This window comes from Bartonella grahamii ATCC 700132, from assembly GCF_000518085.1.
Lineage (GTDB): Bacteria > Pseudomonadota > Alphaproteobacteria > Rhizobiales > Rhizobiaceae > Bartonella > Bartonella grahamii.
In genome coordinates, this window is sequence record NZ_JACX01000010.1 from 26,240 (window position 1) to 83,910 (window position 57,671).

Genomic DNA, 57,671 nt, shown 5'->3' on the forward strand with positions numbered 1-57,671 from the left:
GCAACACCCACGAGCTAGCAAATATGCGCCAACTTACTCCTTTATGAAGCGTAAAAATCGTGGTGCTCAATGGATCTACCATTATACCATTCACGAACACCACCGTGAAATGGGATTGGATGCCTTAAGAGATGTTTCTTTAAAAAAGCACGTGAATTGGCAACACAATGACGTTCTGTTTTACATGAGGGGCGCGTGCCCCCATTAAAGAACGAGAGAAACTGAAGCGTGAAATAATGCGTGGTCTTCATCATTTAACAGATAGTGCTTTAGATGCTTTTGAACAAAATAAAGCTAAATTAAAGGATGGTGGTACAGAGGAAAGCTGATTTCTAGCCCTTTATTCTTTCCCAATAAGATCGCCTCCCCATTTAAAATATTACGCCAACAAAGATATAAGCAATCTATTCACTCAAATCTGGATGCTCTCTCCAATCTGGCATACAAAAACTAAAAACAGCAGAAGAAAATATTAAACCGCTTTAATTTTTGTCTCAAACATATAGATTTAAACAACTAACCGCTTCACATCACCACACTTCAAAGGACAGTGCTCTATAAGGCTTATAGGCAATATTCATCACATACTCTTAAAAGACTAATGCATAAAACCTTACATTACCATAGCTCCAAGCAAGCTGTTTTTAAGGCATCACAGGCTGGTCTAAATATTCCCTTGATCGCCTCCTAAACTAAAAAATGAAGCTCCCTATTAACTCAGTCTGCAAACAATACTCTGTAAATAATCCCCCTTCTCTTAGTCCTCCCCCAACTAGTTTCACACAGCATGCGGTTCATATCACGACAATTCAAAAAACACTGTTTTAAGAACAGCGTTTTACAGTACAACAGAATAATAATTTAAATACCCAAATGCGCTTAAAACAAGTCTACTCACTAAACGCACTATTTATCCAAATAAACTGCTCTACCTAATCATTGTCATCACTTAAAACAGCCAATATTCATCAGATTTGAATCATTCCTCTGTTTCTTTTGCACGTCCAGATAGTTGCATAGCTCTAGAAAGATCATTAACTGCATTTAAATGCGTTTGAAGTAATTCACTATTACGCTGTAATTTTTCTTGTAAATCAGACAACAAACTTTCAACCTCATGCTCAATATCTTGATTCATGTAGCGCTTCACATCGCTCATGGATTTATTAAGATCACGCAAACCACGTATTTTACATAAATTTATTTCTTCGTAATCTGGAACACCACTGCTCTCTAGCATATTGCTTTCATAATCAACAACTTGAGCTAATCCTTTAACAGCAGCAACAAATTTTGTCATCGCCCAATCACGATCAATAAGATTATTATCAAGAACTTTTGCTTTTGATGCAAAACTATCATCACCATATTGCACTACAGACATTTTTACTTCCCCTTCAACACTCTTGTTCAATCTTTCAAATGAGGGAGATTAAACAGGTTCTCTTCAATGCTGATACACTCAATAAGGCTCGTGGTGCGAACATCGCTCAAACAACAGCACGACACTCCTTCAAAGCGTATACCACTTCAACTTTCAACACATTCTCTCAAATATTTTTCTTGCTTTGCTCCAAAACCATCATTGCGGCTATACTAATTCACCAAAACGCTATAAACTTAAGCCTTACGCAGCAATATCGAAAGTTCTACATTTGCTCTGTCTATTTTGGTCTATTTCGCCTTGCCGATTTTATCTTTGCCTATTTCGTCACCAGCATGCCTTCAACAGAAAACAACAACGCTCTCACGAGAACTTTGTCCATAAAAAGACCACCTGCCGACAAAAAACCGCAGCATATCAAAGACTTAAGCTCATTAAAAATTCAGCATTTTATCGATAGCAGCATCTTACCCTCCATAAGCTTATGGCTCTCTCTGCACCTAAACTTGCACACCTTCCGGCACCCCATAAGATGGCACCCTACAAAATTAGTTGCACCCATTCAAAAAGACACACCCTCCCCCCATGCTCCTTCTGCACATATGCAGTACTTCGCATAAAAAACAAAAAGAATGCTCTTTTGAACAGATCAGCCATACAGCAATATTAAAAAAGACATCTTAAAACAGCTAAACAGCCATCAATCTCCCTTTTTTTAATTATCATTCGCTTTTCTTTGCAATGAACGACTATATAAGATTTTTTGAACCTTTTCAAGAGTTTCTTAGCCAATCAATTCGATACGTCTTCAATTGCATATTCACGCGCTTGTTTTAAAGAAACATCTCTTAAGTGTACCCAAGCCTATTTCGCGCCATAACCCATGAATAATATAATGATAAATCCCCCATGACATGTATAAAATCCATTGAGCACTGTCCATCTTTACGCTTAATAAAAGAAGCAAGCCAGCACCATCAGATATTTTGCTAGCCCCCCATGTTGCGATATCCTTGACATTTAAGTGCGGTTCAAAAAGCATGCCTTTCTTGTACAGTTTCGCTCCGCATGGACCCTCCCCACTTGTAACTGCAAAAGGCATGGTTTTGGTTGATTAAACCTAGAACAGATTTAGAATGAAAAAATTTTACGGTATTCAGGACTCTAATTCAAGTTGAATAACGATAGATTATCATTATAAATCAAAATATTATCCAATGCATAATGCTTAACGCTCCCCACATTGATATTTTCAGAATTTCCACAGCATCTTCCTATAGATTATTTCACTCCATAACACTGTTTGCTCTTAATATCGCGGCTTTACATGTGCTGCTGGTATAAAAACATAAAACAATCATTTTATAATAAAGGTACAATTTTTGTTACGAACTTTCTCTCATTTTCAACCTTCTAAATGCAGTTCTTCTCTTTCATACTCATCACATTTCAAATCTATCCCATGTTGAATAAATTAAATTTACTTGTTTGCACATCACAAACAACGCCCTGATGTGTTGATAAAATACACTGAAAGAAAAATGCCTCTTATGAACCTTCTCAAATGCCAAGGGCTATAGTAAACATTGGAAGCAAGTGTACGATGATCGTGACTTACTCTTTCATAAGTGTAAAGATGGTAGCATTCTATAGATTTTTATATTATTTCACGAGAGCTTTACTGTTATACCATTCACATTTACCGTTATACCATTTACAAGTGTCATCGTAAAATGTTTGTCGTGTGCGTTGAGAGATGTTTTTTTTTACAAGTACATAAATATGCAATACAAATATATTAATATACAACATAAGTATATTTCGTTTGGAACGTTCTTTTCTTTTGTGCAAAACATGCCCATTAGAGCAGCATTAACCAATCTTACTATGAGATAAACGATCTTACTATGAGATAAACGATCAGAAAACATTTTTGTCTTCTTCTGTGCACCTTAAAGGACAAAGATCTTAACTCAATCTGCTCTGTACGTAGTCCGAATTTTTATCCAGCGATCTTCTCGTGACTTTACACTCATGTGAGTCACTTAAACGAAAGGCTCAATAAATCAACCTACGAATATTCATCGCACACTAAAAAATACTTAAACGTTACAAGAAAACTTATATGCCTTATATTACCGCTATAAATGATAGTGTTTCATAGCATAACAGGATAAAAAAGTTTTCTGCAACACAAAACCTACAAAATCAATTAATATTCTCTTTAAAACTTTCTTTTTTAAGATTTACAGTGCTCTAATTCCTCAAGCCTTTACAAAAAAGGAACGATTTTAAGCTTGCCTAATATATTGTATCAACATATACTACGGTTTGTAACATATTGTTATTCATAAAATCACCTCAAAAAGAACAGAAAGAGGTTTTTATGGCTGACCTCGTAAAAGCCGCTGTGCTTTATCCAACCTTGATTATCACCATGAATGCTTTTGTTGTTATTTTAGTTCTCGTAATAGAAATATACTAAACATACTCTCTTGGCTTTTTGTAATTTGCGCAAACGATCATTTTAATTTTACATAAGATCAAAGCGAAATTTTAACTCTACAGATAAATTACACACCTAATTTCAAACATCGCTTGCAACTATTTAAGTGTTAACTCTGCTTTTTGTATGCATTTTCAACCATCAGTTTCCATCTTTTCACGCTACTTGAATCTCAACTTCATTCCCGCCATAAAGAACTAAATTTTCTACCAGATCCGATCTGTAAATAATTTGTCTCCTTATTGAGTAAGTTCCTCTTGCTTCTCCCCTTCAGGGCATATCACAATTCTAAAGGAATATTTCAAGAAGCTTATGATAAATCCATTGAACACCATCATCATACACTTGCGAGGGAATAAACCAGCACCATCACATACTTTTCCAGCACCAAATGTTGCAACAACCTTTAATCCTTGAGATAGTTCATAAAAGACATTTTTACTTCTTTCTTCAACAGTTTTTATCCACACAGCTCTCCATGCTTGTAACGTGCAAGTAGATGGTTTTAATTGATTCAACCTAGAACAGATTTTGACGAGATCCTTATTCAACATAATAATAATTAAATTATTTTTATAAATCAAAGTATTATTCAAAATAACATTCACTACACACTCGAGAACAAAAAACACCTCATACATAAAGTTTTACATGAGCTCCACCGCTCAACATGATAATATTACAACACAATTAAAATAAAAAATAACAAGGAAAAACCTTGCAAACTTAAAAAAGAGAGGGGAAAAATGAAAAGGTGTGGAGAGCGCTCACTTCCTCACACATCCAGCAAAACCGTCCTAGCAAAACTGCCTCACATCTTAACTAATGTTATAATATTCTCAAATCAAAAGCAATTTTTTAAAAACAGTTTGAGAAAAACATTTAAGTATAAAACGATAATAATTCCATTCAGAATATTTTTCCCTTTATTAAGACAGAGAACAGTAAACTCCAAACAAATGTTTCCTCCCAATTTTTCCGAAATTAGCCGCAACGCTTAAAGCCGGTCTTAGTGTGATGAAACATTTATTTGTGATAAAGGCAGAAAAACACCCCAAAGGTAGATTTAATCTCATGTTGTAAATACATGAAACCAAAACATTAAACAATCAGCGCATAGTTTGAAAAATTAACAATAACACGTAGCAACTCATTCGGATGCAATACTATCACAATTGAAAGCACTTTTTGGCTGGACAAATGACAGTATAAAATCCGTTTACACAAAGAATACAGATCGTAAAAGACTAATTCTTGAAGCCATAAAAAGGCTCTCTAACGTTAGAGAGAGCCTAAAAAACGTAATAGAATCAACAATTAACCAATTCCTTATTGATAGAATAATTTATTGAATTTTATGTTTTTAATTAATGCCAAACATAAGTTCCATATACGCTTGTCTGGCATGTTGACAATTTTTAGATTTCTTTATAGACGATGGATCCATCTTTTCACATTTTTTTACCCACTCTTCGAGTAATGTTTTATCTTTCTTGAATTCCGCTACGCTGTGATTTTTTTCGCAAGCAGCAAGGACAAGTCCAGTACAAACCAACAATGCTGTGATAATAATTTTATTCATAATTTAATTCTCCTCCTTTTTATCTTCAGTTTTTTTCTCGTCATCATGTACAAAGCTCGCACCAGGCCAATCTCGGGCATGAACTTCACGATACGCTTTATCTGCATTTTTACAATTTTGAGAATCTAAACTCCCTGATATCATACATTTCATTGCCCATTGCTCGAGTAATTTAGGATCTTTCTTAAACTCTGCTACGCTATAAGTTTTTTCACAACCAGCAACGACAAATCCAATCCAAACCAGCAATGCTACAATAATCGCTTTATTCATCAATAAATTCCCCTTCTTTTAGATTGATAAAATTTGGACACAAATTAGGGTCTCAAAAAAAGTTCTATATATGCTTGTCGAAGGTTTTTACAATTTTGAGAGGTTTTGAGCGGTGAATCGTCCTTCTCGCATTTCTTTGCCCATTCCTCGTATAATTTTTCATTTGTTTTAAATTCTTTTACGCTATAAGTTTTTTCACAACCAGTAACAGCAAGTCCAGTACAAAGCAGCACTGTTGTAATAATGGCTTTATTCATCAATAAATTCCCCTTTTTTCAAATTTACAAAGTTTAGGACACAATTTAGGGCCCCATTAAATTTGTACATGCGGTTCATTGTGCATTTTCAAAAATTTTAAAATCAACTTCTGTACGCAATTTTTTCCAACCTATGATGATAAATCGCGTACAAAGAAAAACACCGCTATCAATATATTTTTATGATTTAATTGTTGTCCTGCTTTTTTTCAGTTTCATTCCCCTTTTTGCCACTTTCACGAAGTTGCTTTGCAAGATTTCTATAATGCTCTTGAAAAAGTTCCATATCGGCTTGCATGACATTTTGACAATTCTTGGTTGCAAAAGCAGATGCTCCCATTTTATCGCATTTCTTTCCCCATTCTTGCATCAATTTTTTATCTTTCTTAAATTCCTCAACACTGTAGTTTTTTTCGTGAACCAACAGTAACAAGCCCCGTGCAAAGCAACAGCGCTGTTATAATGATCTTGTTCATGATTTAACCCCTCTCTTTGTTTTATATTTTATTAACAATATCTTTGGATTCACATCCCCTCCTATATTGTGACCTTGCGTCTAACTTTCCTTTGCAAATACGCACACTTGCAACGCAAACATGTTAAATCATGAAAACTGCTTTTATTTATCAGACTTGCATTTGTAGCATTATCTGCACGGCTGCTCTTTGTATTTGAAGTATTTAAACTTCAGCAGTAATTTTGATATCTTGGCATTTTTCAAAAACCACTTCATCATGAGAAGTCGCACAAAATCTTATCAAAAATTCGTAATGCCTATATCCATTGCAAATTCCCTGCAAACGAAAGAATACACCTTTTAACCAACTGATTGCGCTCTTATCATTTCTTAAACCACCGGAAAAGAAAGAAAACTTTAAGTCCCCCTGCACTTTTTAAATGCCAATAGAAATGCTAAAAAAGCGATCTTATACATTATCAATTGAAGCAAAAAAGCCTATTTCCTTGCGTACCATTACGACTGGCATTAACTATTTAAGACTATAAAATCATATAAATGTAAGAAATACTGTCTATAATATGCTCAATGACTTCTTTTGTTTATTAGGAATAAATTATAGCGCGCCAATATCAGTAAATTTTATGTATTTTTTTATCCCCCCTTTATAAACATGAATATAATTTAATAAAATGAATCGCTGCATAACAAAAAAAATAATCAACGCTACTCTTAATTACATTATTTACGCATGTATTAAGTAAAATAAACAAAAAAATAACCTGACGTTTAAAATCATTATCAAGAAAATTTTTATAGAAGAATAAACATATCTATTCATCTAGCGATATAGGATCACAAGAAGTATGATGATTATCACATTTATAGGGAAACGTTTGAAACGAAGAATTTTTCGCAAACTCATAGCTCTTTCATGAAATGATATAGAACCTTATGAAAAACAACTTAAATGAAGCAGCCCTCGTGAAAAAGGAAGTGTGCTTTTATCATTATTAACTTCGTATAAAAACAACCGATATCATCTCTAGAAAAAGCATTCAAACCAACGAAAACTTATTATCATATATCACTTTTTACACTTTTCCGTATTTTTGTGAAAGCAATTCGCGCACCTCATCGGCTATTTTAGTTCCACGACTTGCACAACTTACCTTAATCAATCGATGCAAACTTTCTGGTATATCAATCGTGAGGCGCTTCATACCTCCACTCATGCTCCCTTTGGGGCTTCCTACCCATGCATCTGCTGTTAAAGGAATTGATTTATTCGTTGGTTTCGTGCCGATTTTAATTTTTTTATTCATCGCGCTAACTCCTTGATTTCCGCTGCAACAGCTTCAATCTCCGCTGTTGCTGGTCCTTGCTTATCAACTTCATAAACCGCCTTCCCCTGTGCTGCTGCTTCTGCAAAAATCACGCGCTGCGCAACGCTAGAAGAAAGAACATGCACGGGGTATATGCCAAGAGCTTCGTTCACATCACGCCCTATCGCTGTATTGACTATTTTACGATTAATAACAAAAGCAGATTTAAGATTTTCTTTATAAACACGCGCTTCGTCAATCAGCTTTACAATTCCATCGGCTGCCCAAATATCATAAGGACTAGGCAAAACAGGTATAAGCACCAAATCAGAAGCCATAAGAGCACTACGAGCAAGATCAGTCACACGCGGAGGACCATCGATAATAATATGATCATAACCATGACCAATCTGTGTAATCTCTTTGTGAACCGTTGCACGTGGTAAACCAATAACCGAAAACAAAGGTGCATCTTCACGCGCAGCAGCCCAATCCAATGCGCTCCCCTGTGGATCAACATCAATAAGCAATACCCGTGCACCGGTACGCGCAAAACTGGCCGCAAGATTAACACTCAACGTAGTTTTTCCTACGCCTCCCTTTTGATTCAAAAGTCCAATGATCATTTATTACGCCTTTCAGCATTATCGTTTTTACGATTATACAGAAAGTAATAAAAGAAGCAAGCATCCAATACGTGCAAAATAACCATTTCTCCTATTTTTAGGATAAAACGACAGCCCGCAATTTTGTCTTTATAATATTCTTTTAGCATAAGAAAAAACATTATGAAGATGATGTTCTTGAGAATAACAAAAATAAATCTAAACAAAAGACCCGCTCTTCTTCCCCCGCCCTAAAACGAAGATTCTTAAATCCATGTCGATCTGTGAACAATGCTCTGTAAATGATCCAGTTTCTTATCTCGTGCCTACCATTTGGGCTTCTCCCTTCATGCAATCCACTTAATGCAACTCTACAAATAAGCTCCACTCTGAATATACAACAAACTATAAGAAGCATTCATTGTTTTGCACGTTGAATGAGAGAGCTGAAATCAGGAAGATTCTCTCATTTCATGCCCTCTGATATTAAATCAATCAAAATCATGTCTCTTGTACGTTACAAGCAGGGCTAGCGTGTGGGTAAAAACTGTACAAGAAAAGATTTTAAATGCTTCTTATGAACCGTCTCAAGAACCAAAAACTGTAGTAACATTGGGGACTGGCAAATATAACAATGGTGCCGACTTCCTTCTTCATAAGCGTAAAGAGGGTAGTGATCAATGAATTTTATACTCTTATACGCTCGACAGGGTAAAATAGGCTTAAGAGAAATAAGAATACCTCTAGCAAGCATGTGAACAAGCAACACAATGGAATGTCTATGCTTGGTAAACACAATAGATTATCCATAAAGACCAAACAGCCGTCTTGCATAAGGTCGAATAACGAACATATTGCGGAGTGAGATATTTTGCATCTTACAGCTCATTTTCCCCAAATAGATCTTCTCGACAAAAAGAATATTTTTGTTAAGATGCCATTGAAAAACTTACCTTCACTATGTTCTTTTATATACCAGACTAGGGGGTATCGTGAAGATTATGCAATTGAGAATAAATAAAAATGAATTTACAACAAATTGAACCTGATATTTTTATCAGTGCCCAAATTAGCATAGAAAATATCAAAACATTGGCACAAGCTGGTTTTAAAACAATTATCTGCAACCGCCCCGATCACGAAGAGCTTCATCAGCCTGACTTTTCTAGCATTAAAACGGTCGCAAATGAATATGGCATAAAAGCCTATCACATTCCCATTTCTCCTCCAACTATAGAAAAGTCAGCTGTTGAAGCCATGCAAACAATTTTAAAAACAGCCCCTCTCCCTCTTCTTGCCTATTGCCATCACGGAGCACGCTCGCTGCATCTTTATCGTTTGGCACGTCTTTAAACAGAGATTTCATACACTTCCTCATCGCCTCAAAAGATGAAGAATCTTAAATACACATCGATCTGTAAAAAATAATCTGTCAATAATCTTTGTCTTGCGCTTTCCACTCAGGCTTCCCACTTTATAAAACTCTACAAGAAAACTTTGCTGTTAAATATACAACAAACATGCACACCTGAAGCCGTAAAAATGCATGAAAATTCATATGATGATCAAGGAAGTTTATTTTCACCTCACCTTTTATCACTGCTTCACCTTCTTTGTCTCTCCCTTTACCAGTACGAGCTCATTCGTACGCCACAGACACCTAAAACGACAGTAAAACCACTAAGAAAACCCCATATTCCGTATAAAAGGCATGCAGAATATTTTATAAAAAAGCTGTAAGCCATAATCTATGATTAATTATAAGATATTGATTTATAATAATTAGTTATTTTACACGTTGAGTGAGAAACCCTAATACCGTAAGATTATCTCATTTTAAGTCTATTTATAGTGAATCAATCAAAAGCGTGTTTCTTGTATGTCACAAGCAGGAAGAGTTCGTATGAAGTAAAACGAGTTAAGAAAAAATCCCTCTCATAAACGCTCTCAAATAGCCAAGGTTGTACAACACTGAAGGCTTGTCAATATAACGGATGATACCGGATTGCTCTTTTATTAGGCACAAAGATGATAGCGCTCAACGGAGCTTACAAGATACCATTCATGAGTGCCATCATAAAAATGGATATAGGAAGCGTTGAGAGATATTTCTTTAAAACAGGCGCGTAAATTAGCAACACAAGTATATTCCAGCATTTTATTTTACCTGTAGGGCGTGATAACCTATTCAAAGAACAAGAAAAGCCTGAAACTGTTATTTTCATGATTTAAGAGATATTGCTCTGGACACTTTTGAAAGTGGCAAAGCCGAATTTAAAAAAGACAGTCATCTGGACTGATTTACCCCTTTATAACTTCATATTTTCCCCCAATAAGGCTGTAGGTTGATTTCAGAGATTATCTAAATGAATATGGCAATAGACTCCCCCCCTCTGGTATACAAAAGCTGTAACAGCAGAGAGAGCACTAAAGCGCTTTAATCTTTATCTCAAACATACTGCTCACGTTGAGGATCGCTAAAGCAAAAGTTTTATGAGAAAAACAACACCATAAAGTCATGAATAGAGCGAACATAGATTGGAAAGATGTCCCAACTTTTATCCAACACTTCTATCAAAAAACAACAAGACATAATTGGCTTTGCATTTTCATATCCTTACAAGACAGCCTTCCCGTTACATTATAGGCGTTATATTTGTGAAGGACAAAGGGGATATATGGACAGTTCTTTGCTTGAGAATCTGAAAGATTTACGTATTACGACAACCAAATTGTGCCTTTATCAATCAAAAGCATGAGAAATTCTGAAACAAGTACACCTGCTTTCTCGCAATGATTTCTTTTTATCTGCAATCGATCATAGTCTCCTTAATGTAGATTTCCTATCACAATATACGAGAGAAACGAGACTTAAAGCATTTTCCATCAGCTTCATTCTCGTTTACGTGATTGGTTAGCACAAAGCCGCTGCTGACCACCGCTCTACTTCACGAGGCTCAACAAACGAACCTTTTTTTAAAATATTCATCATATGATACCAAATATCACATGCGTAAGATTTTACATAAACCCAATCCCATCATAAAAGACGATATGTCATAATAAAACAAATTAGAAAAAAGAGACCATAAATTTTTGAAATAAAAAGTTATCGATTAAATTTTATCAAAATATAAGCTTAAAATCGCAAGAAATTTTAAAAACAGCCTTTCTCCCTCTTCACGTCTATTATTGCCAAATAGGCTGGGGCTTATTCTTTACTGCATCTTTTATGATGGGTTTTAACGGATCAGAAAGAAACAAGCAGTAAACTTTTGAATGACAATAAAAGCCATAAAACGAACTTTGAAAAAGATAATGCCAAAATCAGATATTCAGATATTCGATTCTCCCTCTCAACAAAGGAAACAACATATATTCCACGATGTTTTGGAATATATCTTTGTGATTATAATCACTTTCAGTGCTATTTTTACGGCTCTTCTCTCCTTTTCAGATAAGTTTAGGGCATATTTTTAAAAGTAAGCAGCCTATCCAACTTTGATAATGGTTGTGCTATCTTTAAAATTTCTTTTGCTTTTTTTTCATCACGGCGCATTTGCGCAATCAAAGGTTCAAGCCCATCAAATTTTTCTTGTCCTCGCAAAAATTGGAAAAAAGAAACGGTACAGCTTTCCCCATAAAGATCGTCGTTAAAGTCAAACAAATAGGTTTCCAAAAGTGGCGCACCATCTTTAACAACCGTTGGACGACAACCAAAGCTTGCAACACCATCATACAAAACACCGTTCGCACGACGTAAACGCACCGCATAAACACCATGAGCCAAGCGAACTTGGGAAGGCAACATTTGATTAGCTGTAGGAAATCCCAAAAGACGTCCAAGTTTATCGCCTTGAATAATATTGGAGCATACCCGATAGTGATACCCTAACAAATGAGCCGCTTTTTCTACGTTCCCTTGTGAGAGAAGCTGCCGAATAAAACTAGAGGAAATAATCAACTGTTGTGAATCTTGAAGACGCGAAACGCAAGGAACTTGCACAACCTCAAATCCATATTTCTCTCCCCTTTGGCAAAGAAGCTGCACATTTCCACTTTTCTGATGACCAAATTGAAAATTTTCCCCTGTCACCACAACTGACACATCAAAAACTTCCTTTAAAATCGATTTGATAAATTCATCCGCTGAAAGCGTGGCAAACTGTGCATCAAAGGGCTGTTCAATCACGCCATTAAAGCCAAGGACTTTAAAAATTTCAGCTTTTTCAGCTGCCTCTGTCAAACGATAGACAGGAGCTGAACGTTGAAAAAAACTTCTTGGATGTGGTTCAAAGGTTAAAACAACGACTGGTTTCTTTTTTATCCGCGCGAAATCAAGCGCTTTTTGCAACACCACCTGATGTCCGCAATGAACACCATCAAAATTTCCAAGTGCCAACACGGCTCCCCGCCAAGCCGAGGGAAACATGTGAGTCCCCTGAAGACGCAAAAAATTAGTCATTACTGAAGTGCCCACATGATTGCTTGTGGTTTATAACCATGATGTTCAAGAAAAGAATGCAAAGCTTGCTTATCCACCACACCATTTTGCATATAATCATAATGATGAATCCCCCCCATAATATAAAGGGCATCAAGACCAAAATGAGCCGCCCCCTTAATATCCGTCAAAAGACCATCACCAATAGCTAAAACTTGACTTTTTTCCACAATTCCACGAATGTTTTGAAGTTTTTCAAAGGCACACTCATAAATAGGCGCGTGAGGTTTTCCAGCAATGCGCACCTCCCCCCCTAATTGTTGATAAAGACGCGCCAATGCACCAGCGCACCAAAATTCTTTATTTCCATAATGGACAATCACATCAGGATTAGCACAAATAAAAGGTAAATTCCGTGCCCGCATGCGAAGAAACATCTCCTCATAAGCAGAGGGTTCTTCGTCAAAATCTTCAAGAAAACCGCTACAGACGACAACAGAAGCCTCCCATTCTTCAACAAATTCACATTCTAACCCTTCAAACAGCACCAAATCACGTTGTGAACCAATAAAAAAAACTTTACGCGGAGCAGTCCGAATGAGATCGCGCGTTACATCCCCTGAAGTGATAATGGCATCATAATAGTCACGATGAACATTCATGCTTTGTAATTGAGCAGCAACATCTTCCCGTAGCCGAGGAGAATTGGTTAATAAAATAACACTTTTTCCCATTTGTCGAATTTTATACAATGCTTTCAACGCTGGTTCAAATGCATGTACACCGTTATGCACAACACCCCACACATCACAAAAAACAGCATCATAATGCGTTATAATAGTCTCAATATGGGTAAGTTCATTCATGGTGCACCTATCTTTATTTATCATTTAAAGCTGTCTTTTATTTCAAAACTACTTACCGAAAGATAATACTTGTGTCATCTGCTTTCTCAAACCATATTCCAACTTTGCATCGCTTATAGCAATCATAAGAAATGACAAAATAAATAAGTTATCGTTAAGTTGTGCAAAATTCTAAAACGCTTTATATCAAAAGCTTATCATTCCACAATGCTCATTTTTCTCATAAAAACTTTAATTATAACAATAACTGCGTTGATACAGTTTTTTATCTAAAACACGCACATTCTTAAAAACGAACAAAAAAACTCCTTAAAAAAACGCTTCCCTAAGTATAGAATTATTGATTTATAATAATAATTTATTATTCATACATAATGAGAAACCAAAATATCTTTTCTCATTTCAAATCTGTTGATATTGAATCAATCAAAACTATTCGCTTGCACATTATAAGCAGGATGAGCGTATAAATAAAAACACGTGAAGAGAGAAAAATAGCTCTTATGCTCCCTTTCAAAGGTAAAAACTGTCGTAATATTTTGAACTGACAAAGAGTATGTGCCGTCCAAGTATCTTTTTTCAGTAAAGATAGAAATATAGCTTTTATCCCATTCGTGGAGGCTTTTACGTTATACACTTTACGAAACGCCATTTGTGAAATGGGCGCTAACATTGAGAAATATCTTTTCAAAACAAACATGTGAATATACAACGACCAAATCTATTCTGTTTTGATTTTATTTTGCATAAGGGCTCTTTACTCATAAAAGGTTTCCCCTATCATCATGATATCTCAGACGCATCAAAACAAGCCATTTTGGTTATTGGTTAAGAACAGCACCATAGACGGTGCCTTAAGCTTAAAACCAAGGTTTACCTTTGAAAAAAGCGAATCTGAAAACGTGAGTTTAGTAAGCAAACCTTAAAAATTTGAAAGGCAAACAACCTCCTATTAAAAAAATCTATCCGTCTTAAGAAAAACTCTTTTTATTGCCAATCTTCTAAAATTACTTTACTAATTAGAAAATGTTTTGGTCGTATACGCAACGACCAATAGGGCCTTGAAAACCCGAAACCCTAGCGTAAAAATAAACCCACTATGTGGGTATCTCGGAATTCCGGGAGATTTTGCTATGTCCAGGTGCTCTCAGCACTAAAAGCAAAATGCTGACTAGGGTTCAGTGTTTTCAAGCTCCCGGAATACCAATGCGAGGGCGCTCGCAACCGGAGGGGAAAAATGCAAACTCCAAATCTTAATATTGATCTTTTTGTAGGCAAAAAAATTCGCTTTAGGCGAAAAATGCTCAAAATGTCTCAAAAAACATTAGGGCATCATTTAGGTGTCACTTTCCAACAAATCCAAAAGTATGAAAAAGGCTTAAACCGTGTGAGCGCAGGACGTTTAAAGGAAATTTCCGATATATTGGATGTCCCTATTGCCTTTTTTTACGCTGATATCATCACAAAAAAACACACCCCGTATCATCATGATGAAATCGCCTCGAGCAAAGAGGAATATTTGCTTTTAAAAAGTTTTAGAATTCTTACATCTGTCAAACAAAAAGCAATTTTAAAATTAATTTCTGATCAAAATTAAAACCTTTAAAAACATAAGTATAGGGTGCTACACGCTCTGTTCTTAGCTTCCTTCCCACACATCAAAGGATGCAAATCCCTCCTCAAACTGGTTGATACACAATCCAACTTCTCAAAAACAGCTCCTTCTCGGCTTCACATTTCATATGGTTCCTTTCACAAAATTATACAAGAAAGCCCTCTCTTGAATATTCACCACACTCTCTTATCAAAACAGCCCATGCATAAAGTTTTATGTCTTATATCACCAGACCTCAAGCGATGATGTTTTCACAGCACAACAGAATAAGCATTCATGCGGATTTTAAAAAATTAGCCTCTTCTTCGCTGTGGACGTTCTATTTATTTTAGATGATCTGCATTTAATATACCTGCTATAAAAACTTGCTATCTGTTATAAATTCTTAAAGGCATATTTTTCCTCTAAAATCTCAATGCCACACCAACTCCACCATAAGGCAACACATTGACTTATAAAGAGTGTTCATTGTTTTGCATATAAATGAGAGCCCAGAATATCGTAAGATTCTTTCATTTCAGACCCGTTCCATGTTGAAGCAACCAAAACCATATCTCTTGCAAGTTACAAGCGGGAAGAGCCCTTGTGGATAAAAAACTATTAAGAAAGGATTAAAAATGCCCATAATGAACCGTCTCAAGTGCCAAGAGCTGTAGCAACACCCACGAGCTAGCAAATATGCGCCAACTTACTCCTTTATGAAGCGTAAAAATCGTGGTGCTCAATGGATCTACCATTATACCATTCACGGACACCACCGTGAAATGGGATTGGCTGCCTTAAGAGATGTTTCTATAAGACAATGCTATCCAGTTTTCTCATGATCATAATCCTCAATCTAACAAAGATGAAACAAACAATAGGATTGCAAATATGATTTGGGGAGCTCATCTGAAAGATGAAAAATGATAAAAATCTCCACTATAAAAATTAAAGAAGAAACTATTCGTTGAAACGTAACTTCTTTATTTTAGAATTTTTATATAACACTTTACTGTTGAGATGCATAACCGTTAAAACGCATGACCACGATCTGTAGAATTAAGCTTTGGCGAGAAAAACATTTCAGTATCTGCTTGTAAAACATTTTGACAATTTTTAGATTCCTTAACGGCTTATCCTGAAAGAAAACTCTTCTTTCCCCATTCTTCCCTTAATTTTGCATCTTTCTTAAAATCTTCTACGCTATAGTTTTTTCACACCCCACGACGAATAATAGAGCTATGCATAATAAAATATTCTATCCATTATATCAAATGTTACGCCATTTTGGGGTCTATGCATTTTTCACTTTTATCAACTCTGCTCTAGAAATCCATTTCTTGAGCGTTTTTTATCGTCTCATTTTCTCCTTCAAACACAAATACTCAAAAACGTCTTGCCACCAACAATGAAATTTTCCTGCTTTTATAAAACACATAAGTAAAAATAGAAGAGCGATTTTGAGAGCCCCCCCTTGAAAAGGGAAGTATTATCCATTTACTTCACAAACGGAAATAATCTCACGGTTTATTCAAATTTTCCCTATGGTCTTTTGCCCTATGCTCTGGTGCAATTTTATTGATAAAGTTTTCTCTATAAAAATTTAAGTAAATATGTTCGTTAAAGCCAATCACGGATTTTCAAAGGGGTTGTAAGATCCATTATCTCGTCGCCATTTTAAAGGTTCAGTGAAATCACTTGACCAAAGACCAATCTTGTTGTTGCGTGCTTTTTCTTCCGCATGATGGTACTGAGTTGGAATAGGATCTTTTCCCTCTTTTGAGAGTACCAACATACCTTCTGCAAGACCTGCCTCAGCTAAATCACCCCCTTGAACAAAACATTGCGCATAATAAACACCATTGTGCATCACAGCCTGTTTACAGGATAAATCCTGCCCAAGTGTTTTGGTGACAAGCCAAGCCGTTGTAACCGCACCACAGGGCCATTCTTGATCATTTAATCGTGCTTTTTGGCGTGGCGCGCACGTGTCTACACCATAAAGATGAATATCACGGGTGATATATGAGCGCCAAGATTGTGCAGCAGGCGTCAGTAATTTAAATGTAACCCCACTTGTAACAGAGGCCTTACCATGAAAAACAACAGCATTATTTGCAACATCGTTTGATGAAACACTCTTCTGCAAATCGAGAGCTGGTTCATTTTTTTCTAATTGCTGTTTGGTGATAGATTTAACCAACTTTTCTTCTTCTCGATTTTCTTCTTTTCGATAAAAATTGAGAATATCTTGTATATCTTGCATCTCAAATGTTTTAAGAATGCTGAAATCTATTTTATCTTTATACTGGCTTAATCCCCACACTATGGAACCCATAATGTAAATAATAACAATCAATTTAAATAGCATTTCTTAACACGCTCGCTCAAAAAATTCATTGTTTTTCTATCCTTTCACATTACTTACCACTAATCCCCTTGTTTTTAAAGAAAAAAATCCAAATATTTGTGTTGCATATTAACTACATTTTGTAAAGAACAATATTCCTTCTTGCATTATTTTAATATTATTGTCTTTACCAATACATACAACTTAAAATTGCCATTTTCATGTAACACAATCTCAGTTTGAAAAGACTTCTGTCTCTTTAAGAAAAAGAGTTTGAGAGTGAACAGATCCACTATCAAGGCTTTTAAAACAAACAAACGAGAAGAATTTATGTCATCAAATGACAGCATTTTTCAGTTTTTAGAGGCAATGGAATGTCGACATATGAACAAATATTATTTGTTAAAGAGAGGTAAAATGACAGATAATAGATCCCAGAACATCATTTTTATCGTTATCATGACCATGCTGCTTTTTACAGCATTGCTTGTATCAGATCCTTCTTATGCTGCCCCTGTTGCTGATGGGAGTGGTTTCGCAAAACTTGAAGGTGTTTTAGGCAACATTGTCACAATGATGACGGGTCCAACGGCAAAGCTTATTGCAATTATATGTGTTGCTGCTGTGGGTATTGGCTGGATGTACGGCTTTATTGATTTACGCAAAGCAGCTTACTGTGTTCTTGGTATTGCTATTGTTTTTGGTGCCCCTACTCTTGTCGGTAAATTAGCGAGCACAGCATAAATGAACGAAGATACTCTTTTCCTTGCCTGTACACGACCGTCCATGTTTGCCGGTGTCACAATGGAAGCGATGGCGCTCAATGTCATGGCGACGTCCGTTCTTTTTATTTTGACGAGTGATTTTACCATGATTGGTTTTGGTATTGGGATGCACTTTATTTTGCGTGAAGTGACAAAGCATGATCACAACCAATTTCGCGTATTATTTGCTTGGCTCAATACCCGAGGAAAACAAAAAAACCTCAACCGATGGGGAGGAGGTTCTACCTCCCCCTTGCGCCTTATCCGCACTTATAAGGAACTAAGCTGAAGGAGCCAAACCGGTGAAACAGATGTCAATAATGAAACGGGAAACTTTGCCTGAAGAATATATTCCCTATATACGCTATATCAACCAACATGTCGTTGCTTTAAATTCACGCTGTTTAATGGTTGTGATGGCTGTTGAGGGCGTAAATTTTGACACTGCGGATATTGATCAATTAAATTCTTTACACAACCAATTAAACACCCTTTTAAAAAATATTGCAGATGAACGGGTTGCTTTATATTCTCACATCATCCGCCGTCGTGAAACGATCTACCCAGAAGGTCATTTTCTTTCATCTTTTGCAACAACATTAGATGAGAAATATAAAAAGAAAATGGTTTCGCAAGAACTGTATAGAAATGATCTGTTTATTTCACTGCTTTGGAATCCCGCAGTAGATAAAATAGAACAACTGGTTTCATTTTTTCAGCGCTTGAGTAAAGCGAGGAAAACACAATCTGAACCCGATGAGGAAGCTATTCGTAAACTCGAAGAGTTAAGTCAAGACCTTATGCAAGGCTTAGAAGAGTATGAAGTCCGTCTGCTATCAATCTATGAACATGAAGGTATTTTATTTTCTGAACAAAGTGAATTTCTCCACCAGCTGGTGGGGGGAAGACGTGAGCGTATTCCTCTCACATTTGGAACTATTGCTTCAACGATTTACTCGGATCGTGTTATTTTTGGGAAAGAAATTATCGAAATTCGCCATGAAAGCAATGAGCGCTTTGCTGGCATGTTTGGATGGAAAGAATACCCTTCTAAAACACGCCCTGGTATGACTGATGGTTTGCTTACGGTACCATTTGAATTCATTTTAACACAATCATTTGTCTTTAAAAGTAAGGCGGCCGCCGGTGCGATTATGAGCCGCAAGCAAAATCAAATGATCAATGCAGCTGACCGTGCTAGTTCACAAATTGATGCACTCGATGAAGCGCTAGATGATTTAGAATCAAACCGTTTTGTTTTGGGCGAGCATCACATTTCTTTAGCTGTTTTTGCTGATCATCCCAAAATATTGACTGAAAACTTATCAAAAGCACGAGCCCATTTAACCAATGGGGGAGCCGTAATTGCCAGAGAAGATTTAGGATTGGAAGCAGCATGGTGGGCACAGCTTCCTGGAAACTTTAGCTATCGTGCACGTTCAGGTGCCATTACCAGCAGAAACTTTGCCGCTTTATCGCCCTTCCATTCTTTCCCTGTTGGCAAACTAAACGATAATGTTTGGGGAGCTGCTGTCGCATTGCTAAAAACACAGGCAGGTTCACCTTACTATTTTAATTTTCATTATGGCGATCTTGGAAATACGTTTGTTTGTGGTCCATCGGGATCTGGTAAAACAGTGATTGTTAATTTTCTTCTTGCACAATTACAAAAACACAATCCAACAATGGTATTTTTTGACAAAGATCAAGGAGCAGAGATTTTTGTACGAGCTGGAGGAGGGAAATATAAACCTCTAAAAAATGGGCAACCCACGGGGATTTCTCCCTTAAAGGGCATGGAATACACTGAAAAAAATAAAATCTTTCTTCGTAATTGGATCTTAAAGCTGGTAAGCGCTGAAGGGCAAATCGTAACAGAAGAAGAGCGACAAGATATCGCCAAAGCCATCGATTCTTTAGAAAACTTACCCCCAACACAACGCTCTCTTGGTGCACTTCAACTGTTTTTTGACAACACATCAAAAGAAGGTATCGCCATACGACTACAACGCTGGATTAGAGGCAATGATTTAGGGTGGGTTTTTGATAATGATCAAGATGATCTCAATTTAAATGCGCAGTTCATTGGATATGACATGACCGATTTCTTAGACAATGAAGAAATTCGGCGCCCCTTAATGATGTATCTCTTTCACCGCATTCTTGATTTGATTGATGGGCGGCGCATCATTATTGTCGTTGATGAATTCTGGAAAGCTTTGGAAGATGATTCATTCAAAGCTTTTGCGCAAGATCGGCTAAAAACAATCCGTAAACAAAATGGCATGATGCTCTTTGCAACACAAAGCCCTAAAGATGCTTTGAACTCAACAATCGCGCACACAATTATTGAGCAATGCCCCACCCAAATATTTTTTCCAAATCAAAAAGCAAATTACAATGATTATGTCGAAGCTTTCAAACTTACTGAGCGTGAATTTGAACTGATACAGTCAGAATTAAGCAGAGAATCCCGTCGTTTTCTCGTCAAACAAGGACAAAGTTCCGTCGTTGCAGAACTTAACTTACGTGGAATGAATGATGAGATCGCCGTTTTAAGCGGCACAACAAAAAACATTGAACTCATGAATGAAATTATCAACGAATATGGAGCAGACCCTGACAAATGGCTGCCCATATTTTATCAAAGGAGAAAAAATCAATGAAAAAATATGGCTTAGTTACACTGTTATCTTTTTCTTTTATTTCTCATGCAATATCACAAACAACACCCGATGCGGATGAATATTATAAACAAGCACTCGAGAATACACAAAAATTAGATGCTGCAAAATCAGAAACAGCTGAAAGCGTATATAAAACTGCAACTGAAACTGCAAAAAAAATTAAAGCAGTAAGTCATCAACTTGAACAACTTAAGTCACAAACAGATACAACAGCAACAGAAGCTGTAAAAAAACCTAGCCTTGAAGAATTGCAGAAGCTTCAAGCTCTTCAACAAGAGCTTCAAGTAAAACTTTCTCTTCTTCAAGCCGATCTTCAAGTGGCTTCTTTAAAACTTCAGTCTCTTGATATGATTCAAGCAAGAGATACGAAAACAAAAGACGAAATGCGTGAAGAAAAGGAACAACAAAAGCATAAATACCTCGAGGCACAATTAAAAGAAAAAGAAAAACAATTAAAAGAAAAACTTGAAAGTACGAATACAAATGTCAGACTTTAGTTTTTCTCCATTTGAAAGCGTTTCTGGGTATATTTTAACCCCTCTCGATAATGTGATGGACACAACGGTGAGAGGGTTATCTTCTGCTATTTCAGCGCCCTTAAATCTCGCCGCAATCATTTTTATCTTTCTTTATGGCTATAATGTTATGACAGGTCGCGTTGCGCTTTCCATGCATAGTCTTCTCAATAATGTTGTTAAAATCGTTGTTGTGACAACAATGGCAACGAATGCGGATACATTTAATACTTATGTCAAGGATATTTTCTTCAATGATTTATCCAACGCTATTGGGAATGCGCTTAACAGCAATCCTGCAAGCTCCAATGTTTTTGATTATATTTTGTTAAAGGCAAATGCGCGCTATCAAGAAGTTTTATACAATGCTTGGTTTTTTGAAAAGATCGTTGTGGGACTTCTTGGTTCTATCATGCTTTTAGCCGTTATTCTTTTTTGTATAGGTGGTTTTATTGTACAAATGTTTGCACAAGTTGCTCTCGTAATGATTATAGGTCTTGGTCCTCTATTCATTAGTTTGTATTTGTTCAATGCAACGCGAAAATACACCGATGCATGGATTACAACTTTGATAAATTTTACCATTTTACAGGTTCTCGTGATCATGCTTGGAACAATTATATGTCAAGTTATCCTACAGGTTCTCAAAGTTTCATATGAATCAATCTATGTTCTTTTCCCCCCTGTCCTCGTCATTTCGATCATAGGGGTTATTATCTTCCGTGCGCTTCCCGGTATTGCAACAGCGCTGGCCTCTGGCGGACCATACTTTAACGCTGGTGTCTCTTCAGGAGGACAGGTTTTCACAATGCTTGCCAATGGTGCAAGAACGAGTGCGAATACAGTAAAAAATGCCGCTTTACAAATCTCAGGTGCTGCCGGTAACGCTTCTAAAGGTGCGGCAGGCGCGGCAGCAAAAGCAGGAAGATCTGGAGGTGGTCGTGGTCGGTTTTAAGATAAAGCACCTCTTTAAAAGAATAAGCACTTTTGTTTTTGCCTTGCGTGCGCCCTTTGGCGTACGCGCCATGGTCCTGTTCCAGATAAGACCTAACACCTTGGGTCTTACAACAAAACCAATCAAAGTCTTGCATCACATAGACTTGTAAAAGTGTCCAAAATAAAGGCTCTCATGCATTGTATTCCAAGATATTTGTGAGTTCAAAAAATGAAACGAAAAATAACTTTTGTTATGGTCCTAACAATCGCTCTTACTGGTTGCGCCTCTTTGAGTGGCCCCAAAAAACCACCACGCTGTAATGGCAAACATACACGTGCTTTAAATAAAGATAAGTGGAATTGGGACAATCAAAACGTTGTCCACCCAGAAAAGAGCGTAAGGACTGTTACCACTCCTATCATTCTCAATACTTTGGAAAGTGAAAAAGCAACAGCCAATTCAGCTTTATTAAAGCCGGTTATTCATGAAGCACGATCTGATAAAACTGTGGAGGTTACGCGTGAAAAGTGATGCCCTTGAAGAATATATAAAAGAAGCGCGCTCATTTGACATTGATCGCATGCATAGCATGCGCGTGCGAATGAAAATTTCCATGGCTTTAACAGTGCTTTTTGGATTGATGACGATTGCGCTGGCTTTAGCTGTCGCAGCTTTGACGCCTTTAAAAACGGTAGAGCCTTTTGTTATCCGCGTCGATAACTCAACAGGCATTATTGATACTGTAAGCGCCCTCAAAGAATCCCCTAACGACTATGATGAAGCGATAACGCGTTATTTTGCCAGCCAATATGTTCGTGCCCGTGAAGGTTTTCAAGCATCCGAAGCAGAAAACAATTTTCGCTTAGTTTCTCTTTTATCTTCTCCAAAAGAACAAAACCGTTTTGGAAAATGGTACGCGGGCAATAATCCAGAAAGTCCGCAAAATATTTATCATAACATGATTGCTACCGTCACAATCAAATCAATCTCTTTTATAAGCAAAGATCTTATCCAAGTTCGTTACTATAAAACGGTCAGAGACTTTAATGAAAAAGAAAATATTTCCCATTGGATTTCAATCTTAAATTTTTCCTACGTGAACGCACACATTTCAACGTCTGATCGTCTCATCAACCCTCTTGGTTTTCAAGTATCGGAATATAGATCTGATCCAGAGGTGATAAAATGATCAGACTTTTACAAACAACCTTTTTAATTTTTACGATCACTCTCAACTTTCACACTGTCCTCTCACTTGCAGAAACAGCGCCTGTCAGTGCACGTAAAGATAACCGCATCAGATTTGTCAATTATGACCCCTACAATGTTGTACAAATCATTGGCTCCATTCGCTCTTCAGTTCAGCTGGAATTTGCCGATGATGAAGAAGTAACCTATGTAGGAATTGGAAATTCCGTTGCTTGGCAAGTTGCACCGGCTGGTCACTTTGTTTTTCTCAAACCGCGTGAAATCCAACCTGTGACCAATTTACAAATTGTCACAAGCCGCCAAGATGGAATCCAACGATCTTATCAATTCGAACTACAAATCCGTGAAGGTGATGTTTCAGCCGGCAATGAGACGTATTTCTTGGTAAAGTTTCGTTATCCAGAAGATGAAGCCTTGCGTAAGAAATTAGCCGAAGCAGAAAAAACAAAACAACGTGAAGAAAACTTTGTCAATGATATTTTAAATATCCATGAAGATTTTGGACCACGCAATTGGGCTTATGAAGCCCAAGGCTCATCCCTCATTGAACCTGCATCTGTCTATGATAATGGAAAAACAACAACCTTTACCTTTTTAGGCAACATTGAAATCCCTGCCATTTACATTGTATCGCCTGATGGGCAAGAAGCGCTTATTCCCAAATCAATTAAAGGCAACAAGGTTATTGTTCATGCAACAGCTGCACAATTCACGCTACGGCGTGGGAATGAAGTATTGTGCATCTTTAATAAAAGGTTCGTACCAGAAGGAATTAACCCTGAAACAGGTACGACATCACCATCTGTACAACGTAAAGTGAACCTAGGAAGCAGCCATGAATAACACCGTGGATGAAAAAAGCATCAATGATCGCGATACAATAAAAAATGCTCAAGGAAAAAGTCAACAGAACAATGTAGGGAAAGCTATTGCTCTTATTATTCTTTTCAGTGTCTGTCTTTATTTAGCCTATTCAACACTTGTTACAGAAAAAAAACAACCAATTGAATCTTCAAAAGAAGGAAAAGTTATAAAACAAACAGAGCTTTTTCGCCCTGCAAAGCCTACCCCTTCCCCCCTTGAACAGCCTCAACGAAATAACGCTCTATTGCCAAAAGTCGAGCTACCAACACCAAACATCAATCAATTAAATTCTGATGACTCACTTCTGGAAGCAGCACAACGTGCCCCTGTATTAGCTTATGCAAATACACAACAAGGCAAAATAGATTCACAAACCAATAATGGTATTTTGCCTCACCAACTTGAAAGTAAACCTGATGAAACGACACAACGTTTTAATCATCTTCTCAAACCCACAGTGCTTGAAGGTATTCGAGCTTCAACCCTTGGCAATCGAAACTACATCATCGCGATGGGAACTTCTATCCCTTGTATTTTAGAAACAGCCATCAACAGTGATCAACAAGGTTTTGCCAGTTGTATCGTCTCCAGAGATATCTTATCAGACAATGGTCGTGTTGTCCTTCTCGATAAAGGTACCCAAATTGTTGGTGAATATCGCGCCGGCTTGAAAAAAGGCCAAACACGTCTCTTTGTGCTATGGAATAGAGCAAAAACCCCTAATGGTATCATTATATCCTTAGCTTCACCTGCAACAGACAGTTTAGGGCGTTCTGGTATAGATGGAGATATTGATAACCATTGGTTAGAGAGGATTGGATCTGCGCTTCTTGTCTCCCTGATAAAAGATGCGACAAACTATGCCAATAAACGTTTAGCAAAAAAACAAGAAAAAGAAGAAACTGAAACACTCTCTTCAGGACAAAACATCGCAAACATTCTCGTCGAAAATTACGCCAATATTCCTCCAACATTATCCAAAAACCAAGGGGAAATGGTAAATATCTTTGTTGCCCGCGATTTGGATTTTTCCAGCGTCTATAAATTGAAAGTCATCGAAAATAAAAAACAGATTACCAATCGAGCTGTTTCAAGAAACTTTTACAAAAATTCTGTGATACCTTTAAAATGAACTCAAACTTACATACCATGAGCGATGAAACCATCGCGATTGTTCTCACAAAACTTGAACCCATCCGTGCTTTTTTGAAAGATGAAAGTCTTTTTGAAATTGTTATCAATCGTCCCTACCAAGTAATGACGGAAGGTATTGATGGATGGAAAACTATAGAAGCACCGGCTCTCTCTTTTAATGAGCTTATGGGGATTGCAAAAGTTGTCGCGTCCTATTCCAAGCAAAACATATCAGACAAGAATCCAATATTATCGGCTACTCTGCCAGGTAATGAGCGCATTCAAGTTGTTATTCCGCCGGCTGTCGAAAAAAACACGATTAGTATGACAATTCGCAAACCATCATCGCAAAGTTTTTCTCTCGAAGAGCTCGCGAATAAAGGTCTGTTTTCGCTCTGTGAACAGATATCTTTCACGCCATTAAATGATTATCTTTCTCGTTTTAACGAACTCAAAATCATCGAGCATAACTTAGCTCATGCCTACTGCAATAAAGACTTTGTCTCCTTTTTAAATCAAGCTGTAAAATGCCAGAAAAATATTTTAATTGCAGGAAAAACTGGTTCGGGTAAAACAACATTATCAAAAGCATTAATCGCCAAAATTCCTCAAGAAGAGCGTATTATTACCATTGAAGATACACAAGAATTGGTGATACCGCACCCTAATCATGTCTCGATGTTCTATTCAAAAGATGGACAAGGCTTAGCCTCTGTTGGACCCAAAGAGTTGCTTGAATCATCTTTACGAATGCGTCCTGATCGTATTCTTTTGCAAGAACTTCGAGATGGTACAGCCTTTTATTATATCCGCAATGTCAATTCAGGTCATCCAGGTTCCATTACAACGGTTCATGCCTCAACAGCCCTTGCTGCCTTTGAGCAAATGACCCTTTTGGTCAAAGAAAGTGACGGAGGAGGTGATTTAGAGCGTGATGATATTCGAGGACTGTTGATTTCAATGATTGATATCATCATCCAATGCAAACGGGTTGAAGGAAAGTTTAAGGTCACAGAAATTTATTATGATCCCTTCAAACAACGAAACATCTTTGGAGGAGACTAAAAGAAGATCACATCGGCTGCTAAAGGCTCTTTTAAAGCAACGATTGCACATAAAAGGAAAAATGCATGAAAACCAAAGCAACAGAAAACAGCGAAAACCTTTTACCTATGACAGTAGAAGAATTAAAACAACGCCGTGAAGCGGTTGAAGCAGCCATCAGCACCCATGCAATAGAGGGAATAGCGCTACATTCCAAAACGCTAAAAATTTTAGAAGAATATGCAAGGGGGAATATTTCACTCGAGGAGTTTAATACTCTCATGGACAACGTAACATTATAAGGAAGCTACGATGCCAAAAGCAAAAGAAAAAACAAAAAATATACAGACAGTTTCTCCCCATCATTATGTCTACCCGAACACCACAACACTCAAAAATAAATATGGAATAAAAAACTTTAAATCCTTTCTGGAGAAATGCTCGCATGATACAGCAAAAGCGATGGTTAATCTGCGTGAAGCCCCCCTACCAGAAAAATTTGATACCTCCTATCTATGCTCTATTCATTATCAGTTATTTAAAAATACCTTTGAATGGGCTGGTCATCTTCGCCATCTTCCCTTTACATTTGAAGATGGTACCACAGCCGCTATGCCCGAAATGAAAAGAACAGGATGGGAAAATCCTTTTGCACTCGGTGATGAAATCCCTAAAGGTTTACAAAAATTAGATCAAACACTTGCCGAAAAAGATAATTTGCAAGGCCTAACGCGTGAGACATTTAACTCTGAAGCAATAAGTTTATTTAACTTCCTTAACCAACTCGATCCTTTTAGAGAAGGCAACGGACGTACACAACGAGTCTTTTTTGAAAAGCTCGCTCAAGCAGCAGGCCATCAGCTTGATTTTTCACTTGTTACAAAAGAACGCATGATGCTCGCCAGTGTTGCTGTAGCAGAAAATGGTGATCTAGAACCAATGCAACATCTATTTGAGGATATCTCTAATCCCAATAAAATACTTCTTTTAAAGGAATTCATGAACAACATGAAAGAACTTGGGCGCAATGTTAATGATCGTCCCGTTATGGTTGCAAAAGAAGGTGAAACATACACAGGAATGTATAGAGGTGCTGGTTATGATAGCTTTGCATTCAATGTGAAAGGGGCTTATATCATCGGCAATAAAGAGCATCTCACACCAGAACAACTCAAAACATTAAAACCCGGTGACAAATTTACCTTTACAGTTCCAAAAACAAAAGAGCTTGAAAGCATTCTCATTCCAGAAGAAAGATTAGCTCCTTTGACAGAAAATAAAAAAGCCGAAATGGTTGCAGAAGATTCTTGCGTCCACGCAAGCTTAAAACAGGTCCAGAAATTGGCAAAAATTGTTTATGGTAAAGAAAAAACATTAGATAAACAGATGCTAGAGATCATCAAAAATCCAAGCTTAGGCCAACAGCTCGCCAACCAGATTGAAAGAGCACCGCACTCTGTTTCTCATCTTGCAGGTTTCAGTTTATGCGGACTACAAAATCAAGCACGTGCAAACGCTAAAAATCATCTTGAGATGCTCTGTACTGCCGTTGCAAATTTCACCCATGCTGTAAAACATGCGGAGAAGGAAATTACTCAAGAACATGCAACAGAACAAAGTCGTCGTGCAAAAATAGTAAAAATACCAAGCAAAAGCTTACAAGAGCTCTTCACCTTGCCAAAAGAATTACAGCAAGAAGCTTTAGCAAAAAATCCTTTACTTCAAAAAGAGCTTACCGACTTTGTAAAAAACATCAATAGCCGTCTCTCACTAACTGAACATAAAGCTGTCAAAAATAATGAGTATGAAACACTGGCTCAAAGCATTGGTGTATCAGAAAATAAAGCCAAACAAATTACACAAACCGTTAAGCAAGCCAAAGAGCTACATCAGCAAACACAAGTATGCACAATGCATCGTTCCAAAGCATTTGCTATGGCTTGCTAAGAATGGATAAAAGCTTCCTACTTTATAAGAAGGGCTCATAAACGAGAACTGTTTGGCGTCATCTGCGCTTTTTCAAAAAAGAGAGAGTTTAATATCACACACCTGAAAAAAGAGCTTTTCGCAGCATAGTCTGATAGAATTGAAAGTAAATACAATGAAATATACCAAGACACAAATGGTACTCATTTTAACACCAATCGCTTTAGGTGCTTTAACGATATTCCTTGTTCCTCATTTTTTGTTGTTTATAACAAATGGACTAAAGAGCAATCAAATTTATTGGACTCTTCGTTCAGAACCTTTACTAGTCCTAGCACTAACAGCTGCTGTGTCATTGTTTTATAGTCTCTCGCAAAAGCTGCACTTACGTAAAGGAATTACTTTCGTTTCCCTTATCTTTTTTGGAACCACAGCTCTTTACTATATTGGTGGAGAAATAAAACGTTTAGGTCCCTATGTTGGACAACAAGGAATAACGTGGAATTATGCGCTTCAATTCATGGACCCCATGGTTGTCTTTGGCATCATCATTGGTGTTTTTTTTTCCATTATTCAATTCATAACAACCTCTCCACCTAAAAATAAGGTCAAGCGTGCCAAAAAAGGTGTGTTTGGTGAATCCGCATGGATGAATTTAAGAGAGGCAGCAAAAATTTTTCCTGCCAATGGACAAATTGTTGTGGGGGAAAGATACCGTGTTGATGAAGATAATGTGTGCAAAATTCCCTTTTCACCTAGCAATAAAACAACATGGGGAAAGGGTGGGACAGCCCCTTTGCTAACCTTTAATCTTGATTTTGGTTCAACTCATATGATCTTTTTTGCTGGTTCTGGTGGCTATAAAACCACAAGTACAGTAGTTCCCACGTGTTTAACCTATCCAGGGTCTATTATTTGTCTTGATCCTTCAACAGAAGTTGCCCCAATGGTCAAATTTGCGCGTCAAAAGATGGGAAATAGAAATGTCATTGTTCTCGATCCCAATTCATTTTTAACAAAAAATTTCAATGTCATCGATTGGCTTTTAGACGATAGCGTACCACGCACACAACGCGAAGCAAATATTGTAAGCTTTTCTAAATTGCTTCTTACAGATAAAAAATCAGACAATTCTTCAGCGGAATATTTCTCGACACAAGCTCATAACCTTTTAACAGCCCTTCTTGCTCATGTTATATTTTCTGATGAATATAAAGACAGCGAGCGCAATTTAAAAACATTGCGTGGGATTCTCTCTCAATCAGAAACAGCTGTTGTCAATCAACTACGTATGATTCAAGAAACAACACCTTCTCCTTTTATTCGCGAAATGGTTGGTATTTTTACAGAAATGGCAGAGCAAACCTTTTCAGGAGTCTATACAACCGCATCAAAAGACACTCAATGGCTTTCTTTGTCCAATTACGCAGATCTTGTCTGCGGAGATGATTTTTTTTCCTCAGATATTACAAATGGCAATACAGATGTTTTTCTCAATCTCCCCGCAAGCATTTTAAACAGTTATCCAGCTATTGGACGCGTGATTATTGGTGCTTTTCTCAATGCCATGGTTACAGCAGACGGTAACTATAAAAAGCGTGTTTTATTTGTCTTAGATGAAGTTGATCTTCTAGGCTATATGAATATTTTAGAAGAAGCGCGCGATCGTGGACGTAAATACGGTACATCCTTAATGCTTTTTTATCAATCCTCTGGTCAGTTGGTCAATCACTTTGGAGAAGCTGGAGCACGTTCATGGTTTGAAAGCTGCTCCTTTGTCAGCTATGCTGCCATTAAAGACTTCCAAACTGCCAAAGACATTTCAGAACGCTGTGGCCAAATGACTGTTGAAGTAACCGGAACAAGCAAATCAAGAGGCTTATCTTTAGGAAAGAGTTCATACAACGTCAATTACCAACAAAGAGCTCTGATTTTACCCCATGAAGTTATTCAAGAAATGCGTCAAGATGAACAAATTATTCTTATGCAAGGACAACCTCCTTTGCGATGTGGTCGCGCCATCTATTTCAGAAGAAAAGAAATGTTAGCCGCAGCTGCAAAAAATCGCTTTGCCCCACAAAAGAAAAACTAACCTCCTCTTATGAGACCTTGACTATAAAAAGAACAAAAACAATATACATTTCTGTTTTTTAAAAGCCCGTTAACAAAAAGTTTTTACCCGCTTCCACACACACATAGGAAAAACATGATAAAAAATCCGTGCTTTTTCCTTTTTGTATTTTGTGTATCGTTTTACCAGCATCTATCGTCTTTATAAAAAACACCAATCCTCTCAAATCACCTATAACTAAACCAACATCTCCACTGAGGAAAGTCTGCAAATACATTCCTACAAAGCTTTTTGTGTATAATTTATCCCCTACAAAAAAACCAAAATTTGATCTTTGAAATAAGAACTCTCAAGACACCTACACTCAAGAACATCGATTTTTTCCAAAAAATATTTTAGATATGCATCAAAATGAATAAATCGTTCTTATACAAACTTTTCCCCCTTTACGATATCATAAAGTGTTCTATTTTAACGATAAAGCGCTGAAAAAGGCTTTTCTTCCCAACCAAAGAAAGGGGCTCCTCTCTTATGGATTTTAAAGCAGCGCAATACGATAAGAGCAACAATACAAAATAAAAAAACAATTTGTTTCAAAAACACATAAACAAGATGTTCATATGGAGCAATAAGAAAAACATAATGGAGAAAAATTCTTGATGACTGCTTTTGCCCATAGATTCACTAATCTGAGTACTGTGTATAAAAAGTACCAACTCCATCCACAAACCAAGAGCGATTGCACCCGCCATATCCACGATCTTCATCAAAGCGCTCTTGCAAACAACTTTATTAAAAGAAAAAAACCAACAATTTTAAGCAACATTTTTCTTTTTGCCCCCTTCCTTACACCTCAAAGAATGAAGGTTTTTCCAGTGTCAATTTGTAGACAATCCATTTTCTGACCGCTCATGGGATTCATATCAGCGCCCTCAATACCAGTATTTTACAGCACAACAGGATAATAAACAAAAAGAAACATCAAAAAATCTTTCCAAAAATAAATGAAAAAAGAAAATATACATGAAAACAATCACAACAGAACATTTGGCATTTCTCACACCAAAAACCTTTCAAAAGTATCACAAAACGATCGATACAACTATCCATACACTTGAGGAAAAAGCACTCCCTCTCATAACACCAAAAATCTCAAAAGAATACGCGAAGGGGAATTTTTCATATGCAGCGTTTAAGACGCTTATCAACCACCACCCTACTTAGGAGAGATTATATGTTAGAGCAAAATTATTTATATAAAGGTACCTTAACACTCAAAAATAAATATGGCATAAAAGATCCCAAAAAACTGTATGAACGCTGTGCCCATGATACCGCCAGAGAAGCCGTCAATTTTCGCCATGAACCACTTCCACAAAAATTTGATTCCACTTATTTAAAATTAATTCACTGGAGCCTCTTCCACAAAACTTTTGAATGGGCTGGAAAAACCCGCGATGTATCCTTTACATTTGAAGACGGAACCTCTGCCCATATGCCGGCGATGCGTCCCAAAGGTTATGAAGTTCCTTTTGCTGTCGGACCGCAGATTCAAAAAAAACTAAAACAACTCGAAAAAACACTTAATGAGAAGAACAATTTAAAAGGTTTATCGCGCCAAGAATTTGCTGAAAATGCCGCTGAAGTTTTTATGGTGCTCGAGCACGCACATCCTTTCCGAAAAGGGAATGGGCGCGTAAATCGAATGTTTATGGAAAAACTTGGACAAGCAGCAGGACATCCCATTGACTTTTCTTTCATCACAAAAGGACGCATGACAGCAGCTTGTATTGAAGCCATGCAATATGGCAATCCCCAACCGATGAAAGATCTTTTTGAAGATATCACGCATCCGCAAAAATCCCTTGTTTTAAAAGAATTCATCTTCCAAATGAGAAATGCTGGACTGGATGAAATTAACAATCGTATTGTTGTTGCCGCAAAAGAAGGGATCCCCTATGAAGGCATCTTTAGAGGTTTTTCAGCAGAAGGTTTTGTCATGGAAGTAGAAGGTGCTTTCGTCGTCGGCCACAAAGATGATCTCCCCCCAGAACTCGTCAAAACATTACTCAACGGTGCCCACCTCTGCTTTCAAAAAACCAACATTCAAAGCTTAAAAGAAACACTGATCCCAAAAGAAACATTAGCACCTCTCACACATGAAGAGTTATTCACAAGGATTTCAAATGACGCTTATGTTGAAGCATGCAGAAAAGAAATCGAAAATTTATCAAAGATTGTTTATGGTAAAGCCCATGCCTTAAAGACCAAAATGGACATCTTAACGGCAGATCCAAGCTTAGGAAATCAGTTTGCCGATCAAATTTTACAAAACCCTCAATCAATTTCTAAACTTGCAGGAAGAAAAATACTTGACATGAAAAGTCCAAATCGCAGACAGGCGGAACAAACCGCTCCACAACTCAGCCAAGCCCTTAGAAATTATACCACAATAACAGAACAAACAAAAGAAGAAATTTTAGAGCAACATCAAAGAGAACAAAAACGCTTGAGCCACACTGTCGAAACGCCTGAAAAAAATTTACAAAACCTTTTTGCCTTACCAAGAGAACAACAAAGAGAAGCTTTATCGCATTCTCGTTCACTGCGACAAGAACTCCATCACTTTTCGCGCCAACTACACAATCGTCTATCTTCAGAAGATCGTAAAGCCATACAAGAAAAAGATTATACCAGACTAGCTTGCCTACTTGGGACATCGGAAAGCAGAGCAAAAGAAATTGCGAATACTGTAAGGAACACCAAAGAAGCACAATGTCAAACTCACACCTTAAAAGTTAATCGCTCTTCATCACTTGCTCTTACCGGCTAAAAACGCGTGAAGTTTTGCCTTCCAACTAACTCTTGGCGCAAATCATTTTATCTCCATTGCGCCCACCAGTTGTTTTAGAATGTTACAAAAAACAGTCCTAAAAATGAATCCTGTAATTTACTATAACTTATTGATAAAATTTCATAAAAAAGCTGTATAAAAGACATAAATGTCCACTATATACAAATATGAATAGCGCGAAATCTTTGGAGGTCATTCAATTCGATATCTGCCTTGTGTCTTACAGTTATCAAAAAGTGGGGAATGCGCCAAAGCCAAAGAGGTTTTCTAAAAATATTGAAAGGAAACAGCCATGAAAAAAAGTCACCCAACCGCTTCTACCAATATAGATGAACTAAGACAACAATTTGAACAACAAAATCTAGGAGCTTCTAATGTAGAAGACCTCTACGCAAAGGTTAACAAACCACCCAAAGAACAGCGCAACCCACAACAATATACACTTCAACAACCACCAACAACGATCTATGCTCCCCAAAAGCCACTAGAACAACAAAACCTAGGAGCTTCTAATGTAGAAGACCTCTACGCAAAGGTTAACAAACCACCCAAAGAACAGCGCAACCCACAACAATATACACTTCAACAACCACCAACAACGATCTATGCTCCCCAAAAGCCACTAGGAAATCCCTATAACAGACTTGGTGGAGAACCAAGTGATGGGCGACGCGCCGACAGACTCGTAGATCCCTATGCAGTAACCGATCTGGAGGCAAAAGGTTGGCAAACGTCCCCCTACGACACAGTTGGTGGAGATGCACAGGGTAGGCATTCTTCCTATGAACCAGAACATCTCTATGCAGAGCTTGAATTTGGTGAACGTGGTGGTCTCTCTCCCCAAAGACCGCTGGAATCTATCTATGCAACGGTTGGCATGGGGGCTGAAGGCAGGCAAGAGTATGAACAACGAGAAAATCCCATATATCAAGGCGTTGGCTCAGGCAAGATCTCCCCTCCCAGAACCCCAAAAGATGTTGTTACAACAAAGCTTTTACAAAACGTAGACTTTCAATATGGTGTAAGAGAAATCCAAGAGCGGTGCAGAGTTGTTTATGGTAACGAGCATGCTTTGAATCAACAATTGGCTAAAATTCTTGACGATCCTCGAGAAGGAGAGAACGTCTTATGGGACCTTGTAGTAAATCCTGAAAGCACTGGTAAGCTTGCAGGTCACAAAATACTTGGTGTAAAATCTCCAAGCCGCAGAGAAGCTGAAGGGGAGTTTAGCCACCTTTGCTCAGCTCTTGAAAGACATGTAACGACTGCACAAAAGCTCCATCAACAATTTACACATGAACATGAAAGAGGTCAAAAACACGAAAGTCCAGAAAGAGACCCAGAACACAGACATCACCATCATCATCGTCGTCATCACGCAAGAGGACAAGAACAAAATAGTCCAGAGCACAGCCCGCAACAACAAAGACATGCCGAAAAAGGAATGGCTTTTGCCATGTAAGTGCCCCCCCATAAAAGTACATAAATTTTTCTTTTTCATTGAATTTCTTGGCGCAAATCGTTTCATTGCGATTACGCCAAGAGTTGTTTTAAAATATTACAAAAAATAGTTCTAAAAGTGAACCCTGTAATTTATTGTAACTTATTGATAAAATTTCATAAAAAAACTATATAAAAGACACAAAGGTCCATTACACTGTCCCCGAATAGCGCGAAATCTTTAGAGGTCATTCAGTTGGATATCTTCCTTTGTACAAGAGTTATCAAAACTAAAAGTGGGGAATGCACCAAAGAGGTTTTCTAAAAATATTGAAAGGAAACATGCATGAAAAAACATCATCCACACCCTTCTGCAAATCCAGAAGCCCTCTATGCAAAAGTTAATAAACCAAACAGAGGAAACCAGCGCACACCAACCTCAGAAGAGGAAGTTCTATATGCATCCGTTAGCAGTATTTCTCCTTCAAGAGGTAGACACCATCATCAAAAGCAACAAGAATCTGAAACAGACTATACAGAGGTTGCTCCCCCAAAACGCGAAGCTGAAGTTACATACGCATCCGTGAGCAGCGCTGCTGCTTCAAGAGGTAGACACCATCACCAAAGGCAACAAGAATCTGAAACAGACTATACAGAGGTTGCTCCACAACAAAGAGGAAGAGCTTCATCTTCCCTCACATCTGAGCAAATAACTGTCATACTTTTAAAAAACCCACATGTCCGAGCTTATGGAGAAGAGGTTATGCACTGGGGTAAGATCGTTTATGGCAATGACACGCTTTTCCAGCAACACTTGCAAGGAATACTTACAGATCCCAGTAAAGGAAAAGACCTTTCAAATCAACTTGCTGAAAATCCTGAATCTATACATAAACTTGCTGGCCGCTCCGCACTTGGCTTAAAAAGTCAAACACGCAAAGCAGCTGAAGACGGTTTTAAACCACTCGTTGATGCTATTGATGGTTATACAAAGGCTGTAAAAGAGGCAAAGGAGAGGCTTTTGCAAACCCCTCAAGCGGAGCAAAGACGCCATCAAGAAGATTCTCATCAAGCTGAAAGAGCTCATCATCGTCATCATCACGCAAGAGGACAAAACCAGGAGAGTCCAGAGCACAGCCCACAACGACAAAGACATGGTATGGCTTATTCCATGTAAGGGGTTATAAGCATAAAGACGATAGTTTTGTTTTTCATGTAATCTCTTGGCGTAAATCGTTTTATTGCGGTTGCGCCAAGAATTGTTTTATCTTGTGACAGAAAATAGTCCTAAAAATGGATTCAGTAATTGACTATAACTTATTGATAAAATTTCACAAAAAAACTGTATAAAAGACACAAAGTCCCATTACGATGGTGACAAATAGCGCCGATCTTTGGAGACCACTCAATTTTGATATCTTCTTATAAAAACCATAAAAATATAAAGGGCGAGAGTGTACACCAAAGAGGTTTTCTAAAACAATTCTTGAAAGGAAACATGCATGAAAAAAGATCACCCTCACCCTTTTCCATCCCCTTCAATACAAGAAATTATAGCGCTCTATGAAAAAGCGGCGGCAGAGGTTACAAGCCCAGAAAGCCTCTATAAAGAAGCTCCTTCACAAAGCAAAAGACTGTCATCCATACCGGAAAAAGATGAGGAAAGACAATCTCTTTTAAAAGAAGAAACTGTACATGCATCAACAAATGCAACAATGCCTCTCACAAGAGGCGGCTCTACCAAAAGGCAGCAACAACCTGAAACGACACACACAACAGTTACTTCACAAGTTACCCAAAGGGCAATAAGAGTTCTCTCAGAGGAAGAAATCATTCTATTGCTTCCACACCATTCATTGGTTCGAACCTATCAAGAAGAAATTCAGCGTTTATCTGCAAAAGCCTATGGCAACCCCGACATTTTACAAGAAAAAATGCAGGAAATTCAAAAAAATCCTGCTGCAGGAAAGGAGCTCTCATGGCGCATGGCAGCCCATCCTGAAAGTATTGCTAAACTTTCAGGCACCAGCACGTTGGGCTTCAAAAATCGAACGCGCAAACAAGCGGAAGAAGATTTTTCCACCCTTTGCGTCACCGTTGATTGTTATACAAAAGCTGTAAAACAGGCAAGAGAAAGCCTATTGCAATCTCCAGAGCAAGAACTCAAAAACTATGAACGTTTAATGGGAAAGGCAGCAGTCACTGAACTTCTGCAAAAACCAGATCAACGTGAAAAAGAAACTCTTTCAGAGGCAGAAATTTCTACCAAAATTCAACAACATTCAAAAGTCAAAAGGCACTATGCCCAGATCAAATATTGGTGCGAAGTTGTTTTTGGTAACGCAAACATTTTGCAATCACAAGTGGAAACTCTTTTCCAAAGCCCTGAAGCAATAGAAACACTCGCACAGCAACTTGTCGGAAATCCTCAATCTTTTCACAAGTACGCTGGTATCAGTCTTTGTGGCTTTAAAAATCAAGCACGCAGACATGCTGAAGCTGGTCTTTCTCACTTAATTGACGCTGCTGACAATTATGCAACGGCTGTAACACAAGTAAGAGAGAGCATTTTGCAAACCGAACAGGCAAAACAAAAGCGCCATGAACCATCTTCTAAACAGACACAAGATTTGCATCAACAACAACGCTTATCACAATCTGTTGGACGCACTGAGCATTCAACAGTAACTCATGAAGAAGCAACAACCTCTACTCAACAAAGAGAAACAGATATTCGTCTTCGCAAAACTGTGATATCAAAAGAAATGGCTTTTGCCAACTAAACAAACATAAGGTTTCACATTGAATTCAACATCTTGGCGCAACACATGGCAAAGGTCATTTGCGCCAAGAGCGTCAGGTTTCGTGAAGCCATTCAGTTTCATATCCTCTCTCATAAAAGCAAGTTAAAAAGCATAAAACAGAATAAAAACCAACGTACATTTTTAAATAGTATTTAAAAACAATATTGGAAGAGTTTGAAAGGAACATGTATGAAAAAAAGAAATCCTTCCCCTTTTATCACCGAAATGATAGAAAAATTTCAACAACAGACTGAACAATCCCCCACCAGAACCCCCCCTCCCCAAGTTTCTCAAAGTTTGCCAAAACCAACTGTACAAAAACACCCAGAAAATTTATCACACCACCCAAAGGTTGCTCCACCGCCCCCCCCACGCATGAAAAACCCAGTGCAAACCAGCACAATACCTCCTAGCACCAAAAACCAAGAGACGCCTCCCCCACAAAAAAAAGTGGCTCCGCCAAAACCTCCGCGTGCAAAAGAGAGACAACAACATAAACCAACAGCTCAAGAGTTTCCCTCCCTACAGACAAAAGTGGCTCCGCCCCCTCCTCCACGCATGAGAGAAAAAACACAAACCGGCACAACAATCCCCAACTCAAAAGTCCCCAGTTCAAAAATCCCCAGTTCAAAAATCCAAGAAAACTCCTCTCCGCACACAAAAGCAGCGCCACAAAGACCTCCACGCGAAAAAGATAGGCAACAAAACAAAACAACAGCTCAAGAGTTCCCCTCCCTACAGACAAAAGTGGCTCCGCCCCCTCCTCCACGCATGAGAGAAAAAACACAAACCGGCACAACAATCCCCAGTTCAAAAATCCAAGAAAACTCCTCTCCGCACACAAAAGCAGCACCACAAAGACCTCCACGCGAAAAAGATAGGCAACAAAGTAGTTCATCATCACAAGATAGTGGAACATATGCAGTACCTCCTTCACGAAAACCACACCGTATGGAAAACAGAAAACAAAGCGATGCTGTCATCCCAAAACCTGCCTCTCCACACACAGCAATTGAACAGCCAAAACCGTCTCACGGACAAAAAAATTCTATTAATACAATGGAAAGAGAGCTATTGCTCGTAGCATATCAAGAAGAAATACAATTTTTGTGCGAAAAGGTTTATGGCAACAAGCTGATTTTAGAAGAAAGAATAGAAGCAATCAAAGAAAACTCCGATATGGGAGAACAGCTCTTATGGGATATTACAGAACGGCCTAAGTCTATTTCTAAGCTTGCTGGTAGAAAAGTTCTTGGCATAAAAAATCATGCGCGCAGAAAAGCTGAAGAAAATCTTCCTACCCTACGTACTGCCATTAACGATTATGTGTATACTTCAAAATATACAAAAAGTGAAAAGATTTCACAAGCTTCTCACACAGAACAACAACACCAGCGACAAGCACAAGAGGAAGAGCTAATAAATCAACATTTACAAAATCCACTCAATTCAGAAAAGAAAATAGAGCCTCTCTCAAATCAGGAAATTGCCCGCAGAGTTCAACAAGATCCATCGGTTCGATATGGTCAAAGAGAAATCGAATATTGGTGCGAAATTGTTTATAATGATCCATTTATTTTGCAATATAGAATAGAAGATATGCAAAAAATTCCAGAGATAGGAGAAGAGCTTGTATTTCAAATTGAAAACCCTTCTAGATCTTTTGCTCCGCTTGCTGGTAAGCAAATCCTTGGCATAAAAAATGGAGCACGCAAAGCCGCTGAAGAAAATCTTTCTACCCTGTGTACCGTCATTAAGGATTATGCTGAAACTGTAAAACAGTTAAGAGAAACCATTGTACAAAACCATCAGGAAGAACAACAAAAACGTCATCAACCGCTTAACGATCCCGATAAAAAGTTGCAAAAGCAGCAAAACTTATCGCAGCCCCCAAAGTTACCTGAACGCTCAACAGCAAAGCAGCATCAAGAGGTTGTAGAAACTTCTAAACAAGAAGACCAGCCACATGTTCGACCGCGCAGAGCCGAAACATCAAAAGCAATAGCTTTGTCGTGATAAATCTTCTAATTGTTGGCTTTTCATACAAAACTTTGGTGCAATTACCTTGCAAGATTGCATCAAAGACGGTGTATAAAATACAGAAAACTTTAGAATAAGACACCCCATTATTTTACAGAATTCATTGATAAAATTTCACGATAATACTTCATAAAAATTACACACTTTAGCTTTGTTCCATGCGAATAAGGTCAATTTTTTCAATCATTCAAATAGGCATTTTTCTTTGAAGAAAACGCAATGAAAATAATTAAAGGCAAAAAATGTAAAAAAAGCTTTCAAAAAATAATGTTAACCTTTGAAAGGAAATATACATGAAAGAAAACACTAAACATTATGCCTCTTCCACACAGGAAGAATTGCAAGAACAACACCCTGCAATTAGTGCAGCCATTTCTAAACAAATCAATAAAGCATCGCAGAATTTCTTTTATCCCAATAGCAAACTGCTTAAAAATAAATACCGCATCAAAGAGCAAGAAATATTAAAGGAACAATGTTGTGATGATGTAAAAAAAGAAATGATAAAACTGCGTCAAGAACCTCTACCAGAACAGTTTAATTCCTCCTATCTAAAATATCTTCATCAACGCCTCTTTTCCCGTGCATTTGAATGGGCCGGACAAACACGCGAAGAGCCTTTTACATTTGAAGATGGTACTGTTGCTTCTATGCCCATTTTGAAAAGAAAAGAATTTACAAAACCTTTTGCGATTGGCAGAAAAATACAGGAGGGACTAGAAAAGTTAGATAAAACACTTGCTGAAAAGAATAATTTACAAGGCTTAACTCGCGAAGAATTCGTTGAACAAGCAGCTGGAATAATGATAGATTTGCACCACATGCATCCTTTCAGAGAGGGCAATAGGCGCACAAAGAGACTGTTTGTTGAAAAACTCGCTCAAGCAGCAGGACATGAGCTAGACTTTTCTCTTGTGAGCAAAAAACGTAAAGACTTTGTCCGCGCCGCTGCCATGGAACATAGCAATCCAGAGCCTATGAAGCATCTGCTTGAGGATATCTCAAATCCAGAAAAATTGCTCATTTTACAAGAATTTATCAACTCTATGAGAGAACTTGGATTGGATGAAAAAAATTATTATCTCGCTGTCGTCGCAAAAGAAGGAGAAACCTATCATGGTACCTACAGAGGCAGTGGACCCAATGGCTTCATGCTTGATGCCAACGGGATTTTCATCTTGGGAAATAAAAAAGATCTCACCCCAGAGCAAATACAGACATTAAAAATCGGTGACGCCCTCTCCTTTACAGCGCCCAAAACTCAAAACCCAGAAAAAAACCAGCAAAAAACATTTCTTCCAGAAAAAAAAAGAGCCGCTCTCACAAACGATGAAATAACTAAAAAGAGCAAAGACAACGCATCCATTCAAACAAAGAAAAAAGAAAAAGCCCATTTTTCACCATGGATTGCCCCTCATGCTTTACATGACAGCATTGAAGTTATGTCCCAAAGTTTGCAAGAACAAATGACCAACCCAATTGCTCAATCTGCTTCCTCCATGAGGCAAATGCAAAAAGATTTCCAAAAAAACACTTTACAGACCAGCAATACAGCGACAAATAATCCAATATCTGTCCAAATGACAAAGGAAAAACGCTCTGATCATCAAGAAAGAACAAAACAGCCCCCAAAAAAAGCAATGGCATACTGGGACACTGGTACAAAAAAAATGGACACCGTCCCTCTCATCTTACAGGAGAAATTATCCTCATCGCCTGAAACTGAAGAAAATAAGACAATGTACCGTAATTTCTTTTGCCCTAATAGTATCACCTTAAAAAATAAATATGGAATAAACGACTATAAAAAATTAAAAGTGCAATGTGCCCATGATACAACAAAAGCAATCATTCATCTACGCCAAGAAGCGCCACCGCAAAAATTAACTTCCACATATCTCCAATATATTCATCACACCCTATTTAAAAATACTTTTGAATGGGCCGGACAAACACGCGAAAAACCATTTACATTTGAAGATGGTACCGTTGCTTATATGCCAATGATGAAAAAAGCTGGGATTTCTTTTGCCTCAGCAAAACAGATACAAGAGGGACTAGAAAATTTAGATAAAATACTTTCTGAAACGAATAGTTTAAAAGGCTTAACCCGCGAAACATTTGTTGAATATGTCACTGAAATGTTGATACAGCTCAACTATACGCATCCCTTCAGAGAAGGTAATGGACGCACACAACGAATGTTTTTTGAAAAACTTGGGCAAGTTGCTGGTCACACACTCGACTTTTCTCTTGCAACAGAAAAACGCATGAATCTTGCTAGCATTTCATCGCTAAAACACAACGATAAGGAAGAGATGAAACATCTTCTTGAGGATATCTCAAATCCAGAAAAAATACTTATTTTAAAAGAATTCATAGACAATATGAAACATATTGGATTTGAAAATATTCATCATCATCTTATTATAACAGCGAAAGAAGGGCATACCTATAAAGGTTTCTACAGAGGTAGTGGACCCAATGGCTTCATGCTTGATGCCAACGGGATTTTCATCTTAGGAAATAAAAAAGATCTCACCCCAGAGCAAATACAGACATTAAAAATCGGTGACGCCCTCTCCTTTACAGCACCAAAAGTTCAAAACCAGCAAGAAGTGCTTATCCCCGCAGAAACAATAGCCCCCCTTACCAACAATGAAATTGCCACAAAGATAAAAAACAATGCATCCATTCAAGCAAGAAGAAAAGAAATCGAAACTTTGTGCCAAATCATTTATGGCAATCGTCATATTTTGCAGGAAAGAATAGAGATGATCCATGAAAATCATACTGAAGGAGAACAGCTCACCTATCAAATTGCCACCTCTCCTCAATCTATTTCTAAGCTTTCTGGTAGCAATGTATTTGGCATAAAAAACAACGCGCGCGCCCATGCTGAAGCAAATATTTTGCCCCTCTGTAGAGCCATTGATCGTTATATCAATATTTTTAAACAAACAGAAAGAGACATTCTCCATACCCATCATATAAAACAAAGGCGGTGTGAACAGTCGGTAAAAATTCCTGAGGCTTGGATGAAAAATCTCTTTTCCTTGTCAAAAGCACAACAGCAAGAAATTTTATCAAACTCTCCTGAATTAAGGGGGGAGATAAGAACTTATATCAAAAAAATCAATGAGCGCTTATCCTCAAGCGAGCATGAAGCTATAAAGGAAAATAATCCTGAAAAACTTGCGAAGTGTCTTGGCACATCAACCGTTAAAGCAAAAGAAATTATGGAAATAGTCAAGCAGATAAAAGAGATAGAACAGCATATACAACCCATGTATTTTTATAACCATAAATTCGATGAGTGCTTAGCACCAAACCAGCATCAACCTACAAAGACAAACAATAAAAAAAAACGTTCCAACACTCTTGATAAAGAAGCAATTAAAGTGCAAAAAATGAAAGAAAACGTCAATCAGAGCTCTAAAAGACAAGAAAATATTCAACCTCACAAAACAGAGCACGCAAAAGCCATGACAATGAATATCTAAAGGTTTCATAAACTTTAACTTTTTGCCCTCTCTGGTAAAAATGATAGCCTTTACCCGCCTGCTCTCATTGGCAAATCAATCGCACCTTAACGGGAATGGAAACCATGAGAGAACAAATTTATCTTATTTCCTCAGATTTTATCCTCATTAACTATGAAAAGAAACCTGAACAAGTAAAATGAAATGATCAATCATTTTTGAAAATGATAATTAATCACTTTCATTACCTATAGTGCTAAAAACAGACAAAATGCTGTTGAAAGATCACTTCTTCCTATCCTTTTGTTTATGTAATCTTTAAAATGGGAAGGCAGCCTAATTTTGAGAGAATATAAAGCCGTAAAGATAAAAACCAATCACGAGCTTTGCCATCACCTTTTAGCTTAGCCTTACAACTTTTAAAAACATCTAAAGCACTGTCTTTTAAATAATGGATAAATAATGGAGATTGTACATTGCTTCACGCTTTTATTTTATTTGCGTTCTTTAATAGGGTCATGCCCCTTACATAAAAACAGAACGGTATTGGGGTGCACTATTCACGACATCACACCATAAAGAGAAATTAACATTATATATCCCTATATGTCCCTTCAAACTGTCATGATGTAGCTCCCATATTTCAGTTTGAAAAAGAAATTTTAATTATTTTATGGCAACAATAAAAATTGTAATGCAACAGTAAACAAGGAGCATAAAAAAGTCTTCAAGCACCATTGTTGACAGAAAGATAAACACCGTCGTAAAACGCTTATAAAAAGTATCCTTGATTGGGATACAGATCAGATTTCTACGATTTAAAACGGTTTATTTCTCCTATCATCGCTTCTCTTTTACAACGAACCCGATATATCTTTATGACATTGATTAAAAAAATTGCAACAGTTGCTTCCGGAACCCTCATGAGCCGTATTTTTGGCTTCGTACGCGAAATGCTTATGGCAGCAGCCCTAGGGACTGGTCCTGTTTCTGATGCCTTTAACGCTGCTTTTCGTTTTCCTAACACATTTCGTCGTTTTTTTGCTGAAGGTGCCTTTAACGCTGCTTTCATTCCTCTTTTTGCAAAAAAAATTACTGAAGATGGTCAAGAAACAGCATGCAAATTTGCAGAAGAAGTCTTTGGCGTTCTCTTTTCGATGCTCTTACTGTTAACGATTGCGATGGAACTGAGTATGCCTTTTTGGGTACGAACCATTATTGCCCCAGGTTTTACCGAAGATGTAACAAAATTTAACGCTACAATTCACTTTACTGCGATCATGTTTCCCTATTTAACCTGCATGTCGCTTGCTGCCATGATGGGGGGCATGCTTAATGCTCTGCGACGCTATTTTATTGCCGCCATTGCCCCACTCTTTTTAAACATTATTCTGATTGGTGTGCTTGCCTATGCTTGGATCTATAAACTTGACGCTTGGCATATCGGCTTAAATCTCTCTTGGGGTGTATTGGCAGCAGGGCTTCTTCAACTCACCTTAATTGCCCTTGCTTTGCGTCAAAGTGGAATGAAAATTTCCTTCCGCCAGCCCCATTTAAGTCCTAATGTTCGCAAGCTATTAACTTTAGCATTCCCAGCAGCCATCACGGGTGGCATCACACAAATCAATTTGCTCATTAATACCAACATTGCTTCTAGTCAATCGGGTGCTGTCTCTTCTTTGATGTACGCTGATCGTCTTTACCAATTGCCTCTAGGTGTAATCGCCATTGCCGTTGCAACCGTTCTTTTACCAGAATTAACACGCGCTTTGCGAAGCAAAAAGCACAAAGAAACCCACCATTTACAAAACCGCTCTATTGAATTAACGCTATTGTTAACACTTCCAGCATCCATCGCTTTTTTACTGCTCTCCACTCCCATTGTCAGTTTGCTCTTTGAGCGAGGACAATTTACCAGTCAATCAACACACCATGTTGCACAATTACTGGAACTTTATGGACTAGGACTTCCAGCTTTTGTTCTCATTAAGGTCTTTATTCCTAATTTTTTTGCCCATGAAGATACCAAAACACCGATGATTTTTACAGGTATTTGCGTTTTCATCAATATCAGTCTCGCCTTAACATTATTTCCTATTCTATCTGCACGAGGCATTGTTATTGCTGAAATTACCTCTGGATGGGTCAACGCCCTGTTGCTTTGGGGTGTCCTTATCAAACGCGGTTATTGGAAATACGACTTCCAACTGATAAAGCAAATATTATGTCTCATGATAGCAACCCTTTTGAGTACACTAGCCCTCTATTACGGATTGAATATGTTTGGTTTTTTGTCTTTTCCTTTATCCTCACAAGCATCCTTTTTCTTGCGCGCCAGCACCTTAGCTGGGATCATGCTTGGCATATTCTTGATCTATTTTAGTGCCTATTTTTTATTCAACACCCATTCCTTTTTTCACATGCTTAAAAATTTGAAAAAACGCTCATAATATCTATACTTTGTCAAAAACAATAAAACAAATAACCTTAATTGAAGAAAGAGCACTCCTATGGATACCTTCACACCACTTGTCTTTTCCGGCGTACAACCGAGTGGTCATTTACATCTTGGCAATTATCTTGGAGCCATTCAGCGTTGGGTTGAATTGCAAAACTCTCATCACTGCCTCTACTGTGTTGTGGATATGCATGCGCTCACAGTCAACCCAGATCCCCTTACTTTACGCGAATCCACCAGAACAGTGACAGCAGCCTTTTTAGCCTGCGGTATTGATCCTCAAAAACACATTATTTTTAACCAATCACGTGTTTTTCAACATGCTGAACTTGCCTGGATTTTTAATTGTGTTGCCCGTATCGGCTGGCTTCAACGCATGACACAATTTAAAGATAAAGCAGGAAAAGATCGCGAAAAAGCATCTCTAGGGCTTTTTGCCTATCCCACTTTGATGGCTGCTGATATTTTAGTCTATCGTGCAACGCATGTTCCAGTAGGCGAAGATCAAAAACAGCATGTTGAACTCACACGCGATATTGCACAAAAGTTTAACAACGACTATGCACAGCGTATTGCCGAATTAAATTTTGGTATCTCTATGCAAACGGATGAAGAAAAAAAACAAGGCTTCTTTCCCCTCCCAGAGGCGCTTATTGGAACAACAGCCACACGCGTTATGTCTTTGCGCGATGGGACGAAAAAAATGTCAAAATCAGATCCTTCAGATTTTTCACGCATTAATTTGACCGATGATGCTGATCTTATCGCAAAAAAAATACGCAAAGCCAAAACGGATTCGGCTCCTCTTCCCGATACCCTTACCGCTTTAAAAGAACGACCAGAAGTGGATAACCTGCTTGGTATTTATGCCGCCTTTGCCAAAGTTAGCAAAGAAAAGATTCTTTTAGAATTTTCTGGTCAACAATTTTCGCATTTTAAAACCGCTCTAGCCGACCTTGCTGTCCATAAGCTTGCCCCTATAACAGAAGAATTACGTCGACTGAATCAAGAAAGTGGTTATATTGACTCTGTTTTGCATGATGGCGCTAAACGTGCTAGTATGCTCGCAGAAGAAAATATGAAGAAAATTCGTGAAATTATTGGATTTTTGCACGATACATAAAGGTAATAAAACTAAAAACTGTAGAGAGCAAAAAAATCGTTTGTACAAATATAGAGAAAGTGCATGATTTCCAAACCCAAAAATCCGAAAAAAGAACCCAAGAAAAAGAACTTAGTCATTATCGATGAAACACCAGAGTGTCGGCGTGCCGTTGCGTTTGCCGCACAGCATGCCCAAAATACCAATAGAACATTGGTATTACTTTGTGTCGTTGATAGTGCAGAATTTCAACATTTTCTGGGTGTAAACAACGTTATGCGCACAGAATCAACGCAAAGTGCTCATAAAATATTAGGAGACATTGCCAGTGAAGTCCGCACCACCCATGCGCTTGAAACAGAAATAGTGGTGCGTGAAGGAAAAAAAATTGATGAGATTTCCAAACTGATCGACGAAGATAAAAGGATTGCACTAATTGTTTTAGCAGCCAGTGGACATACAGAAGGACCAGGACCCCTTGTTCAATTAATCGGAAATAAAGGGACAGCTTTTTCAATCCCTGTCATTGTTATTCCTAGCAATCTTGCCGATGAAGATATTAGATCTATTGCCTAAAAAATATAATATTCTACAATGTAAGATCTTCCCAATCCTTCATTATAAAAGGAGAGTTTATGTTTATTCAAACTGAAACCACCCCAAACCCTGCAACACTTAAATTCCTGCCAGGACGCGTGGTTCTTTCTGAGGGCGTATTAGAATTTCGTGACCCTGAAGAAGCAGCTAAAAACTCACCTTTGGCAGCTAAGCTGTTTAATATTCCCAATATCAATGGTGTTTTTTTAGGCTATGATTTTATCACCGTAAGCAAAAAAGAAGGAGAATGGCAACATCTCAAGCCCGTCATTTTAGGCACAATCATGGAACATTTTCTATCCAATGAGCCAGTGATCACCACCAACGCTACAATACAAGCACAAACCCATGCCCTTAACGAAGAGTTTTATGACGAAAAAGATGCTGATATTGTCTTAACCATTAAAGAGCTGCTTGAAACGCGTATCCGCCCAGCAGTTGCCAATGATGGTGGAGACATTACTTTTCGCGGATTTGAGAATGGTATTGTTTATCTCAATATGCGGGGTGCCTGCGCTGGATGTCCCTCTTCAACGGCAACCCTCAAACATGGTATTGAGAATCTTTTACGCCATTTTATCCCTGAAGTTTTAGGCGTTGAAGCCATGCCACAATAAATATTGGTCTCAATAGGTAAAATAACCACAGCGATTGCCCCTCTTCAACAGCGCTCAAACATGGAGTGCAAAAATCTTACGTCATTTTATTCCTGAAATTTTGAAAGTAAGCTATACAGCCATAAAAATACAGTACTATTAAAAAAATCTGTCTCATAATGATACCTTCACTCACCTTTCACCTCCACATATGCCTTAAAAAGATTTCAAAGCCCCCTTTAAGAAGCATAAGTTGTTTCAACAAACCAATAACGTACACAGAAGTACAACGCATGAGCATGCACTTTAAATTTATTTTGTTTCATAATCTTGTCATGCAATTTTAACCAAGAAACCACGACCCGTTACAAAAAAAGAAAACCCAAAAAAGAAAACATTGTAAGATTAGAGTGCCCATTTACTCCATCTTTCTCAGTTCTCCCAACAATAAAGTCACGCAAAATACTTCTTGTAGCAACCAATCGACAAAGATCACATTTTGCAACTTGAATGAGAATTCTGACATTCTTCTTATTTCAATTCTGTTTTTATTGCATCAATCAAAATCGTCCGCTTACACAGCACAAACTGGATAATAACAAAAACTATTTTTAATAGCTCTTATGCACACTTTTTATAAGGGACTGTTGCAACACTAAGAGCTGGAAAATGCATGACCATACAACCTTATCAAGATCATACCGTCCTTTTTCCATTCTTAAAATCAAGGATTTCCCCCTCTATCATTTTCAATCTCATTTCCATAAATATGACGCAAACGGTGTAACTACCTGTAAAAATAAATACATTGAAGCTAGATCTATTATGGTTGTTTGAGAAATTATCTGATAAAAAAATGAGAATATTTCTTCAATTCAGCAGGAATAAGTTTGTCTGCTTTACCGCGTTGTTCTTCTCATAAAGCACATACTTTTACTGTTGCATGTAAGTCAACATCCAACTTCATCCATAACCGCATATTAAAAAAAAGACCGAGCCACTATTCCTCTGCGATACATGGCTTTGCAATAAAGGAAAATATATTGCCTCTATCTGATTGGTGTAATCTGTGAAACAAGAAAAGAATCCCATTCGAGAAGAATGTAAAAATAAAAAACCAACGAAATGCAAAAACAATTGCAAGGGGATAAATGCCTAAACTTTTTTCACAAACTCCGACTTTAAACTCATCTGACCAATCCCTGGAATTTTGCAATCAATGTTATGATCCCCATCCACCAAGCGAATATTCTTTACCTTAGTACCACCTTTTAAAACAGATGAAGCGCCTTTTACTTTCAGATCTTTTATCACCATAACGGTATCTCCGTTTGTTAAAATCTGACCATTGGCATCATAAACAGTATCGGAAAGAACAGTATCATCGTTTTTTTGTGGCCATTCATGTGCGCATTCAGGGCACACAAAATTTTCACCATCTTCATAAGTATAAAGACAATCACAACGAGGACATTTAGGATATTGGGTCATAAATTCCCCTTTTAAAAGAAAAATCATTCACTATGACTGGTCATAAAGCAAGAAGTGCTTATTGTCCATTATTTTAGAAAAACATTTTCCTTTGTTTCAACCCTCATCTGCCAACTGTGTTCATGAATGCTATCGTCACATACCATACATGAGTTTATAAAAATGATTGATCATTATATAACTTAAATAAGCCCCCCGCATATCATAAAATTTACTCACTTCATTCTCTCTAATAAATTAATCAAAATCATTTTCTTATACATCAGCAATGCAATTAACGAATGGATAAAAAACAATTAGAAAAGGAACCTCTCTAAATAAAACGCTCTCAAAAAGCTAAAAACTGAAAAACAAGAAAATGATGCCCTCAACTTGACCTTTTATTTAAGTAAAGATAACAGTCACAATGTTAGAGAACAGACTGATTTATAATCATAGTTAATGGTTTTGTATATTGAATGAGAGCCGATAAATAAGCTGAGATTCTCTCACCCCCTTTTACATTGAATCAACCAAAGCCTTTTGCTTGCATGCTACAAGTAGGAAGAAGCGTGTAAAACGATTATTCAAAATACTAAACATTTTTAAATATAAGAGCCAACATTGAAAGCGAGCAAAGTGAATGATGATACTGGTCTTACTCTCTCATAAGCGTAAAATTGTGCTGCTCGATAGATGGTCGCTCATCCCTTTCAAAAGCAACACGCATAAGATGCGTTTTTAGTGTTTTGAGAGAGACGCTTCTTTAAGACAAGCATATGAAGTGTGCAACAATGATAATATTTTTTTTGCATAAGGAACATCTCCCCTATTAAACAAACATTGCTATCAAACCATCAAAAACCATCGGACATAAACTCCCCGATTATGCCGGATTATAATTACCTACAGGATTCGGTTTTAAGAAGCCCGCAGTTTTAGAAATCCGATTGATATGTAAAGGAGGAAAAAACAAAGCGCGCTTGAAAATGGAGGATCTGCCTTATGGCAAATAAAACCACACCCCTAAAATCATACCTCATGTGATCAATCATCATACCTTTACAAAAAAATATTCCAATGAACTTAGGTGATAATATCAGGGCGATCTCGCCCCAATGCTTGTTGTATATTTAACAGTTTTAGCACCACCTGTTGCAAAGGTTGGAGAACTTCTTGCGAATTAAAATTGTGTTTGCGCGGATCACTTTCATACTGTTCAAAATAAAGTCGTAAAGTAGCACCTAGCGTCCCTGTTCCCGACAACCGGACCACCAACCGTGCTCCATTTTCGAAAAAAATACGTATACCTTGCCGCGTGCTAACACTCTGATCAACAGGATCATGATATGTAAAATCATCTGCTTTTTTGACGAAAAATCCTGCAATTTCAGTTCCTGCATGTGGTAAGTGCGTACGCAAATGTTCTATAAGTTCCAAAGCTTTATCTGCTTCGACTTCTTCATAATCATGCCGTAACGTGTAAAAACGCCCATAGGTGTACCAATGCTGTTGAACAATTTGTGCAACAGTTTTTTCTGTTACCGCTAAAAGATTTAACCAAAATAAGACAGCCCATAAACCATCTTTTTCGCGGATGTGATGAGAGCCAGTTCCAAAGCTTTCTTCACCACAAAAGGTTACTTTCCCCGCATCCAAAAGGTTTCCAAAAAACTTCCATCCCGTTGGCGTTTCAAAAAAGTTTAATCCGTGTTTTTCCGCAACCAGATCAGCAGCACGCCCCGTCGGCATAGAACGCGCTATCCCCACAACACCTTTTCGATATCCTTTAATGAGGTGTGCATGTTCAGCCATAATAGCCAAAGAATCTGAAGGTGAGACAAATTGTTGACGACCAATAATGAGGTTACGATCTCCATCACCATCAGAGGCTGCACCAAGATCTGGTCCTTGCTCTGACATCAATAAATCATAAAGAGCCTTGGCATAAACCAAATTGGGATCCGGATGACCGCCTCCAAAATCTGGCAAAGGAATACCATTAACCACCGTTCCTTCAGAAAATCCTAAGCATTTTTCAAAAATTTCATGAGCATAAGGCCCTGTTACCGCATGCATAGCATCAAACCGTAAAGTAAGACCTCGAGCAACGGCCTTGGCAATACAGTCAAAATCAAAAAGCTCCTGCATCAAAGCAACATAATCAGCGACAGGATCAATAATATCAATCCGCATGGCTCCCATAAAGATCGTACCTTGCCTATCTAAATCAATATCTGGTGCTTCAAGAATTTTATAAAAGGAAAGACGTTGCGATGTTGCAAAAATAGCATCACATAAAGAATTAGGAGCGGGTCCACCATTAGAAACATTGTATTTGATACCACAATCTCCCTCTGGACCACCAGGATTATGGCTTGCAGAAAGAATAAGTCCACCATGGGCATGGGTTTTACGAATAAGATGCGAAACAGCAGGTGTAGAAAGAATACCGCCCCTTCCCATTTTAACACAAGAAACACCATGCGCCGCTGCCATCTTCAACACAATCTGAAGGAGAGTACGATTAAAAGTGCGCCCATCGCCCCCAAGAATCAACATTTTTCCTTCAAGAGGCCCAATGTTATCAAAAAGAGACTGTATAAAGTTTTCTACATAATGAGGTTGTTGAAAAACAGACACTTTTTTGCGCAAACCAGACGTTCCCGGTTTTTGCCCCTCAAAAGCCGTGGTTAAAACTATCTTTATGGTCATGTAAATACTTTCATATTCTTTCCTTTAATTTTAAGGTGAAGAGTATCCAAAGTCGACCATTAATTCTACTTGACGGAAGTGTGAAATATTTGCACACTCGTTAGAAGTAAAAAAAATTTAAAGAAGCCCTTTTATTTAAAACGCTCTTTCCCATATGCTTTATAAATACTAAAGGCTGTTTTAAAACAAAATTTTTGTAAAAATATAGGAGCATCCTTATGATAAAAAAAACTGTTCCCAATGTAACATTCCATACACGTGTCCGAGATGAAGTGGGTGAAAATAATTCTTATCGGTGGCAAGAAGTTAACAGCGATGCTTACTTTAAAGGAAAGCGTGTTATTCTTTTTTCTCTTCCAGGAGCTTTTACCCCTACTTGCTCAACTTTTCAGCTGCCTGACTTTGAAAAACTCTATGATGAATTTAAACAAGCGGGTATTGATGAAATTTATTGTCTTTCCGTCAATGATGCTTTTGTCATGAATGCTTGGGGAAAAACACAAAATATCAAAAACGTGAAATTAATTCCTGATGGCTCTGGTGAATTCACACGCAAAATGGGTATGCTGGTTGCAAAAGACAATGTTGGTTTTGGCATGCGATCATGGCGCTATGCTGCCGTTATTAATGATGGTGTGGTTGAGCAATGGTTTGAAGAAGCAGGTTTTTCAGATAATTGTGCAACAGATCCTTATGAAGTTTCTTCACCACAAAATGTTTTAAAAGCTTTGAAAAGCTAATTCCGCCCCCAAATCGTCTATTTAAACAAAATTTAACGACACAAATTTCCCTAATAAAGAAAATTTGTGTCGTTTATATTTTTTGAAACATCTATTTGTCAAAGCAGACACTATAAGTTGGTTGTGCGTTTTTGGTGAGAAAATATTCCAGCAATAATTTTTTAATAGGTATTTCACGTTTTAACTGCTTTGAAAAAACTTGAAAAATTTCCAGTAAAAAATCTAAACCAATTATAGTGCTCAAAGAATAAAAAGCTAAAAACTGTTGCACGCTATCAAAAAATGGGGATGCAATTGCGAAATGCGCAAATTCATACAAAACTCTCTCAGAAACATCAAGGACTAACGTATCGATGAAATATGCACGATCAATGCTAAATTTCTCCTATTGAGAAAAACTTTGTGTCAAACAATAATTTGATTTATAATGATAATTTATAATTTTTCATGTCGAATGAGAGGCACTGAATATCATAAGATTGTTTTATTTTATCCCTTCTTATATTGAATCTCTTAAAACTATTTTTTTGCTTATTAGCACGTGAGGTTGGCATATGAATAAACGATTAAAAAGAGTAAAAATGCGTCTCGTAAACGCTCTAAAATACAAGAGCTATGAACATCATTACTGCAAGGTTCACAAAAGCATCAAGAAAGAAAATATGGCATAAAAACGGCTCTGCATAAATAACTGTTCATGAAGAATATTAAATAAAAACAGATCCCGTAAACACTCCAATTCACATACCATAAACAGACTCATTGCTGTTCTCATAGCCATTTATTCTAAGCTTTTATTTTTCTCTAAGAGAGAAACAGTTAAAGAAGGCGTTTATTTGGATATTCTACCATAAAGTGTGTTTTCATTTCTTCCTCTTCTATCTCTTCCTCTTCATCGAACTCAAAATCTTCATCACATTCAGGAAGCCCAAAAATATCTGGATTAATGAAATAACAATATTTTTTTGTCCCCTTCGCTACAATTTTATTCTTTTCTAATTCTTTGATACCTTCTTTAAAACTTTCAAAATTAAGATATTCTGGTTCTTGAATTGAAAGATCACAAATCAAAAATTCATTGAGAGTATCCTCATCTAATCTTACCTGATCAAACCATAAATCCACATCATCTTCATCTGACATTTTCCCTACTTGCCACAACATCACAAAAAATGCTTTCATACCACTAAATGATAGCCCAAAAATCATACGCCGACTATCGGACGCTCCTGAAAACGTAATTTGCGGAAGATCTTCAAATCCGAAGTTTGAAGGAGGAAGTTTAAATGATTTTCCAATATCTTCAGTTTTTTTCAAAATAAAGGGATTTCTTTCATATAACACTGTAAAATCATATTGGGCCATTTTCATTTCTCCGTAAAAAATTGATTTGTTATAATAAATGAATAATTTCAAATGGTTGTCATTATAATCTCTTATAATGCCTCCCATATTTTCCCTTTAAAAATTGTCTGATTTAAGTTATTCGTTGCTTTTGAAACTAAAAAAATCTTCTAAAATAAAATTCTTGAGATTTCTTTCATCTCTCATGGATGTGAGATTGTAGACTGCCGACAATAAAACAGTAGAAATATGATATCAGCAAATGAGAATTCAAAAATTAAATCCATATGAATGATCAATATTTCTATAAACTATTGGGTTTCTGTTATTGATCATCAATTTTTCTAAACAGGGTTGCGTCAAGAACCTCAAATGCTTCAGTGTCCAGTATCTTGCTTCACGCAAGGTACTTACCTCGCGCGCTCAAAAGCATTCATTTCATAATGAAGACAAAGCATTTTTATCTTTAAAAAATTGCTTTTATGCCGCAGGAACTTTAAAAAATAACGCGATTTTAAGAATATCTAAACAAGTAAAATACAAATTCTGAAAATTGAAGAGGAAATGTTCGAGCTTTTCCCAACAATCGCTTTCACAAAACTTTTATCATTACCGTTTTTGGGCTGCCAAAATATCTTGTACTGTTTGAACCAATTGCTCTTCATCAATCATCACTTGCGCAGGACGGCTTTCACGCCATGTTTGATTGTCCTTAATTTCGTGGGACAAACGCGCCCCTTCAATCAAATCTTTAATCTGTATTTTTCCGCTCTCACGTTCTTGTGACCCTTGGATCACCACACAAGGCGCTTGACGTCGATCTGCATATTTCATCTGCGCTTTAATTCCCGATGCCCCCAAATAGAGCTCAGCACGAATTCCCGCACCACGCAACTGCATCACCATTTTTTGATAACCAGCAACAGCTTCTGGTTCTTTATCCATCATCAACACCACAACCGGCCCTGTTGTCTCCTTCATAGGCAGCTTTCCAAGATTTTGCAAAGCAGCGATTAAGCGTGAGACACCGATTGAAAAACCTGTTGCCGGAATATTTTCACCACGAAAGCGTGCCACCAATCCATCATAGCGCCCACCACCACCAACGGAGCCAAAAACAACTTTTTGCCCATCATCATTGAGAACATCAAAAAGCAATGCCGCCTCAAAAACAGGTCCCGTATAATATTCCAATCCACGAACCACCGAAGGGTCAATTTTAATGCGATTGTGATAACCATTAGCGACAAAGATTGCTTGCATTTCCTCAAGCTCGCGAACCCCTTCAAGCCCCTGAGCACTCTGACCAACGACTTGTCTGAGAGCATCAAGGATTTCTTCTGCCGTTTTTGCATTTACAGTCAGTAAGGAAAGAATACACTCAATCTCTTTATCCTTAAGCTCGGCCCCTTTTGTAAAATCACCACTTTCATCCAAACGCCCTTTGCCTAGAAGCAAACGCACGCCTTCAGGACCAAATTTATCCAGTTTATCCATTGCTCGAAGAACAGTTAAGCGCCTTTCAATCTGCTCCCTTTCCCCTAAACCAATCAATTCTAAAACACTTTCCAGAATTTTTCGGTTATTCAAGCGAATGGCATAATCATGCTGCTGAAACCCTAACTTTTCCAAACTATCCGCTGCCATCATACAAATTTCAGCATCCGCTGCTACCGTTGGTGTTCCAACAATATCCGCATCAAACTGCATAAATTGCCGAAACCGCCCTGGTCCGGGTTTTTCATTGCGAAACACAAAACCAAGACGATAACTGCGATAAGGCTTTGGCAAAACTTCAAAATTCTCTGCAAAATAACGGGCAAGAGGCGCAGTAAGATCATAGCGCAAAGACATCCATTGCTCATCATCATCTTGTAGCGAAAAAACGCCCGCATTTGGACGATCTTCATCAGGTAAAAACTTACCCAGCACATCCGTATATTCAAAAATTGGTGTTTCCAGTGCTTCAAAACCGTAAAGTTCATAAACTTCGCGAATTTGCGCAATCATTGTTTCAGTTGCATACAACTGTGCACTTGTACGATCCACAAAACCACGGGGTAAACGGGCTTTGGTTTTTTCTTGTTTCAATGACATGTTTTTCTCTAACAACAATATGTATTCACAGATAACGTGTGTCTATCTTATAGAAACCAACGCTGCAATGACTTTATCAATCTAAAAACTTTTAATAACATGTTAGAGTCCTTTATTTTACAAAAGTAATATCCTTATAAAGCAATATTCTAAAAGAGTTTATCCTGTAAGATGAGTCATAGCCTTTAAACTAAAACGTGCCCAAAACGAATACACTCTCCAAACCCTCTTATGCCTCATCTTTTAGCACTGTTCAGGTATTTCTTACATTTTCTTCCTTTATCTCGTCTTCCTTGAAGCAATTTTTCATATATTTCCAAGATTTCTGCATTTTTTTTCAAACATTTGCTTTCCGTATTTGACCCTCCCAATCCCAACAGAAAATAAGAAATATATGAACACTTTTTGAAAAGATCAAAAATAACTCTTGACTTTAGATAAAGCAAATCACTTTTTGAAAGAAGTATCTGACTTAAAATTTGATAAGCCCCCTTCTTTTATAAGAGCTTTTTTTCTTTGATAACTTAGCAAAAAACTTTAAGATAGAAGCGTATTTTTAGATTGCTCAGCAAAATCATGAATAACATTTTTTAAATCAACACTATTTCGACCAACCTGTGTAATCGATCTTGAAATGGAAGGAATAAGATTCTGCCATAGCCTTTGAGGAAACTGCTGAGTTAATTGTGTTATTGTTCCCCCTTGAGCCCCAATGCCAGGAACGAGAAATAAGTTATTTTCTAACTGTTCGATTGTATCTTTTGCTTCATTGCCCAATGTTGCTCCAATCACTGCCCCAATAGGACCAACATGATGATATTGACTTGAAGATTGGCTATTATATTCAAAAATACGCTGTGCCAAATGAACAGAAACCGTTTGATCACCAATGCGCGCATTTCGAATGTGCCTTCCCTCTGGATTCGAAGATTGAACAACCATAAAAACAGCCGTTTTTGTTTCTTCTGCAATCTTTATTAAAGGAATGAGAGCATCAAATCCTAAAAAAGGATTGACTGTTATGGCATCTGCTTTAAACGCACTACTTGAACCAAGCCAAGCTTTACCGTAAGCCTCAGCAGTAGAGCCAATATCCCCTCTTTTCGTATCAACGAGAACCAACAAACCTTGTGCC

General features: G+C 37.6%; 44 protein-coding genes and 2 pseudogenes (1 of these 46 cut by a window edge). 30 read left to right on the forward strand and 16 right to left on the reverse strand.

All coding sequences use genetic code 11. From position 1 onward, the window contains the following. A partial coding sequence (locus tag U736_RS13165) for a hypothetical protein (protein WP_425351860.1) occupies positions 1–208 on the forward strand: 208 nt, incomplete at its 5' end. Positions 209–979: 771 nt separating this feature from the next. Here the strand turns inward: U736_RS13165 and U736_RS0104925 are convergent. The 8 genes from U736_RS0104925 to parA form a co-directional block, all read right to left on the reverse strand. Next, positions 980–1,384 (reverse strand): hypothetical protein, encoded by a 405-nt coding sequence (locus U736_RS0104925; RefSeq protein ID WP_015856692.1) that lies wholly within the window; start codon positions 1,382–1,384, stop codon positions 980–982. A 2,745-nt stretch (positions 1,385–4,129) separates the two neighbouring features. Continuing rightward, positions 4,130–4,486 (reverse strand): hypothetical protein, encoded by a 357-nt coding sequence (locus U736_RS12390; RefSeq protein ID WP_162147215.1) that lies wholly within the window; start codon positions 4,484–4,486, stop codon positions 4,130–4,132. Between the two features lie 767 nt (positions 4,487–5,253). Continuing rightward, positions 5,254–5,472, reverse strand: a complete 219-nt coding sequence (locus U736_RS0104945) for an EexN family lipoprotein (RefSeq protein ID WP_015856695.1) — start codon at positions 5,470–5,472, stop codon at positions 5,254–5,256. A 3-nt stretch (positions 5,473–5,475) separates the two neighbouring features. Then, positions 5,476–5,745 carry an EexN family lipoprotein gene (locus U736_RS0104950; protein ID WP_015856696.1) on the reverse strand — a complete coding sequence of 90 codons (270 nt, stop codon included), beginning with the start codon at positions 5,743–5,745 and terminating at the stop codon, positions 5,476–5,478. Positions 5,746–5,789: 44 nt separating this feature from the next. After that, entirely contained in the window at positions 5,790–6,002 is a 213-nt protein-coding gene (locus tag U736_RS0104955) for an EexN family lipoprotein (RefSeq protein ID WP_026500370.1), read from the reverse strand. A gap of 187 nt (positions 6,003–6,189) precedes the next feature. Beyond that, positions 6,190–6,426 carry an EexN family lipoprotein gene (locus U736_RS10970; RefSeq protein ID WP_372440020.1) on the reverse strand — a complete coding sequence of 79 codons (237 nt, stop codon included), beginning with the start codon at positions 6,424–6,426 and terminating at the stop codon, positions 6,190–6,192. A gap of 1,127 nt (positions 6,427–7,553) precedes the next feature. After that, positions 7,554–7,784: a plasmid partition protein ParG gene (locus U736_RS0104965; protein WP_015856697.1), complete on the reverse strand. Its 231-nt coding sequence runs from the start codon at positions 7,782–7,784 to the stop codon at positions 7,554–7,556. After that, the gene (parA, locus tag U736_RS0104970; RefSeq protein ID WP_015856698.1) at positions 7,781–8,410 is read right to left on the reverse strand and encodes a ParA family partition ATPase; all 630 of its coding nucleotides are present in this window, start codon (positions 8,408–8,410) and stop codon (positions 7,781–7,783) included. The genes U736_RS0104965 and parA overlap by 4 nt, the downstream gene beginning before the upstream one ends. Before the next feature lie 547 nt (positions 8,411–8,957). On the opposite strand from parA, the pseudogene U736_RS12395 reads away from it, so the two are divergent. The 3 genes and pseudogenes from U736_RS12395 to U736_RS12765 all read left to right on the forward strand — a co-directional run. Beyond that, positions 8,958–9,070: pseudogene (locus U736_RS12395) on the forward strand (tyrosine-type recombinase/integrase); the annotation flags it as partial. A 342-nt stretch (positions 9,071–9,412) separates the two neighbouring features. After that, positions 9,413–9,742: a protein tyrosine phosphatase family protein gene (locus U736_RS0104985; RefSeq protein ID WP_015856699.1), complete on the forward strand. Its 330-nt coding sequence runs from the start codon at positions 9,413–9,415 to the stop codon at positions 9,740–9,742. A gap of 159 nt (positions 9,743–9,901) precedes the next feature. Beyond that, a pseudogene (locus tag U736_RS12765) lies at positions 9,902–10,129 on the forward strand (D-alanyl-D-alanine carboxypeptidase); the annotation flags it as partial. Positions 10,130–11,852: 1,723 nt separating this feature from the next. Here the strand turns inward: U736_RS12765 and U736_RS0105000 are convergent. Both U736_RS0105000 and U736_RS0105005 read right to left on the reverse strand, forming a co-directional pair. Next, complete coding sequence (locus U736_RS0105000; protein WP_026500372.1) at positions 11,853–12,854, reverse strand: bifunctional riboflavin kinase/FAD synthetase; 1,002 nt, start codon at positions 12,852–12,854, stop codon at positions 11,853–11,855. Next, the gene (locus U736_RS0105005; protein ID WP_015856701.1) at positions 12,854–13,699 is read right to left on the reverse strand and encodes a TIGR01459 family HAD-type hydrolase; all 846 of its coding nucleotides are present in this window, start codon (positions 13,697–13,699) and stop codon (positions 12,854–12,856) included. The genes U736_RS0105000 and U736_RS0105005 overlap by 1 nt, the downstream gene beginning before the upstream one ends. Before the next feature lie 1,237 nt (positions 13,700–14,936). On the opposite strand from U736_RS0105005, the gene U736_RS0105015 reads away from it, so the two are divergent. Then, positions 14,937–15,296, forward strand: a complete 360-nt coding sequence (locus tag U736_RS0105015) for a helix-turn-helix domain-containing protein (protein WP_015856702.1) — start codon at positions 14,937–14,939, stop codon at positions 15,294–15,296. A gap of 1,630 nt (positions 15,297–16,926) precedes the next feature. On the opposite strand, the gene U736_RS0105020 is transcribed toward U736_RS0105015, so the two are convergent. Further along, positions 16,927–17,667: a hypothetical protein gene (locus U736_RS0105020; protein WP_026500374.1), complete on the reverse strand. Its 741-nt coding sequence runs from the start codon at positions 17,665–17,667 to the stop codon at positions 16,927–16,929. A 396-nt stretch (positions 17,668–18,063) separates the two neighbouring features. Between U736_RS0105020 and U736_RS0105025 the strand changes: the two genes are divergently transcribed. The 24 genes from U736_RS0105025 (at position 18,064) to U736_RS0105155 (ending at position 48,191) form a co-directional block, all read left to right on the forward strand. Next, positions 18,064–18,390 carry a TrbC/VirB2 family protein gene (locus U736_RS0105025; protein ID WP_015856704.1) on the forward strand — a complete coding sequence of 109 codons (327 nt, stop codon included), beginning with the start codon at positions 18,064–18,066 and terminating at the stop codon, positions 18,388–18,390. Then, positions 18,391–18,699, forward strand: a complete 309-nt coding sequence (locus U736_RS0105030) for a VirB3 family type IV secretion system protein (RefSeq protein WP_015856705.1) — start codon at positions 18,391–18,393, stop codon at positions 18,697–18,699. A gap of 22 nt (positions 18,700–18,721) precedes the next feature. Continuing rightward, complete coding sequence (locus tag U736_RS0105035; protein WP_034451773.1) at positions 18,722–21,076, forward strand: VirB4 family type IV secretion/conjugal transfer ATPase; 2,355 nt, start codon at positions 18,722–18,724, stop codon at positions 21,074–21,076. Beyond that, positions 21,073–21,594, forward strand: coding sequence for a hypothetical protein (locus U736_RS0105040; protein WP_015856707.1), 522 nt, complete (start codon positions 21,073–21,075; stop codon positions 21,592–21,594). The genes U736_RS0105035 and U736_RS0105040 overlap by 4 nt, the downstream gene beginning before the upstream one ends. Continuing rightward, on the forward strand, positions 21,581–22,567 hold the full coding sequence (locus U736_RS0105045; protein ID WP_015856708.1) for a TrbL/VirB6 family protein: 987 nt from the start codon (positions 21,581–21,583) through the stop codon (positions 22,565–22,567). The genes U736_RS0105040 and U736_RS0105045 overlap by 14 nt, the downstream gene beginning before the upstream one ends. 210 nt (positions 22,568–22,777) lie before the next feature. After that, positions 22,778–23,080, forward strand: a complete 303-nt coding sequence (locus tag U736_RS0105050) for a hypothetical protein (protein ID WP_015856709.1) — start codon at positions 22,778–22,780, stop codon at positions 23,078–23,080. Continuing rightward, a complete protein-coding gene (locus tag U736_RS0105055; protein WP_208438627.1) occupies positions 23,034–23,738 on the forward strand; it encodes a VirB8 family type IV secretion system protein in 705 nt (234 codons plus the stop codon). Before U736_RS0105050 ends, U736_RS0105055 begins: the two co-directional genes overlap by 47 nt. Then, the gene (gene virB9 / locus U736_RS0105060) at positions 23,735–24,601 is read left to right on the forward strand and encodes a P-type conjugative transfer protein VirB9 (protein WP_015856711.1); all 867 of its coding nucleotides are present in this window, start codon (positions 23,735–23,737) and stop codon (positions 24,599–24,601) included. Before U736_RS0105055 ends, virB9 begins: the two co-directional genes overlap by 4 nt. Continuing rightward, complete coding sequence (gene virB10 / locus U736_RS0105065) at positions 24,594–25,754, forward strand: type IV secretion system protein VirB10 (protein ID WP_015856712.1); 1,161 nt, start codon at positions 24,594–24,596, stop codon at positions 25,752–25,754. Before virB9 ends, virB10 begins: the two co-directional genes overlap by 8 nt. Continuing rightward, entirely contained in the window at positions 25,751–26,821 is a 1,071-nt protein-coding gene (gene virB11, locus U736_RS0105070) for a P-type DNA transfer ATPase VirB11 (protein ID WP_015856713.1), read from the forward strand. The genes virB10 and virB11 overlap by 4 nt, the downstream gene beginning before the upstream one ends. A 65-nt stretch (positions 26,822–26,886) precedes the next feature. Beyond that, a complete protein-coding gene (locus U736_RS0105075) occupies positions 26,887–27,102 on the forward strand; it encodes an antitoxin VbhA family protein (RefSeq protein ID WP_015856714.1) in 216 nt (71 codons plus the stop codon). A gap of 10 nt (positions 27,103–27,112) precedes the next feature. Then, complete coding sequence (locus U736_RS0105080) at positions 27,113–28,747, forward strand: BID domain-containing T4SS effector (RefSeq protein WP_015856715.1); 1,635 nt, start codon at positions 27,113–27,115, stop codon at positions 28,745–28,747. Between the two features lie 154 nt (positions 28,748–28,901). Next, positions 28,902–30,818 carry a Ti-type conjugative transfer system protein TraG gene (gene traG / locus U736_RS0105085; RefSeq protein ID WP_015856716.1) on the forward strand — a complete coding sequence of 639 codons (1,917 nt, stop codon included), beginning with the start codon at positions 28,902–28,904 and terminating at the stop codon, positions 30,816–30,818. 1,002 nt (positions 30,819–31,820) lie between these two features. Continuing rightward, entirely contained in the window at positions 31,821–32,021 is a 201-nt protein-coding gene (locus U736_RS0105105) for a hypothetical protein (protein WP_015856717.1), read from the forward strand. Positions 32,022–32,031: 10 nt separating this feature from the next. Beyond that, positions 32,032–33,630 (forward strand): BID domain-containing T4SS effector, encoded by a 1,599-nt coding sequence (locus U736_RS0105110; protein WP_015856718.1) that lies wholly within the window; start codon positions 32,032–32,034, stop codon positions 33,628–33,630. A gap of 313 nt (positions 33,631–33,943) precedes the next feature. Further along, entirely contained in the window at positions 33,944–35,113 is a 1,170-nt protein-coding gene (locus U736_RS0105115; protein WP_015856719.1) for a BID domain-containing T4SS effector, read from the forward strand. A 324-nt stretch (positions 35,114–35,437) separates the two neighbouring features. After that, positions 35,438–36,268 (forward strand): BID domain-containing T4SS effector, encoded by an 831-nt coding sequence (locus U736_RS0105120; protein ID WP_026500377.1) that lies wholly within the window; start codon positions 35,438–35,440, stop codon positions 36,266–36,268. 325 nt (positions 36,269–36,593) lie between these two features. Then, a complete protein-coding gene (locus U736_RS0105125; protein WP_015856721.1) occupies positions 36,594–37,874 on the forward strand; it encodes a BID domain-containing T4SS effector in 1,281 nt (426 codons plus the stop codon). A gap of 210 nt (positions 37,875–38,084) precedes the next feature. Continuing rightward, complete coding sequence (locus U736_RS0105130) at positions 38,085–39,911, forward strand: BID domain-containing T4SS effector (protein WP_026500378.1); 1,827 nt, start codon at positions 38,085–38,087, stop codon at positions 39,909–39,911. Positions 39,912–40,228: 317 nt separating this feature from the next. Then, entirely contained in the window at positions 40,229–43,438 is a 3,210-nt protein-coding gene (locus U736_RS0105135; RefSeq protein WP_015856723.1) for a BID domain-containing T4SS effector, read from the forward strand. An 857-nt stretch (positions 43,439–44,295) separates the two neighbouring features. Then, positions 44,296–45,867, forward strand: coding sequence for a murein biosynthesis integral membrane protein MurJ (gene murJ, locus U736_RS0105140; RefSeq protein WP_015856724.1), 1,572 nt, complete (start codon positions 44,296–44,298; stop codon positions 45,865–45,867). A gap of 60 nt (positions 45,868–45,927) precedes the next feature. Then, a complete protein-coding gene (gene trpS / locus U736_RS0105145; protein ID WP_015856725.1) occupies positions 45,928–46,998 on the forward strand; it encodes a tryptophan--tRNA ligase in 1,071 nt (356 codons plus the stop codon). 63 nt (positions 46,999–47,061) lie between these two features. Beyond that, a complete protein-coding gene (locus U736_RS0105150) occupies positions 47,062–47,553 on the forward strand; it encodes a universal stress protein (RefSeq protein ID WP_015856726.1) in 492 nt (163 codons plus the stop codon). Between the two features lie 59 nt (positions 47,554–47,612). Next, positions 47,613–48,191: a NifU family protein gene (locus tag U736_RS0105155; protein ID WP_015856727.1), complete on the forward strand. Its 579-nt coding sequence runs from the start codon at positions 47,613–47,615 to the stop codon at positions 48,189–48,191. 1,134 nt (positions 48,192–49,325) lie between these two features. Here U736_RS0105155 and U736_RS0105160 read toward each other — a convergent pair. After that, positions 49,326–49,661, reverse strand: coding sequence for a zinc ribbon domain-containing protein YjdM (locus U736_RS0105160; protein ID WP_015856728.1), 336 nt, complete (start codon positions 49,659–49,661; stop codon positions 49,326–49,328). 1,065 nt (positions 49,662–50,726) lie between these two features. Further along, entirely contained in the window at positions 50,727–52,355 is a 1,629-nt protein-coding gene (locus U736_RS0105165; RefSeq protein ID WP_015856729.1) for an alpha-D-glucose phosphate-specific phosphoglucomutase, read from the reverse strand. Positions 52,356–52,573: 218 nt separating this feature from the next. Between U736_RS0105165 and U736_RS0105170 the strand changes: the two genes are divergently transcribed. Continuing rightward, positions 52,574–53,095, forward strand: coding sequence for a peroxiredoxin (locus tag U736_RS0105170; RefSeq protein ID WP_015856730.1), 522 nt, complete (start codon positions 52,574–52,576; stop codon positions 53,093–53,095). Positions 53,096–53,914: 819 nt separating this feature from the next. On the opposite strand, the gene U736_RS0105180 is transcribed toward U736_RS0105170, so the two are convergent. The 3 genes from U736_RS0105180 to pyrF all read right to left on the reverse strand — a co-directional run. Next, complete coding sequence (locus U736_RS0105180; RefSeq protein ID WP_244596082.1) at positions 53,915–54,547, reverse strand: replication protein; 633 nt, start codon at positions 54,545–54,547, stop codon at positions 53,915–53,917. A 501-nt stretch (positions 54,548–55,048) separates the two neighbouring features. Next, positions 55,049–56,536, reverse strand: a complete 1,488-nt coding sequence (gene hisS, locus U736_RS0105185; protein ID WP_015856743.1) for a histidine--tRNA ligase — start codon at positions 56,534–56,536, stop codon at positions 55,049–55,051. A gap of 537 nt (positions 56,537–57,073) precedes the next feature. Then, positions 57,074–57,671: the 3' portion of an orotidine-5'-phosphate decarboxylase gene (gene pyrF, locus U736_RS0105190; protein WP_015856744.1), read on the reverse strand. 248 nt of this gene lie beyond the right edge of the window; 598 of the gene's 846 nt are visible here — the last part of the coding sequence; the start codon falls outside the window, past its right edge; the stop codon is at positions 57,074–57,076.

Bases quoted from the DNA above. Each gene is read 5' to 3' on its own strand.
- U736_RS0105130 (WP_026500378.1), top strand. From the start codon at position 38,085: ATGAAAAAAAGAAATCCTTCCCCTTTTATCACCGAAATGATAGAAAAA.
- U736_RS0104985 (WP_015856699.1), top strand. From the start codon at position 9,413: ATGAATTTACAACAAATTGAACCTGATATTTTTATCAGTGCCCAAATT.
- U736_RS0105160 (WP_015856728.1), bottom strand. From the start codon at position 49,661: ATGACCCAATATCCTAAATGTCCTCGTTGTGATTGTCTTTATACTTAT.
- parA (WP_015856698.1), bottom strand. From the start codon at position 8,410: ATGATCATTGGACTTTTGAATCAAAAGGGAGGCGTAGGAAAAACTACG.
- U736_RS0105125 (WP_015856721.1), top strand. From the start codon at position 36,594: ATGAAAAAAGATCACCCTCACCCTTTTCCATCCCCTTCAATACAAGAA.
- U736_RS0105050 (WP_015856709.1), top strand. From the start codon at position 22,778: ATGAAACGAAAAATAACTTTTGTTATGGTCCTAACAATCGCTCTTACT.
- U736_RS0105045 (WP_015856708.1), top strand. From the start codon at position 21,581: ATGTCAGACTTTAGTTTTTCTCCATTTGAAAGCGTTTCTGGGTATATT.
- U736_RS0104950 (WP_015856696.1), bottom strand. From the start codon at position 5,745: ATGAATAAAGCGATTATTGTAGCATTGCTGGTTTGGATTGGATTTGTC.
- U736_RS0105000 (WP_026500372.1), bottom strand. From the start codon at position 12,854: ATGACTAATTTTTTGCGTCTTCAGGGGACTCACATGTTTCCCTCGGCT.
- hisS (WP_015856743.1), bottom strand. From the start codon at position 56,536: ATGTCATTGAAACAAGAAAAAACCAAAGCCCGTTTACCCCGTGGTTTT.
- U736_RS0104925 (WP_015856692.1), bottom strand. From the start codon at position 1,384: ATGTCTGTAGTGCAATATGGTGATGATAGTTTTGCATCAAAAGCAAAA.
- U736_RS0104965 (WP_015856697.1), bottom strand. From the start codon at position 7,784: ATGAATAAAAAAATTAAAATCGGCACGAAACCAACGAATAAATCAATT.
- U736_RS0105030 (WP_015856705.1), top strand. From the start codon at position 18,391: ATGAACGAAGATACTCTTTTCCTTGCCTGTACACGACCGTCCATGTTT.
- U736_RS0104955 (WP_026500370.1), bottom strand. From the start codon at position 6,002: ATGAATAAAGCCATTATTACAACAGTGCTGCTTTGTACTGGACTTGCT.
- U736_RS0105115 (WP_015856719.1), top strand. From the start codon at position 33,944: ATGAAAAAAAGTCACCCAACCGCTTCTACCAATATAGATGAACTAAGA.
- virB10 (WP_015856712.1), top strand. From the start codon at position 24,594: ATGAATAACACCGTGGATGAAAAAAGCATCAATGATCGCGATACAATA.
- U736_RS0105075 (WP_015856714.1), top strand. From the start codon at position 26,887: ATGAAAACCAAAGCAACAGAAAACAGCGAAAACCTTTTACCTATGACA.
- trpS (WP_015856725.1), top strand. From the start codon at position 45,928: ATGGATACCTTCACACCACTTGTCTTTTCCGGCGTACAACCGAGTGGT.
- virB11 (WP_015856713.1), top strand. From the start codon at position 25,751: ATGAACTCAAACTTACATACCATGAGCGATGAAACCATCGCGATTGTT.
- U736_RS0105005 (WP_015856701.1), bottom strand. From the start codon at position 13,699: ATGAATGAACTTACCCATATTGAGACTATTATAACGCATTATGATGCT.
- U736_RS0105080 (WP_015856715.1), top strand. From the start codon at position 27,113: ATGCCAAAAGCAAAAGAAAAAACAAAAAATATACAGACAGTTTCTCCC.
- U736_RS0105025 (WP_015856704.1), top strand. From the start codon at position 18,064: ATGACAGATAATAGATCCCAGAACATCATTTTTATCGTTATCATGACC.
- U736_RS0105165 (WP_015856729.1), bottom strand. From the start codon at position 52,355: ATGACCATAAAGATAGTTTTAACCACGGCTTTTGAGGGGCAAAAACCG.
- U736_RS0105170 (WP_015856730.1), top strand. From the start codon at position 52,574: ATGATAAAAAAAACTGTTCCCAATGTAACATTCCATACACGTGTCCGA.
- murJ (WP_015856724.1), top strand. From the start codon at position 44,296: ATGACATTGATTAAAAAAATTGCAACAGTTGCTTCCGGAACCCTCATG.
- U736_RS0105110 (WP_015856718.1), top strand. From the start codon at position 32,032: ATGTTAGAGCAAAATTATTTATATAAAGGTACCTTAACACTCAAAAAT.
- U736_RS0105055 (WP_208438627.1), top strand. From the start codon at position 23,034: ATGAAGCACGATCTGATAAAACTGTGGAGGTTACGCGTGAAAAGTGAT.
- U736_RS0105135 (WP_015856723.1), top strand. From the start codon at position 40,229: ATGAAAGAAAACACTAAACATTATGCCTCTTCCACACAGGAAGAATTG.
- U736_RS0105015 (WP_015856702.1), top strand. From the start codon at position 14,937: ATGCAAACTCCAAATCTTAATATTGATCTTTTTGTAGGCAAAAAAATT.
- U736_RS0105180 (WP_244596082.1), bottom strand. From the start codon at position 54,547: ATGGGAGGCATTATAAGAGATTATAATGACAACCATTTGAAATTATTC.
- virB9 (WP_015856711.1), top strand. From the start codon at position 23,735: ATGATCAGACTTTTACAAACAACCTTTTTAATTTTTACGATCACTCTC.
- U736_RS0105150 (WP_015856726.1), top strand. From the start codon at position 47,062: ATGATTTCCAAACCCAAAAATCCGAAAAAAGAACCCAAGAAAAAGAAC.
- U736_RS0105020 (WP_026500374.1), bottom strand. From the start codon at position 17,667: ATGCTATTTAAATTGATTGTTATTATTTACATTATGGGTTCCATAGTG.
- traG (WP_015856716.1), top strand. From the start codon at position 28,902: ATGAAATATACCAAGACACAAATGGTACTCATTTTAACACCAATCGCT.
- U736_RS0105155 (WP_015856727.1), top strand. From the start codon at position 47,613: ATGTTTATTCAAACTGAAACCACCCCAAACCCTGCAACACTTAAATTC.
- U736_RS0105120 (WP_026500377.1), top strand. From the start codon at position 35,438: ATGAAAAAACATCATCCACACCCTTCTGCAAATCCAGAAGCCCTCTAT.
- U736_RS0105040 (WP_015856707.1), top strand. From the start codon at position 21,073: ATGAAAAAATATGGCTTAGTTACACTGTTATCTTTTTCTTTTATTTCT.
- U736_RS0105035 (WP_034451773.1), top strand. From the start codon at position 18,722: ATGTCAATAATGAAACGGGAAACTTTGCCTGAAGAATATATTCCCTAT.
- U736_RS0104945 (WP_015856695.1), bottom strand. From the start codon at position 5,472: ATGAATAAAATTATTATCACAGCATTGTTGGTTTGTACTGGACTTGTC.
- U736_RS0105105 (WP_015856717.1), top strand. From the start codon at position 31,821: ATGAAAACAATCACAACAGAACATTTGGCATTTCTCACACCAAAAACC.